This window comes from Cytobacillus firmus (genome assembly GCF_023657595.1).
Classification (GTDB): domain Bacteria; phylum Bacillota; class Bacilli; order Bacillales; family Cytobacillaceae; genus Cytobacillus; species Cytobacillus firmus_B.
The window spans coordinates 4,547,539-4,605,209 of sequence record NZ_CP098323.1 but is presented as its reverse complement, the minus strand read 5'-3'; the positions used below and the strand labels follow the sequence as shown (position 1 = coordinate 4,605,209).

The following is a 57,671-nucleotide window of genomic DNA, read 5'->3' as shown; positions in this document are numbered from 1 at the left end:
TGAAGCAACTCGCCGCGTGATTGGAAATACACTGGTGATTATTATCTTCATTTGCATCGTTTACGGAGTTTGGGGTCATTTGATTACGGGGTCGCTTTCCCACCGTGAATTTACCACGATGTGGATTATTGATCACCTCTTTTATACAGTGACTGGTATTTTCAGTACTCCTCTTGGGGTATCAGCCACCTTTATTTTTCTATTTATTCTCTTCGGAAAGTTTTTAGAGGTTTCGGGAGCAGGTCAATTTTTTATCGATTTATCAGTGGCCGGGATGGGGAAATATCGCGGGGGTCCTGCCAAAACGGCGATCGTGGCCAGCTCCATTTTGGGAACAATTTCAGGGAGTGCCGTTGCAAACACGGTCACAACGGGTGCCTTTACCATTCCATTAATGAAGAAAACCGGCTATAAGAGTCACTTTGCAGCTGCGGTTGAAGCGGTTTCCTCTACGGGCGGCCAGATCATGCCTCCGATCATGGGGGCTTCGGCTTTCATCATTGCTTCCTATTTAGGTGTGCCTTATATGGATATAGCCATAGCTGCGTTAATTCCTGCAGTCCTTTATTACTGCTGCCTGTATTTCCAGGTCGATATGAGGGCAAGGCGTTTGGGGCTCGTTGGTCTGAAGAAAGAAGAACTTCCAAAGGTTTCGAGTGTTTTGAAAACCGGATTCATGTTCTTTATCCCCTTAGTAGTGATTGTGGTCATGCTTGCATCCGGCTCTTCACCAATGAAGGCTGGTCTCTACTCTATCGGGGTGACGATATTGGTTGCCTCTTTAAAAGGGGCAACCAGATTATCTTTTTCTAAGATCTTCAAGGCATTGGATTTAGGAGCCAGAGCTGCCATTGAGACAGCTATTGCCTGTGCGGCATCCGGTTTTATCATCGGAATTATTGGGCTTACCGGGATTGGCCTTAAATTCAGCAGCTTGATCATTGATTTATCAGGCGGCATTTTAATTATTACGCTTGTATTCACGATGATTACGAGCATCATTCTTGGAATGGGGCTCCCAACTGTTGCGGCATACATTGTACAGGTTCCGCTTACCATTCCTGCATTAATCGAACTGGGTGTATCCCCGCTTGCAGCCCATATGTTTGTTTTCTATTTTGCAGCACTATCTGCTATTACACCGCCAGTAGCACTGGCTGCGTTTGCAGCGGCTGGGCTTGCCGGTTCAGAGCCGATGAAAACAGGCTTAACGGCAGTAAAGCTTGGACTTGCCGCATTTATTGTCCCTTATATGTTTGTATATAGGGAAACCTTGCTGCTTGTTGGAGACGTTCCGGATATTATTCTATCAGTTGCGACCTCCATCATCGGAATTATTGGGATTGCCTGGGCTGCGGAAGGATGGCTGTTCCGCCATTCATATTGGTATGAAAGAGCCGTTCTTTTTATCGGGGCTCTTCTGATGGTCAACCCGGGATTTTTGTCAGACATCATTGGCTTTGCGATTCTGGCAGCAATGTTCTTATATCAAAAGTTCGTACCTAGAAATACAGTGGCCAATACATTATCAAACTAAGGGGGAACAGAATGAACACCATCACAGTAGTAGGTTCAGGTGTAATGGGAAAAGGGATTGCTTATACCTGTGCCGTTTCGGGATTTGAAGTTTACTTGAATGACATTAATCAGGAAATAGTAGATAAAGCCAAAAACGATATTTATAGCTTATTGGAAGGCAGCCTTCAAAAAGGGTTTATTTCTGAAGAACAATATGGGAATGCAAAAGACCGGCTTCATTTTGAAACAGATTTAGAGGCTGCTGCGGAAAATGCGGAACTTGTCATTGAAGCAGTCCTGGAAAAGATAGAATTGAAGATTGATATCTTTAAAAAGCTGGACATCATCTGTTCTCCGGAAACCATTCTGGCCACAAATACTTCAACAATGAGCCCGACGGAAATTGGGGCACAAACATCACGGCCAGATAAAGTCGTGGCCATGCACTTCTTTAATCCGGTCCACAAAATGAAGCTGATTGAAATTATCCGTGGACTGGAAACATCTGATGACACGGTCCGCATAGTGAAAGAAGTCGGTGAAAAGCTTAAGAAGGAAACCGTTGAAGTGAATGAATTTCCGGGATTTGTGACTTCCCGGATGAATTGCCTGATCGGCAATGAAGCGATGAACATGCTGATGGAAGGAGTAGCCTCTGCTGAAGATATCGATAAAGCTCTGAAGCTGGGGCTTAATCACCCGATGGGCCCGCTTGCACTGGCGGATTTAGTAGGCCTGGATACCCGGCTGCGCAATATGGAGTATTTATACCAGACACTTGGGGAAAAGTACCGCCCTTGTCCGCTGCTTATCAAATATGTAAAAGCCGGACGGCTGGGGAAAAAGAGCGGCAGTGGATTCTATCAATATTCTTAAGGGGTGAGAACGTGCATCAATACGAAAATCTGCTTATTCAAATCGAAAAGGGGGTTATGTGGCTGACCATTAACCGTCCTGAACAGCGTAATGCATTAAATCAGGAGACTCTCCAGGAGCTCGGAGATGCCTTTAGCTGGGCAGAAGCAAATGATGAGGTGAAATGCATCATCATCCAGGGAGCAGGGGAAAAGTCCTTTGCAGCAGGAGCGGATATAAAACAGCTTCATGAAAGAAAAATGCTTGAGGCATTGATTCCGGGCATGCAGGGGCTCTACAAAAAAATCGAACAATCGGGCAAAGTAACGATTGCAGCTGTAAAGGGGTATGCACTGGGTGGAGGGTGCGAGCTGGCCCTTGCCTGTGACATTCGGATCGCAGCGAAGGGAGCAAAATTCGGCTTGCCGGAGCTTAACCTGGGCATCATTCCTGGAGCAGGCGGAACACAGCGCCTGTCCAGGGTGGTTGGCAAGGGAAGGGCACTTGATATGATCCTGACAGGCAAAATCATAGATGGAGAAGAAGCCGAAAGAATCGGTCTGGTCACATACCTTGCAGCCGATGATGAATTGGATGCGAAAGCAGAGGAGGTTGCCTCTCAGATTCTTAAAAAAGGCCCGGTTGCAATCAAGCTGGCAAAGCTTGCAGTCCACAAAGGCTATGATATTGACCTGGAGACAGCCATGCTGATTGAGAAGCTTTCACAGGCTGTAGCTTTTGGGACAGAGGACAAAAGAGAAGGTACGGCAGCATTCCTGGAAAAAAGAACGGCAGAGTTTACTAACCAATAAGGGAGAGACAGAAATGGACTTTAATTTTTCTGAAGATATAAATTTTTTAAGAGAAAATGTGCGTAAATTTGTAAAAGAAGAAGCAGAACCATTGGCGATGGAAATTGAAGAGAAAGATATGATACCGGAAAAGCTGGTGGAGATGTCCAAGGAAATGGGCTTATTCGGATTAAGCATTCCGGAAGAATATGGCGGGCTCGGGCTAGACATGGTCGGAAAGTGCGCCATTTATGAAGAGCTTGGCAAAACACATAATGGCTATACCACTTTAATAGGGGCACATACGGGAATCGGCTCTGTCGGAATAGTGGAGCTTGGAACAGAAGAGCAAAAGCAAAAATACCTGCCGAAAATGGCAACCGGGGAATGGGTCGGCGCTTTTGCTTTAACGGAACCGAGCGCTGGCTCGAACGCAGCGGCACTGAAAACGACTGCTGTCAGAAAAGGTGACAAATATATATTAAATGGATCCAAGCATTATATTACGAATGCAGTTGACGGGCACGTTTTTACCGTGATGGCAGTAACGGACCGGGCAAAAGGAGCGAAAGGAATTACCTCCTTTATAGTTGAAAAAGACTTCCCCGGCTTTGTCCTTGGAAGTGTCGAACAAAAAATGGGGTTAAGAGGCTCCCATTCGGCTGAGCTTTTCTTTGAGAATATGGAGGTTCCCGCCGAGAACATTCTTGGTACAGAAGGACAGGGATATATCAATGCACTGAAAATCCTGGCCAATGGCCGCGCTGGCCTGGCTGCCAGAAACCTTGGCTCCTGTGAAAAGCTTCTTGAGCACTGCCTGCAATATACCCAGGAACGGGAGCAATTTGGCAAGCCGATCATCGAGGTGCAGGCTGTTCAGCATATGCTGGCCGACATCAGCATGCAAATCGAAGTGCTTAGATCCATGACGTACCGGGTTGCCTGGATGACCGATCAAAAAATGAGGGTTGTGAAAGAGGCTGCTATTGCAAAGCTATTTGCGTCAGAAGTATATAACAAAGTGGCAGACTTAGCCGTGCAAATCCATGGCGGAATCGGCTATATGAGAGACTATCCGATTGAACGCTACTACAGGGATGCAAGAATTACAAAAATCTACGAAGGAACCTCTGAGATTCAGCGCAATATCATTGCGAATGAGCTTAAGCGGGAATCCTCCTATGTGGGGGTGTAAGGCATGAACCAAGCATATATTGTCGAATCTGTCCGGACAGCAATTGGCAGAATGGGCGGAACGATAAAAGACGTCCCGGTTGATCATCTTGCAGAGAAAGTCATTCGGGAAGTATTGAATCGTTCTCATACGGGTGTACAAGTGGATGAAGTGATCCTTGGCCAAGCCAAGCAAAGTGCGGATACTTCCAATCTTGCGCGTCTGGCCGCCTTAAGGGCGGAGCTGCCTATTGAGGTTACAGGCTACACGGTTCACCGCCAATGCGGATCCGGGCTTCAGGCCATCAATAATGCGGATATGCAAATCAGGCTTGGCTACTCTGATGTAGTCGTGGCCGGAGGAGCTGAAAGCATGAGCACAGCACCTTACTATATCCGGAACGCCCGTTATGGATTCCAGGCCGGAAATGCACAAATTCTGGACCCGAATACCGAAAGCCAGCCTTGTTCCCAGCCAATCGAAAAATACGGGAATCTGACAATGGGATTAACCGCTGAAAACCTGGCTGAGAAGTATGCTATTTCAAGGGAAGAACAGGATGAATTTGCGCTTCGCAGCCAGGAGCTTGCGCATGCAGCCATTGAATCTGGACGTTTTGAAAAGGAAATCATCCCGGTTGAATATAAGCAAAAAAGAGAAACACAGCTTTTTAGTGTGGATGAGCATCCGCGCAGTACAAATATCGGGAAGCTCTCGAAGCTTAAGGCGGTTTTTAAGGAAAATGGAACCGTGACAGCAGGCAATGCCAGCGGCCGCAATGACGGTGCTTCCGTCATTTTGATGATGAATGAAGCGAAAGTAAATGAATATGGCTTAAAGCCAAAAGCAAAAATCATTGCCCAGGCTGTGAGTGGAGTATCACCTGAGATTATGGGGATTGGTCCTGTCATCTCTACATTTAAAGCGTTAAAGCAATGTGGTTTATCGATGGATGACATTGGACTGATAGAGTTGAATGAAGCATTTGCAGCTCAGGCACTTTCTGTCATCCGTGAATCCGGAATGGATATTAATAAGGTGAATGTAAACGGCGGAGCCATTGCTTTAGGCCATCCTATTGGAGCCACAGGAGCCATTCTGATGACAAAGCTTCTTCACGAAATGGAACGGAGAGGCGAAAAATATGGTCTGGTCACTCTTTGTATTGGAGGCGGCCAGGGAATTACCACCATAGTCGAAAACCTTCAAGTTTCATAATATCCATGAAGGAGTGTTGAGATGAACAGACCTCATATTGTTCAGATTCTCCCCATGTATCATGCAGATGGGGAGGATGTACTGAACAAACATGCTGAAGTGAAGAAATTCACCGAATATAACGAATCAGAGATTTGCAGCTACCTTCAGAATAATAAGGTTGATGGAATCATCCTCCGGGCCCCGGCAAGGATTACACCTGCCATTTTGGACAGCTGCCATCAAGTAAAGGCTATTTCTGGAGCTGGAGTGGGCCTTGACAATATAGATGTAGAATATGCAACAAAGATGGGGATACCCATTTTACATGCTCCAAAGCTCAATAGTACGGCAACAGCAGAACATGCAGTGAGCCTGCTCTTAGCGGTAATGAAGAAAACGGCCTATTTTGACAGGGAAACCAGGAGTGGAAACTTTCAGTCGAGGGACGGGGAATTTACTCTTGAATTGGAAGGAAAGCAGCTGGGGCTTATTGGCTTTGGGAGTATAGCGCAAAAAGCTGCCAGGATCTTAGTCCATGGCTTCGGAATGAAAGCTATGGCTTATGTCAGAACAATCAATGCAGATAAACAGCAAGCGGCTGACCGTATAGGAGTGGAACTAACCACTTCTTTAGAAAATGTTTTTTCTAAAAGTGATGCTGTAAGCTTACATATCCCATTAACCATAGAAACAGATAAACTGGTAGATTATAATTTGCTTTCGCTTATGAAAGAAACAGCGGTACTGATAAACACTGCCCGGGGCGGCGTGATCAACGAGGAAGATTTGGCAGAGGCATTGAAACAGAATCGTATTCTGGGTGCAGGGATCGATGTTTTTGCAGATGAGCCCCCGCCTCCTGATCACCCGTTTTTTCAGCTTAAGCAAGTAACCATGAGTCCGCACATTGGCGGGATCAGTCTTGAGGCGGCAAGGAAAACCTCCATGCTGATTGCAGAGAACCTAATACTTGCCATTCAAGGTCAAAAGCTTTCTGTAATAGCCAATCGAACTGAACTGACTGAAGCAGGGAAGGGGTTATTTTCATGACAGCAGAACATCTGCAGAAAGTGAAAACAGATTTTGAAAACAGCCCGTTTTGGACCTTTATTGGGCTGGAGCTAAAAGAATTAAAAAAAGGCTATGTTCTGCTGGCGCTGCCCATACAGAAAGAGTTCATAAATGTAAGAAATTCTGTCCACGGCGGCATCTATGCATCCGTAATGGATACAGCAATGGGCATGGCAGGCAGGTCGCTGGGATATGATGAGGTTGCGACAATCCATCTAAACATTCAATATCTTAAATCTGTGATGGAAGGAACGGTATACTCCGAAGCAGAGATTATTCATCAGAACCGCAGCACGGTATTAATCGAAGGCAGGCTAATGAATGAAGACGGTGAACTGATTGGACATTGCACCGGAACCTTTAAGCTGTCGATAGGTGAAAAGGGATGATGCAAACAGCTGTCACAGAGATGTTTGACATCCGCTATCCCATTATCCAAGGGGGGCTTCAAGGGCTTGGAACATCACCGCTTGTTTCCGCGGTATCGAATGCAGGCGGACTCGGCCTTATAACAGCTGGAAGCTTTTCCTCCAAGGAAGAAATGCTCGAGGATATTGAGTCGGCAAGAAAGCTCACATCCAAACCCTTTGGCGTAAATATCGCTCTTGGAATCCGCAAGCCGATGGATGAATATGTGGAAGGGGCAATCGAAGCCCGTGTGCCCATTGTGTTCACCTCTGGAAATAACCCCGAGAAATATATGGAGAGCCTTAAAGCAAACGGAATAAAAGTCGTTCATGTCGTGCCTTCTGTAAGATTTGCCAGAAAAGCGGAATCAATTGGCTGCGATGCAGTGGTCGTGGTTGGATATGAGTGCGGGGGCCATCCGGGCAAAGAGGATGTAACCAGTCTTACCTTGATTCAAAAGGCTGTTCAGGAGCTTTCGATACCTGTCATTGCAGCAGGAGGGTTTTCAACGGGAAAATCTGCTCTTGCTGCTTTTGCTTTAGGGGCACAAGGAGTGCAGATGGGTACAAGGTTTTTGGCTTCCAGGGAAACAGCACTCCATGAGTCAATCAAAGACAAATTGATAAAGCTTCAGGAAACAGATACCCTGCTTGTGAAAAAATCAATCGGGAAAGCCATGAGAGTAATGAAAACAGAGCGTGCGCTGGAGCTGCTGAAAAAGGAAGAAGGCGGAGCAGCTTTAGAGGAGATCTTTCCATATATAAGCGGTGAATCCTATATGGAATTAATTAAAAATGGCAATGAACATTCCGGTGTCATCTCATTAGGACAGACCATCGGATTAATAAATGAAATTAAAAAGACAGAAGACATTATCAAGGATATAGTGCAGGAATACGAACAGCAGATTGAATATTTGTACAGGAATTTTAATAGACAGGAGCGAAGCTATTGTTTAGTCAAGAAAACCAGGTAGCTGTTGTCACTGGCGCAAGCAGGGGGATTGGCAGGGAAATAGCCGGAAGACTGGCCTCGGAAGGTGCCTATGTCTATTTAGTGGACATTAATGAGGAAGCATTAAATGAGACCAGACATGAATTGCAGGAAAAAGGCTTGGCTGCAGAAGTGTTCAAGGCGGATATCACCAATGAACAGGAAGTGGAACGGTTTTTTTCTCATATAGAGGAAAGGCATGGAAGGGCGGACATTTTAGTCAATAATGCCGGAATCATCCGGGATAACCTGATATTTAAAATGAATGCCGATGATTGGGACAGCGTTATGAATGTTCACTTGAAGGGTACTTTCCTTTGCAGTAAATATGCCCAGAAATTAATGGTTCAAAACAAATATGGAAGAATCATCAATCTATCTTCCGTATCAGCCCTGGGAAGCAGGGGGCAGGCCAATTACGCAGCGGCAAAGGCCGGGATTCAGGGTTTTACGAAAACACTGGCTATTGAACTGGGACAATACAATATTACCGTGAATGCCATTGCCCCCGGGTTTATTATGACAGATATGACAAAGGCAGTCGCAGAACGGCTTGGCATTTCCTTTCAGGAATTAATTGAATCCAAAGTAAAGCAAATTCCGGTTAATAGGGCTGGTACACCAGAAGATATCGCACAGGCCGCAAGCTTTTTTGCAAGTCCGGCATCCTCTTTTATTAGCGGTCAGGTCCTGTATGTTGCCGGTGGCCCAAAAGCATAGGAGGTTATGAGATGAAGCATTGGAAAATTGCGCTGATCCCTGGGGATGGAATCGGCCCGGAGGTTGTGGCAGAAGGAGTGAAAGTGTTAAAAAAAATGGAGGAGCTGGATCCCGGTCTATCTTTTTCGTTTACGGAGTTCCCGTGGGGCTGCGAGTATTATTTGGATAATGGAAAGATGATGGCTGATGATGGGATTCACCAACTAAAAGAATTTGATGCGATCTATTTAGGGGCAGTAGGCTACCCTGGTGTACCGGACCATATTTCACTGTGGGACCTGCTTCTGAAGATCCGGAAGGAATTTGATCAGTATGTAAACATTCGTCCTATTAAACTTCTGCACCCGGAGCTGACACCGCTTAAAAACAAAGGGGAAAAAGAGATCGACTTTCTGGTGATACGGGAGAATAGCGAAGGGGAATACGCCGGAGCAGGAGATTGGCTATTCAAAGGAAAGCCTGAGGAGGTAGTCCTGCAGACCGGTGTGTTTTCAAGGAAAGGAACAGAACGCATTATTCGCTATGCATATGAAGAAGCCCGCAAACAGAAAAAGACCTTAACAAGCATCAGTAAAGCCAATGCACTGAATTATTCCATGGTGTTCTGGGATGAGGTATTTATTGAAGTAGGGAAAGAATATCCGGATGTCAAAACTTACTCCTATTTGGTGGATGCAGCAAGCCTCTACTTTGTTCAGCAGCCGGAAAGATTTGAGATTGTCGTTACCTCCAATTTATTCGGAGACATTCTAACCGATCTGGGTGCTGCGATTACAGGTGGACTCGGGCTGGCTGCGGGAGCGAATATCAATCCTGAAAGGGAGTTTCCGTCCATGTTCGAGCCTATTCACGGATCCGCACCAGACATTGCCGGTAAAGGTCTTGCCAACCCTCTGGCTGCCATCTGGTCCGTCAGCCAGATGATGGATCATTTTGGTGAACCGGCCTGGGGAACCGCCATCCTGAAAACGATGAAAGAACTGCTCCATCACAAGAGTGCACTAACTCCGGATCTTGGCGGGAAAGCTTCAACAGATCAGCTTGGCAATGAATTTATGAATCTTTTAAGCAGTCATGCTCCGGTTACGGTTAAAAGTCCTTCCAGTGGAGTTAAATAATAGAGAGAAGGGTTTCTATGATACGGTTTTCTCTCGTATTAAGTATGTGTTTTCTTTATATACTTGAGGCATTTGTGCCCAATTTGTACATTAGCATAATTTTTAAAATGGCGGCTGCAGCTGTATTTTTCACCATGATGCCTTTGTTGGATAGGAAGGGCAGGATATTTACACTGGGACTATTCTCAGCGGGGATTATCATTCATTATGCAGTCGGAGACAGGGGCATGCTGCTGATCGAGGGCATCACTCAGAATATGGCCCTGCTGGCCATTCTCATTCTGGCTCCGCTTCTGTCCATCCCTCTAAGAAGAGAAGGGATCATTGACACAGTAATGACGTATTTAAATGAGCTGAAAAACAGCCCCGCCCATACTTTCTATGGCATAAGTTCATTTATGCTGACTCTGGCTCCCATTTTGAACATGGGGGCCTTAAGGATTGTACACGGCTTTGTCGAAAACATCAAAATTCCATCCAAGTTATTATCAAGGTCTTACTATGTAGGATTTACACCGGCTGTTATTTGGTCGCCCTTCTTTGCTTCAGTAGGTATTGTTTTGTTTTATCTAAATATAACTTATCTTTCATATGTAGCATTTGGTGTCTTTTTTGCCATTTTGCAGATGGCTGTGGGAATTATTCTATTCCGTCCGGCTCGAGCTTTGGCGGAGGCGGCTGCACTTGAGAGAGAAGCGGAAAGCTCAGCGCCTGACAAACGCAGAAAAAGGGATCTGTATGCTCTGGCGGGCTTTGTTTTTGGTCTGGTGCTCCTGCTGATAGTCATGGAGCAGGTTACCCAAAAATCGATGCTATTGCTGGTAAGTATGGTCTGTTGCATTGTGCCTGGAGGCTGGATGATCCTTCGGAATCAAAAAAAGGCTGTAAAGGAAGAGATTTCACTATATAAGAGTAAAATACTGGCACAGAAGATGGAGATTTGCCTCTTTTTAAGCGCTGGCCTTTTTGGCAACGCTGTATCACATACACCTGTAAAACAGCTGCTGGAACGGTCCATGCATTGGTCAGCACAGCAGTCTATAGGTATTTTATTTTTGTTTATCATCCTTTTTGTAACGTTCATGGCCTTTCTTGGAGTCCATCAAATCATAGTCATTCCGCTGATCCTAACCTCGCTGAACTTTACGGAAATGCCTGACATTACGGTAGTCAGTGTGGCATTTATGTGCATATTCACCTGGATGCTTTCTTCTTCCATTTCACCTCTAAACGCCATGAATATCATCATCAGCCAATGTGTTCAAAAAAACGGGCTGACCGTTGCCTTCAGATGGAATGGGGCATACTTTCTCTCTGTTACGGGGATGGCCTTTTTGTATGTTTATATACTGAATTGGTTTTGAAGAAAATTCCATTAAATACTAGAAGGATGCGAACTTATATCGTTTGCATCCCTTTTTATTTGATAGACGATGTATAACTCTTAAGTGACAAGTTCACATTCGGCAAACTTTTGGTGGCAGCTGTCACTAGGAAATTTCTCCAATTAAATGATAAGCAGGCAGCTGATTTGCAATTTTTCTGTTCTATTTGCACAAAGTCCCTTTCTATTTGCAGAATCACCCATCTTTTTGCAACCTTCCCCACTCAATTTGCAAAGTTCACATTCGACAAATTTTGCGAGAGGCTGTCACTAGGAAATTTCTCCAATTAAATGATAATATAGTAATAGGGAGGGTGATGTATGAAAAAGGTCTTGTTTTTTGTTTTTGCAGCCCTGGTTTTGGCCGCTTTGAGCGGGTGCAATAAGGAGATTAAGCCGCAGGATCGCTTTTCGCAGTATGTGGAGCACTGGAATAAGCAGGAGTTTGAGAAAATGTATGAATTCCTGTCAGAGGATGCGAAGCAGTCGATCAGCAAAAAGGATTTTGCAGCCCGCTATGAAAAGGTCTACAAGGATTTAGAGATAGATAATCTGAAGGTAACATACAAGCCGGATATGGAAAAGGAATACAAAAAAGAAGAGAAGGCGAGTTTTCCTTTTTCAGCAAGCATGGACAGTGCTGCCGGCAAAATTGAGTTTACTCATGATGCCAAGCTTGTGAAGGAAGAAGCGAAAGAGGAAGACAATTGGTTTGTTGCCTGGGATACGACTTATATTTTCCCGGAGCTGGGGCCAGAGGATAAAATCAGCTATTCCACTGTTCCGGCACAGCGCGGGGATATTGTGGACCGGACAGGTGACCCGCTTGCCTTAAATGGCACCCTTTATGAAATCGGTGTCGTTCCTGAACAGATGGGTGACCAGAAGGAACAGACCATCAAAGGTTTGTCTGCTGCATTGGGAATGTCAGAAGAGCAGATTAATAAAAGCTTGAACGCCAGCTGGGTGCAGCCAGGATACTTTGTGCCTATTAAAAAGGTGTCCCCGGATGATCAGGAAACGCTTAGCAAGGTGTTCACACTAAAAGGCGTCCTGAAGCAGGATATCAAAGGCAGAGTCTATCCAATGGGTGAGTCAGCAGCCCATCTTATCGGATATGTTGGAACAATCACAGCAGATGAAATGAAAGAGCGTGAAGGCTATTCAAGCACCGATATAATCGGTAAGAGAGGACTTGAACAGGTCCTAGAAGAACGATTAAAAGGGACAAACGGAATCAAAATCGGAATTAAAAAGAAAGACGGTTCCGAAGTTGTTCTCGCTGAAAAGCCGGTAGAGAACGGTGAAACGATTCAGCTTACCATTGATATGAATCTGCAGAGATCTCTTTACACTGAACTGGGAGGAAAACCGGGAACTGCTTCAGCGATCGATCCGGTAACCGGAAATACACTGGCACTCGTCAGCAGCCCGAGCTTCGACCCGAACCAGGCGTCACTCGGTTTTACCGCGGATGAATGGAAGGCGATTGAAGCGAATAAGGACATGCCGCTTCTCACACGTTTTAAGCAAACCTATGCGCCAGGTTCCGTGATGAAGCCGCTGACAGCAGCAATCGGATTGACAGAGGGGACATTAACGCTTGATGAAACGATTAAAGTGAACGGCCTCCAATGGCAGAAAGACACTTCATGGGGCGGCTATAAAGTCACTCGTGTCAAAGATCCAGGTGGGCCGGTTAACTTTGAAAAAGCGATGATGTATTCGGATAATATCTATTTTGCCCAGCAGGCGCTTGAACTGGGAAAAGAAAAGTTCTCAGCCGGCCTCAAGAAATTCGGGTTTGAAGAGGAAATTCCATACGCATTCCCATTGGAACAATCCAAGATTGGCGGTTTGGATACTGAAATCCTGCTCGCTGATTCGGGCTACGGCCAGGGCCAGGTCGAAATGAGCATTGTCCATCTCGCAGCGTCATACACACCTTTTATCAATAAAGGCTCCATGATCAAGCCTGTACTCCTGGAAGAAGAGGAAAAGGGGCAGGTGCTGAAAGAATCTATCATGAGTGAAGAAACAGCCAGCACGGTCGCAGCCGCAATGGCCAAAGTAATCCAGGATCCAAGCGGAACAGGACGTGCAGCGCTTATGAAAGACTACCCGCTGGCCGGGAAAACCGGAACAGCAGAACTGAAGAAAAGTGCGGATGAAAAAGGACAGGAAAATGGCCTGTTCGTTGCCTACAATCCGCAATCTCCTAAGCTGCTCATCGCGATGATGATAGAGGGAGTTGAAAAAAGCGGCGGGTCAAAAGTGGTCGTGGAGAAAGTAAAGAAGGTATTTGAGGAACATAAAGGGCGGTTTTAATGCTGTAATTAATCAAGTGTTTGCATCTATTAGGTGCAGGCACTTTTTTAGGAGAGTTGAGATATAGTACGAATTATTGGCACCTTTACCTATACAGCCAGGCAAGGTGCCTTCTATGTTGAACTGATAAATGGAAGTACATAAAGATGATCATGTGGCATTAGTGCCGCTTCTTCGTTCTCGACTGAAAAAAACTCACAGCTTCCAAAATAAATAACTTCTCCTGCTCACTCAGCATTCTCCAGTTTCCAGCTTTTATTTTCATTTATAAGCCCTCCTCGATTTTTAATTTTCTCGTGATAAGGACATAGTTGTAAAATTCTTACTTAACTATACCGCCTTTCAGGAAGCTTGAAACAACAAAAGTTTTTGCAAATTACGACACGCTCTATCACGAAAAAAAGAGAAAAATAAAGAAAATAAGTATCTTTAAGCCTTTTCGACAATCATTCAGGAAGTGCGGGCCATGATTCTGCACATATCTACCTATTTCCCAAAATTTTGATTTTGAGGTAAGATAAAAGAATAGTAGATTACAGTGTTGGAGGATTCTTTATGGGCTATCGGGTACCGCTTCTGAGAGGATTGAAGGAGCCATATACAATTTCGCATCAGTTGAGGAAAGAGGAGAGTTTGTCTGGTTTGTGGAAACAGGTGTTGCTTTTAATCCTTTTAAGTGCGCTTGTTTTCGGGGTTAGTGCTTTTTTCGGCATCGGAAGTGAGCAGGTGTCGAGAACCCTTACAGAACTTTCGAAAAGCGAGTATGAACTGTATAAGCTTTTCTTTGGGGCAGGACAGGTTATTTGGGGGATTGTTTATGCCATTTTGGTCATTTTTTTGCCTTCCCTGTTCTTTTGGACCCTTGTCGATGTCGAGTACAAAAAACTGATAAGCATTCAACTAATAGTTTTGCTGATTCTTCTAACTGAAAAAGCAATAAACATTCCAGTGTTTCTATTTCTTGGAATAAATACCGAATCCTCTATATTTTCATTCGGTATTATTGCTCAAGCAGCAGCTTTTCCTGAGTTGCTAATCTATACGTTTTCTGCCATAACATTATTTAAAATCTGGACAGTTGTCCTGCAATACAAGTTCTTAAAAGTCGTTTCCGAAAGAAGCCCTCGCTTTCTTATATTTGTGTTACTCGGAACGCATTTGTTTTTTGTGATTGTTTCAGCTTTACTCTCATCCATCCACCTGGAAAAGCTTATATAAGTGAGGGATTCTTCAATGACTTGGAAAATAAGGTTATTAGTAGGTGCCGTGGTTCTTTTTTTGGCATGTAATATCATCCTGCTATTTCTTAAAGATGATAAAATAAACAGGACTTACCATGCTGACGAATGGACTGCAGTAAAAAAACAGGATCTTCTTGAAACTATGCCAGCAAAAGGCGTATTGGCTCCCAAAGAAGAACAGCATTTTTACTATGAAAATTCGGCTGGTACATTCAAAGGGTTTTTGGTCGAAAAAGGCGATGAAGTTCAGCAGGGTACAGGGTTATTTGAATATTCCCCGGATGACCTTACACTCGCAAAGGAAGAATTCCAAATTGAAAAGGAAAAGCTGGAAAACGAACAAGATAATCTTGAGAGCCATATAGATGATTTGGAAAGTATGCAAAGAACCCTTACTAGTGCACCCGTGGAAGAGGACCAGCCAAATCCGAATGTTTATATGATCCAAACACTTGAACGGGACATTTATGAAAAGGAGCTGCAGATTAGCAGAATCGATAGTGAAATTGAAAAGTACGAGGATTTGATTGAGGCTGCTGATGAAAGCCTTTTGCAGTTAACTGTAGAAAGTGAAATTGACGGGACAGTAAAAAGCATAAAGCATGATCTCACTAATCCTGTAGTAACGGTCATTTCAAATGAGCAGAAAGTTACAGGGATTCTTTCGGAGCAGGAAATTAAAATAGCTACAGAAGGGATGAAGGTGTTTATCACACCGGAGGGCAGCAATAAAAAGATAAATGGAACGGTTGAAAAGATTTTAAACCATCCTACTTCAGAACCGCATGCAGAAACTGAGAGCCGTTATGAATTTTCCATCGTTTTAGATGAATCAAACGAGCTCGAAAGCTTTCACGGTGAGCATGTAGATGTCCGAATCGTAACGAATGAAGTGCTGGATACCCTGACTGTTCCGACGGAAGCGGTTAAAAAGGCGAAGAAAGGCCATTATACATATGCGATCCAGACAAATGGCCGGGTGGATAGAAAAAAAATCGAGTTAGGCCTCAAAATCCATCAGACCCAGGAAGTGAAGGAAGGGGTTGAGAAAGGAGAGCTTGTTCTCTTGGAAAGGCCCCCATTTTTGAAATCAGGATTTCCATTTATTACATCAGTTGAACCGGGCAAATTAAAAAAGAAAGACTTTGAGGAGTTAAGAAAGAAGGAAATTCTGAAGTATACTGCTAGAGGATTTCTTTCAAGATAGTAAAGCCAGCAGCCGAAAGTGCTGCTGGTTTCTTTATGGCTAAAAATAAAAGTCATCCTTACCCGGTTGAACCCTGAACAAGATGCCGATAAGCAGAAACACACCTGTTACCAGCCAAACAATCATAAAGGCTGATCCAAGTTTAAAGGAGTCGCTCGCATAATCCGTGCCTTTTTCGGTATAAACAATATACACAAGGGGGACTGCATTCAAAAGGAAAAAAGTAATAAGTGCAGCCAGCCTGCCGAGTGTCTGATACTGGAGCTTGGAATAAATTAAAAGAAGACTCATTAATAATAAAGATAAAGACAAAAATGTAATAATGCCTACGATGTTCATATAATCTCCTCCTTTAGATTCAGCTCACTATATCATTCTTCAAATATATGTATTATCCTTCCATAATATGAAAAAGACACCTGCAAAAGGTGTCCTAGTATAATCGTTTAAATCCATCAAAATGTTTCTTCCAATACGAATTATCCAGACTGGAAACTTCAACGCCCGAGGAGCCGGCATGGATAAATTTATTATTTCCAACATAGAAGCCTAAGTGAGAAATGCCTTTTTTATATGTATTCTCAAAAAATACTAAATCGCCAGGCTGCGGCGTATTCACGTAAAAAGAACGGCTGTAGTATCCTTCAGAAGAGTAGCGTCCCATTTTGGAGCCTGTCTGCTTTAGAACATAATAAATGAACCCGCTGCAGTCAAAGCCTGAAGGAGTTTGGCCGCCCCATTGATAAGGGACACCAACATGCTTTTGGGCTTCAGCTAAAACCGATGATGCTGTTCCATTGTCTGTTTGATCATTATTGCCAGGCTTTCCACTGGAAACAGATTCATTGGAGCCCTTGCTTGCACTTAAGTTTAGCTTTTGTCCAATCAGAATTAAATCAGAACTTAGCGTATTCCACGCTTTAATCTGCTGAACAGTAGTCTTATACTTAGCAGCAATGCCGCTTAGTGTATCCCCTTTTTTAACAACATATATCTCTGAGCTGCTGCCATTAGAAGGTGCTGACGGTGCAGGTGCTGAACCTGTCTGCCCTTGAGAATCGCCTGAGGTATTACCAGCAGACTTTGAAACTTTAAAGACTTGTCCAGGGTAGATCAAGTGTGTGCTAAGACCATTCCAGCTCATTAAATCTTTTAAACTAATATTATGACTTAAGGCAATTTTAGATAGAGTATCCCCGCTTTTAACGGTATAAGTTTTAGCCGGATTAGCTGGTGCAGGTGCTGTGGTTCCGCCTGATGGCTGATTGGATTCAGGCTTCTCTGCTGCTGCTGCCCCTGGTATTTCAAGTTTTTGATTGATTGATAGAAAATCGGAACTTAAATTATTGGCTTTTTTAATATCTGTAACAGTCGTTTTATATTTAATAGCCAGGTGAAACAGGGTATCCCCTTTTTTAACTGTATATGTATCGGCGGAAGCCTGAGAGGCAAAGGCTGAAGAGAGCATTGCTGCAGCAGCAATTGTGACAATCTGTTTTTTCACTTTTCCGAATCACTCCTTGGACATATTTTTGTACTATTTTACCACATATATCGTCCAAAAAGATCATATTTTTACATCATTATACAAAAAACTAACTATTATTTTACAATAATGAAGGACTGTCGACTTATGTCGTGGTGACTATTGGATGTTTCTGTCGAAAATTGCTACTTTTTCACTTATAAAGTCAATATATCTTTCATCTTTTTGAAGGCGGAATATATCAAGAGCTTGTTCCATATACTTTTTCGCCAAAACAAACTGTTCTTTGAGCTCATAATTAAATCCAATATGATAATGAAGATGCCCTAATAGAAATAACTGATCCTTCTCTATGCAGTATTTAATAGCCTCATGACAGAGATTTGTAGAGTGATCGTAGTCCTCAATACCTGTATAGGTTTTGGCCGTATTATAAAGAAGCCTGCTTCGGACTGTTTCATCATTTAAATAAATGATTTCTCCTAAATGATTTATGGCACGACGGAATACATCAAGGGCCTCCTTATATCTTCCTACTTCATATAATAAGATTCCTTTACTGTTCAGAATCTCGATTTCCCTTTCACTCCACACTTTCTCGAATGTCAAATCGATGGCTCTATCCATAAATAGAAGTGCTTCTTCAAGCTGGTGATCGACATGATATTTGTAAATACCTTTATGCCAGAGAAGAATCTGGGAATTTTTCTTGTTGGATGAAAAAAGCGGATTTTTTTCTTCAACTTCCACAATCTCTTTTATAAGGGGATAATCAAGCCTGCGTCTGGCCATTTTTAGCTGATTTTTAACTTCCTGAACATAATCAAGCCTTGGGGTCGTTCCGTGATCAAAAAAGTAATTTATATCTACCCCCAGCCTCTGTGAAATGAAATATAGAGTGGAAGCCAAAGGAAGGACATCACCTTTTTCAATTTTGCTAATTTGCGCTTGCGTACATATATCTCTTGCCAGATCTTTTTGGGAAAAACCTGCTGATTTTCTTAACTCTTTGATTTTTTTCCCGATTGCAGAAAAATCCAAAAGATTACCTCCTGAAAAAATATTCTTATAGTTATATTTACTATTAAAAACCGGTATAAACAAGAGATTTAAAACTGAAATCCGTTGATAAAGAGCAATATTCTCTAATACATAAACATTTTATTAATGTTTTAATGAGTAATGTGAAATGTATTTAGGAAGGAACCCTAAATGCAATTGATGTTTACATCCTTTTAAATCTCCAATTTCAGCCGCTTCCCTATCGGAGGTGGTTCTTTTTTTAATTAACTGGAAATATGTTGTCAAATAATAGAAAATAAAATAGAATATTGTCTAAGAATAGGAAAATAGGAGGGTTAAAAAAGTTGTTGAGGAATCATGAAAAACTAAGTCAGCTTTTTTTGAATATGCTAACGAAAGCATATGAAAAGGGTATTGGGGAAAAAGAGATGAGCGTTAACATGCTTCTCTCAGAGATTGAAAATGACTTAAGAAAAATAATAGGAAATTAATAAACGAACTGGCAGATAGAATATGAATGAAAATTTAACCCTCTTTAAAGCAGGGTTTTTATTTTGCGCCGAGGAATCGCAGAATCTAAAAGATTTATAAAGTTGGCCGCATTCCAAGAAAAGAGACTTAAATTTTTAAATATTAAAAGGATATTTGCCGGTACTAGCGAATAATATATATTGGGGTTAAGATTAATTTAACTGCCAAGATGTTTTCCCTGTTAAGAATCGTTTTACAGTATGCTCTTGAAACTTTTTACTTCCGCACTGTATATAGACTGATGCAGTTCCTGCACACTCCTGAATCTTTAACGATACTATACTGTTTGTGGTAAGATAATACTATTAATTATACTAAGTGAGGGAAAGCTGATGAATTTAAGTGAGTATTTAATTGGCGACAGCTTACAATCTTTTCGTCAGTATAAAGGATTAAGTGTTAAGGAACTGGCAGAAGGCATATGTACGGAAGAGGAACTAATTTCCTTTGAAAGAGAGAAGTCATATCCAAGTTTGGAAACGCTGAATCAATTAGCTAATAAAATGAACATTGATCTTACGTACTTCTTTAATATTGCCTCGAAATCTACCATAAATTATTCTACAGCAGTTATGCAAATTATAAATAAGCACAAGCGGAATTGGAATTATCAGGCGATTTACGAAATTGTCCAAAAGGAATTGGAAAATCCGATCTTCCAGCCTGTCATGCTGAAGCAATTTTTAGTCTGGCATCAGGGAATCTGTGTGTTTTATCTTGAGAATAATTTTGATAAAGCCATCCAGCTGCTGCACGGCGCTTTAGACCTTACAAATGAAAAAAGGGTAAATTTATCGGAAAGAGAAGTCGAAATATTAACAAGTATCGCTATTTTATATAAAGACATGAACCATTATACAGAAGCCATTTCTATGTTCAAAAAAGGGCTAAATGATTTGGATAAACTCCCTCATATCCTTGAGAGCAGAGGGAAAGTCAGGATTTTGTTTGGTTTATCCCAAGCTTTAACAGAAATAGGAGAATACCAGGAATCCCTGGTATATTGCCAAAAGGGAATTGATATTTGCATACATGAAGAAATACAATATTTGTTTGCTAATTTGCATTATCAAAGTGGGGAAAATTATATCAAACTCGGCAATAAAGAAAAGGGTAAAGAGTTCCTCCAGAAAGCCATTTATATCCTGCAGCTGCAAAAGAATGATAAATTCATCCAAATTATTGAAACCGAAATGGAAAAATTGCTCAATAAATGTTAATATATAAATAATTCGATAAATTATGAATGAGAGGAGCTTATGTCATGAAAAAGTTAATCTTAACTGGGGCGTTGGCTTTAGGATTAATCGGCGCTGGAGCATCATTAACGGGAACCCTGGAGGCTGGCATACCATCGGAGCATGGTATTGGCAAACCTGCAGATTTAGCTGGCATACCATCTGAACATAGTATTGGCAAGCCAGTTGAGTTAGCTGGTATTCCATCTGAACACAGCTTAGGAATTCCTTCAGAACATTAATATAATAATCATTTAGTAAAAGCGGTGCTTTCCGCTTTTTTCTTTTGGTCTCAACTGAAAAAAAAGCCCGAGCTCTGTATAATAGCAGCTCGGGCTTTAACTTTTATTGTAAATTTGATTTTACCTGCAGAGCGGATGTTTTTACCGTGGTATTTCTCTTCTGGTTCTTAGTGCCTGGCACTGTAAGGATGTATTGATTAAGCGGTATCAATTGTATCGCCTTCACCATTGCAATGGAACCTAATAAAATAAGGGCATAAACGAAAGGAAAGAGTGCCGTTTTCCAGACAATATCCGGTGCAATTTGAATAAAGCTATATAGAACAAATGGATGTACCAGATAGATGGCCATAGATAATGTTCCTATCTGGGTAATAAAGCTGTTCAGCCACCTGATTTTTTGGATTTGTTCTCCGATCCCAATGACAAAAAGAGTAATGATTGGAATGTTGATCATATTCGTCACTCTATTAGACGGTGTAGACCCCATTGTTTTGTATTCCCATACAGCGGCAGCTGTGACAATTAGAACCGCAATCCCCAATAAAACTTTATATTTCTTTGAAAATGCACGTAATGGTTCCCAGAAATAAGCGAGGAACCCGCCAAAAATAAAATAGAAAATCCAGCTTGGCAAAAATGCCCGCTGACTCAGGATACTCCCAAGAATTCCTTCGAATTCCCCAGGGTTGAATGACTTTACAAAGTAATAGTTTATACATATTGCTCCGATAAGCAGCACTGGCCAAATCATTTTTGATTTAACTGCCTGCAGCAGCGGAAATACCAAGTAAAACTGAAAGACAATAGACATAAAATATAAATGATAATAAGCATTGCCGAATATGAAGTTCACCAGGAATTGCTTTTCGCCGGGCACCAATGGATTTACGCCAAGTACTAAATACGTAAATAGTAAATAGAATACACTCCAAAACAAGAATGGAAAGCCAATCTTTGTAAATCGGCTAACAGCGAATCTATGAAGATCAAAGCCCTTAAATCGCGCCTGGTAAAATAGCAGAAAACCGCTGATTAGGGCAAACAATGGTGTTCCAAAGCGGCTTATTTGATTGATAAATAATGTAAATTCGTTATATTTTTCGCCATGTTCATAATAAAAAGAACCAGAAACATGAACAGCAACGACAAATAGGCAGCCTATAGCCCTTAATATATGAATCTCGGAAACATGTCCGCGAGAAGTACTCATTAATCTCACTTCCTTGGGGAGGATTAAATACCTTTTATATACTAAAGGAAAGAGACTTCCAAAACCCAGATGTAAAACAATTTTAATATAACTTTAGCGCGCCATTAATAAAACATCCTGAAATTGGATAAGATGGGTTACAAAGGATTGGGAGAGGTATATTCTATTGGTTTGCTTAATAATTTTTGGGGAAATGGATATTATAGGGGGATTAATAAAGGAGGAGTAACATGAAAGAATTCTATGGAACAGAAGAGTATTTTGAGCAAAAGGTTTCAAGTTTCCTTTCAAAAGAGGGAGACGAAAAAAAACTGTCTATAATTGCTGCCCGGCTGGAGCATGAAATCAGGAATGACTTCATCTGTCATGAAAGAGTAAGAAATGAGTGCCTGGAAAATTTATTTGAAGTTTGCGATCGTGTCATGGCAGAAAAGTAAAGGATGCTGGATGAAAATAGTATTTTCTTGAAATCTTCCTGTACCTTTTAGTTTTATGATCTAAAGGATAAAAGACTTGAAGAAAATACTATTCTACCTATTATTTAAGCTTCAAACTGATAGGAAAATGAGAGTTATCATAATTAAAACAAAAGCCGAATAGGAAAACTGGAGAGTCTCTATAGGGGACTCTCTTTAATTTTATCCTGAGTTTACAATTTTTAGTTTATTTTAGTTCTTTTATCCTAGACTTATAGTCGTGTATAGTAATATAATTAAAAGGAAAATTTTACAATAGGAGGAAAAAATGAAAAAATCATTATACGTTTTCCTGAGTCTGGTTATACTTATATTCTTTACTCAGGAAGTAACCTACGCAGAAAGTACCAGATTATCAGGAAAAGACCGCTATGAGACAGCAGTTAACATTTCGAAAAAGGGCTGGACTGCAGCTGATACGGTTGTACTGGCGATTGGAGATAATTTTCCTGACGCTTTAGCGGGTGGTCCGTTAGCTTACAAACTAAATGCACCAATTCTGCTGACTAAAAAAAATACCCTTGGTGAAGTAACCAGGAAACAGATTTCAAGTTTAAAAGCAAAAAAAGCAGTCATCCTGGGCGGTAAAGGAATTATTACGGAAAATGTCGAAGCGGAACTTCGCTCTATGGGACTTTCTATTGAACGTATAGGCGGAAAAGACCGATACATAACAGCCGCGCTAATAGCTGACAAGCTGGGAAACAGCAATAAAGCTATTATTGCATATGGAAGAAACTTTCCGGATGCTTTATCCATTGCACCATATGCAGCCAGAATGGGATACCCAATTCTGTTGAGTGAAACGAAAACATTGCCGGAAGTAACAAAGGAAAAGCTTAAAGGCAAGTCAGAAACAATTTTTGTTGGAGGAAAGGGGATCTTAGCTGATAGCCTGCTGACTCAAGCACCCAATGCCAAACGCGTTTCAGGGAAGGATCGCTATCAGACAGCTGTTGCAATTATTAACCAGTTCCAGTCCAAAGCTCCAGCGGCATATGCTGCCACTGGCACCAGCTTTGCGGATGCGTTAACAGGATCCGTTTTAGCAGCAAAGAATAATGGAGCCATGCTTTTGGTTCAGCCAACTAAGCTTCCAGACGCTATTAAGAGCCATCTAAACTCGAATGTTTACTCAAGTTTGACTGCATTAGGCGGCAATGGAGCTGTTTCTAATAATGTATTAACTCAAATGAATGATTTACAGGCGAATAATACATTTGAGAAGTCAGCCAAAATTGATGTAAACAAGACTTATAGTGCCAAGCTGGCGGATTACGGGGATGAAGATTATTATCAGTTTACCATCACTGAACCTGGAAATATCACCCTCCAGCTTAAACAAACAAGTGGTGCAAGCTGGTATGCCACTATATTAACGGCTAATGGGGATTCACTTGAGGATTTCTCCACTAACTACAGCTCCGGGGCTTCAGGAGTAACGAATAATTCGGTGGGGCTTCCGAAGGGGACATACTATATTAATATTGAAAACTATTCAGATGGATATAAAGTTCCATATTCATTTACTATTAAATATACAAAGAGCAACAATTATGAAAAAGAAATGAACAATACGATTGCAGCAGCAAATCAAATAAATGTTAATGCGGACTACAAAGGGGCTCTGCAAGATAGCGGGGACCTGGATTATTACAAATTCACTTTGGCAGCCCCAGGGCAAGTGGAATTGAAAATGGACCAGAAGCCTGGAGTTGCGTGGGAAGGCAAGTTGATGAATGAGAAAGGAGAAATATTTACATACTTTTCTACTGATTATGGAACGTATGCAAATGGAGCTGCAAGCTATCGGACTGGTTTGCCAGCTGGAACCTATTACTTCCTGATTGATCATTATAGTGATGCACAGGACGAAGAGTACAAGTTTAATGTACAGTATATTCAAGGCAATTACTTTGAAAAGGAATTTAATAACACCATCGAAACGGCAAACATTCTGGAACTGAATAAAAGCTATAAAGGCTTATTAAGTAAATCCGAAACAGTAGATTTTTATAAATTCACTTTAGATTCTGCAGGCAAAATAAATGTAAACGTGAAAAACACCCCGGGTAAAAGCTGGGAAGTGCAGGTTATAAACCGGAATGGTGAGCCATATGCGTACTTCAACACAAAATACGATGATTATGCAAGCGGCTACTCTAATGTTCCGATTGGTTTGCCGGCAGGTGAATATTACCTTGTGATTGAAAATTACTCGTCCAGTAAAGATGCTGAATATGAAATTAAGGTTAACTTCAGCAAAGTGAGCAACTACGAGAAAGAGTTCAATAACAGTGTTCAATCTTCGAACCCAATCAGCATAGGTGCAGAAATAACAGGATCTATTCAGAGTGGAAGCGACAATGATTTCTACTCCTTCCAGTTAGATAAGCCAAGTACTATTTCTTTAACAGCACTAACAAAAGAAGACAGCAGCTGGTATTATGAAATCGTAGATGGATCCGGCACAACTCTTAATTATCTGTATACACCTTATAATAATGTTACAGCAGAACAAGTAACAGAAACGGTATCTTTACCGGCCGGAAAATATTATATAAAGATTGATAACTATTCTAATTCCATATTCGAGGAGTACTCCTTCTCTGTTAAGAAATAAAAAATAAAAAGACTGTTTTCAGTTCACCAAGTGCTGGAAACTCATATAACGACATTTAAAGCATATTATTTCCCGAAAAATAATAGAAATAATCGAAGCGTGTAAAACTTTAAAATCAATAATTTTCTTTAGAAGTGCAAGTTCATAAAGGAAAGAAATTATGGTCAATCAATTAATGGTGGATCTGCATTTTATGATAAGAAGACTTCTGAAAGAACAGCTTATCCCAGCTAAACATGCAGCTGGGATTTTTTATATATTTTACTAGATGATCTTGGTAAAATATATAAAGTATCCTGATTGGCGAAAGGAATTATGATGAAGAAGTTCAGAATAGTGGGATTGGCTTTTATATTATTATTGGGAATCTTTTTATTTGCGGTATCCATCCCGGTCACCAGTGAGCTGGTCATGGAAAAGGTCTATGACTTTGAAATGAAAAATAAATATAGAATAACAGAATTAAATGAGATGTATAAAGGGGTACCAACTGAGTATGAGTTTGGCGGTTCGAAGATCGATATTTACCGAATCCTGAAGGAAAACGAGTCATACAAGGACCCTTGGGACCGTGTGGTTGTTCCGGCAGCTATTTATATTACGGTTGATAGCTTAACGCAGGAAGTCCTTAAAGACTACCCGGTTGAGATCGGACAAGAAGGCTTGAACCAGTATACTCATTATATTTCTTATTGGAGAGTATTGGATAAAAAAACAGATCAGGAATCTTTCGTCATTGTCCTCCAAATGAACGGGGCAAAAGATAGAATGGAAGATTTTATACCAATCGAAGAGCTCAAGTATATGGCCATTACGATTGAGGAAGATGGCACATTGACGAAAGAACCTTTTACGTATAAAAATAAAGATAAATTACAGACAAAGCTCATCCCGCCGATGTATTTTGGAGGAGCCGGCTATTACACAGATGACTGGAATAGCTATCCTGTTTTCTATTTTCCTTATTTATATCCCTTTTTGACCACCATATTGGGAATTTTATTCATCTATACAGCTGTTAAGAAGCTAAGAAAACCTGTATGAAATCAAACGGCTTGGCTATAGCTAAGCTGTTCTAGGACCATTATATCTGGTTAGCGACAAGCTTCCGCGTTGACCACATGCCGTACGGTGGCATTATAGAAAGTGAAGTCGGCAGGGAAGGCATTAAATATGCAATTAATGAAATGATAGAGTTAAAGCTGGTTATTTTAAAAGAGCTCATTGCCTAACAGGTGATGGGCTTTTTTATTTATAAGGCCATAAAGGTTGGCACAGGTGTGTCCCGGGGAAAAAGTTTTAATATCATATAATCCGGTCCAAACCTCGGAGGGAATGCAGGTTAAAACTGGCAGATAACAAAAGGATCATACTCATAGTTATAAGAGGGATGCCCATAATTCAGGAAATCCCCTGCATAATGGGATCCACCGATAATCCTAGACTCCTTAAGAGCATTCAGTTTTATTTCTGTTCTCCTGTCCATTCGGATACCACCAATGATTAGGAAATGAAAAAAATGTTAGCGTTTTCAAAGTCTATACAAAAATCGTCAAAATTTTAACACTTTTTTAACAAAAAATGATAGTATTTTACTATTTTTAGTATATAATCGTCTTGTCAGACATTAGACGAGAGGTGGAAAAAAGGTGAAAATGGGTTTAAAAAAGAAGTTTAGCGGATTGCTAGTTTCTACACTTGCTGTAGGTATGCTTTCTCCATTAGGAGCCGGCGTCTCAGCCGATTCTTTGCCGAAAAATGTCTTATCCAATGAGGCATATGTAAAACTTAAGATCATGGAAACGACTGATGTCCATGGAAGCATTATGAACCATGACTATTATTCAGATGCACCGGTCGATAAGGGACTTGTAAAAGTATCGACTTTAATAAAGGAAGAACGTGCCGAGAACGAAAATAATTTACTGTTCGATAATGGGGACCTTCTCCAGGGAAATCCTTATACGGATTACATAGCAAAAGTCGATCCGCTGACATTTGCGGACCGATTATCAGGGAAAGACCGTTTTAAAACAGCTGTAGAAGTTTCGAAAAAGGGCTGGGATTCGTCCGATGTAGTTGTGATTGCCAGAGCAGATGACTTTGCGGATGCGCTTGCGGCTACACCTCTGGCTTATAAATATGATGCCCCAATTCTATTAACAAAGACAAAAGAGCTAAATGCTGATACAAAAAATGAAATTAAACGATTAGGAGCTAAGAAAGTCCTGATTGTTGGCGGTACAGGAGCTGTTTCTACAGCAGTACAACAAGAAATTTCAAAAGATTTGAAAGTTTGGGTTAAAAGGATTTCAGGCGCTGATCGCTTCGAAACAGCTGCCGAGATTGCAGGTGAATTAGGCGGAAGCGCAGATACAGCTATACTGGCTTACGGCGGTGACTACCCGGATGCCCTTTCCATTGCTCCATATGCGGCTAAAAATGGCATTCCAATTCTATTAACAGGCAAGAACTCTCTTCCTAAAGCAACTGCCGATGCACTTGCAAACAAGGAAAATACGATTCTTGTTGGGGGTTCAGGCGTTATTAGTACAGCTGTTGAAAAAGCTGTAAAGAATCCAACACGCTATTCAGGAAAAGACCGTTTCCAAACAGCGGTAAAAGTAGCGACTGAGCTTGACGAAATCAAGAGCAAAGTATTTGTTTCAAATGGCTATGGTTTTGCAGATGCTTTAACAGGCTCGGTGCTGGCTGCTAAAGAAGATGCTCCATTGCTGCTGGTTAAGCAAGGCTCATTGCCGGCGGGAACTGATGCACTTGTAGACGGCAAATCCGTCGTTCTTCTTGGAGGAAAAGGAGTTGTTTCTGAAGGGTTAATCGAAAACGAAACACATCCAATCTACGAAGCAATGAATCTATTGGACTACGATGCTGCAACTTTAGGAAACCATGAATTCAACTATGGCCTTGACTTCTTGGAAGGAAGCATAAAAGGTGCTGAGTTCCCTTATGTAAGTGCCAATGTATATAAAGATGACCATGATGATGACCCAGCTAATGATGTAAACTACATCAAACCTTACCAAATCATCGAAAAGAAAGTAAAGGATGAAAAGGGTAAAGAGCAGACAGTTAAAGTGGGAGTCATTGGATTTGTTGCCCCACAAATCATGCAGTGGGACAAGGCCAACCTTCAAGGCAAAGTGGTAACCGAGGATGTTGTAGCTTCTGCCAAGAAGTGGATTCCTGAAATGAAAAAAGACGGTGCTGAGGTAGTGGTTGCATTATCTCACAGCGGATTTGACGGAGATAAAACAAACAAAGAAAATACTGCATTTGCTCTAAGTGAAGTAGAGGGTATTGATGCAATCTTAATGGGGCATACCCATAAATCATTCCCAAGCAATGATGCGTCCTTTAAAGTCGATGGAGTAGATACAGCTAAAGGAACCATTAACGGGGTTGCGGCTGTACAAGCGAATGTTGATGGAAGCAATCTTGGTGTCATTGACCTGACTTTAGCAAAAGTGGATGGAAAATGGACTGTAAAGGATTCCCAATCAGAGGTTCGTGCTACTTCTAAAGATGTGTCAAATGATCAGGCGCTTGTAGATGTACTAAAATCTTCGCATGAAGAAACGGTTAAATACATTAACAGCCCTGTTGGCGAAACCACAGCACCAATCCATAGCTATTTTGCACGTGTACAGGATGATCCATCCGTACAAATTGTCAGCAATGCCCAAAAAGAGTTCGTAGAAAATGCTCTAAAAGGAACAGAATACGAGAACCTTCCTGTGCTATCATCTGCTGCTCCATTTAAAGCAGGCAGAAACGGCGCAAGCGAATATACGAATATTCCTAAAGGTACAATCACTATTAAAAACGTGGCTGACCTCTATAAATACCCTAATACTGTACAAGCAGTTAAATTGAACGGTGCAGAAGTGAAGGAGTATTTAGAGTGGACAGCAGGCAACTTTAATCAGATTGACCCTTCAAAAACAGATGAACAAAATCTGATTAACAGTGAATTCGCAGTTTACAACTTTGATACTTTAGATGGTGTAACATACGAAATTGATGTAACTCAGCCGGCAAAATACGATTCAGCTGGAAAAGTTGCCAACGAAGGCGCCAGCCGTATTAAGAATTTAGAATTCAATGGCAAGCCTGTTAAGGAAGATCAGGAATTTGTCATTGCAACAAATAACTACCGTGCAGCAATGGCTGTAGTTAACCCTGATGGCAATCGAATCATCTATCAGTCTGCTGACGAAAATCGCCAGGTTCTTATGAATTACATTATTAAGAATAAGACAATCAATCCTTCTGCTGATCAGAACTGGAAGCTGTCTCCTATCTATGGTGATGTTAATGTTGTATTCGAATCCTCTCCAGCAGCAAAAGATATTGCAGCAGGTACGGAGAATATCGAATATGTCGGTGAAGGATCAAACGGTTTCCACAAATATGCAGTTAACATGTCAAGACCGTTTGAAGTTCAATTATTAGGAATCAATGACCTTCACGGCCAGCTTGATACCTTTAATGCAAAGCTTGGTGCTGAAGGTGCAGGCGGAATTGAATATTTAGCAGCCTACTTAAAAGAGCGTGAAGCAGAAAATCCTAACACTTTCATGCTTCATGCAGGTGATGTGGCGGGTGCCAGCTCGCCGGTATCTGCATTGCTGCAGGATGAGCCAACGATTAAGCTATTAAATGAGATTGGCTTTGATCTGGGAACACTTGGAAATCACGAATTTGACGAGGGCGTTGATGAGATGCTCCGCCTGATCAACGGCGGAAGCCATCCAAAGACGGTTGATAAGTATGGTGAATTCGAAGGTGCAAATTTCCCTTACGTAGTTTCTAACGTAGTTGATTCAAAAACAAAAGAACCAATTTTGGATCCATATGTAATCAATGAAGTGAATGGCGTTAAGATTGGATTTATTGGAGTGGCATACTCTGACACACCTGCAATCGTTACTCCAAGCGGTGTAGCTGGAGTTGAATTCACGGATGAAGCGGAAGCAATCAACAAGTATACGAAAGAATTGAAGGACCAAGGTGTAAAATCAATTGTTGTCGTATCCCACAACCCTATAAAGTCTGACACTGACGGCAAGAACCCTACAGAAGAACTAGTGGAAATTGCAAATAAAGTTGATGATGAAGTGGATGTCATGTTTGGCGGCCATAATCATCAGTATGCCAACACAGTAGTTGATGGCAAACTGCTTGTCCAGTCTTTCTCGTATGGAACTGCATTCTCTGATGTGGATCTTACAATAGACCCTGTAACGAAGGATATTGTTAAGAAGGAAGCAGAAATTGTGACAGCTTACCGTGATGGCATCGAGCCGGATGCGGAAATCAAAGCAATGCTTGATGTTTACCTGGAAGATGTTGCTCCAATTTTAAATGAGAAAATTGGTACAACAACAACCGGCATCAGCAGAGATGAAAATGCTGATGGCGAGTCTCCAATGGGCAACCTGATTGCAGACTCTATGATTGCTGCTACAGGAACTGAATTTGCATTCATGAACCCAGGCGGAATCCGTGCAGAAATTGATGCAGGGGAAATCACTTGGAAGGAAGCATTCACTGTACAGCCATTCGGCAATGACCTGGTGACAATGGATTTGACAGGTGCACAAGTTAAAACTCTATTAGAACAGCAATGGGGTTCTAAACAAAGAATACTTAAAGTTGCCGGTTTGAAATTCTCTTATGATACATCTAAGGAAGCTGGCAAGCGTATTGTTTCCGTAACAAAAGCGGATGGGACTCCAATCGCAGATACAGAAACATATTCAGTAACGGTTAACAACTTCATGGCTGATGGCGGAGATGAACTGCACGTTCTGAAAGAAGGCAAAAATCGCGTAGTCGATGTAGTAGATTTAGAGGCATTAGTTTCCTACATTAAAGACCAAGGCAAAGTTGACCCTGTTATAGAAGGCCGTATTATAAAAGTTAATAAGTAATTAAAGTAAAGGCAGGCTCAATAGTTGAGTCTGTCTTTATTGCATTTTGTGAGGTGATCTAACGCCAAAGTTTCATCTTCATTTAAGCTGATATTTTTTAAATGTCAAGGAAGAATTTTGTCGAAAAATATATTCTGTCATCACTGGAAATCTATCTATCAATTTCCTTTATTCCACCCTATAATAACTCTTGATATTGAAATATTAGGAGGAAATCATGAAAAAGGCTATCATTCTATCCGCTTTATTGACGCTGGCATTACCTTTGGGACAAGCGAAAGCAGAAGACGCACCAACCCATCGCATCTCAGGCAAAGACCGTTACGAAACGGCGGTAAATATCTCTGTTGAAGGCTGGGACACGTCCGCAGTTGCTGTTTTGGCTACAGGAAAAGACTTTCCAGATGCATTAAGTGCGACACCTCTTGCTTATAAATATGGTGCACCACTTCTATTAACATCAGCTAACTCGTTGCCGGATAGTGTAAAGGATGAATTGAAGCGCCTTAAGGTTACAACTGTATATTTAATTGGAGGGAAGTCCGTTATTTCCCAAAATATAGTGACAGAGCTTAACAGCTTGGGGATATCATCAATAACTAGACTAAGTGGTGCAGATCGCTATGAAACATCCGTAAAAGTCGCCAAACAGCTAGGGAACCCAGATAGTGTAGTGGTCGCGACCGGGGAAGGCTTTCCGGATGCTCTATCAATTGCCCCAATAGCGGCACAATTAGAAATGCCAATTCTCTTAACCAAAAAAAATTCGGTTCCGTCTTCAGTAAGTCAGTTTGTTAATTCAGAACAGCCGGTGGAGTCTTTTGTTATAGGCGGTACGGGAGTCATTAGTGCACAAGTGGCTAGTGCATTTCCGATGCCGGAACGTATCAGCGGGGTAAATCGTTATGCAACAAACAGCAATGTCATTCAGTATTTTGAAGATGCGATTGATATGGATTTACCGGTGATTGCAACAGGTGAAAATTATCCGGATGCACTGGCTGGATCAGCCTTTGCTGCCGCTACCTGGAATCCAGTAATCTTAACCCACCCAACTAAACCGCATCAAACAACAATTGATACGGTCCAGGCATATTCTGATTATGCCGAGCTTTACTATGTGCTGGGCGGGAATACAGTTGTGACTGACCAAGCGGTAAATACTTTGTTACAGAAGTAAAGATTATTAGTTTTGGTTAAATCTCTTAACGGAAAAGCATACCGGTACAAACGTGCAGGTATGCTCTTTTTCGTTAGCTAGACGCTTCTAAAGCTTTGTGAGAAGAAACTATTTTTTTCTGAAAATTTTAAATGGACCGCTGAAACTGGCGCTTTTATATATACAGTTTCAGTAAAATGGAGGCAAACTTGTGAAAAAAGGTATTGTGTTTTTAGCTGCTTTCGTTCTGCTATCTTCTCTATTCTCTATTCCAGCTTCAGCAAACAATGGTTTTGAAGAGATGAAGTCCAAGCTTCAAGTTGAAGATGAGTATCCAGATATTAATGAGCAAGAACCCAATGATTATTTTACAGAAGCAAATTCAATTTCTTTGGGAGATAACGTTACGGGTACGATGAGTCCGGCAGATAGGGACATGTACAAGATTACCATCCCGAAAAAAGGCGGGTTTCTCCTTGCAGGGGAAGTGTTAGAAGCTTTCACAAGCATGACTGGTCAAATTAGTGTTGTGATCTATAAGGAAAATGCTGATGGAACCAGGGAGGATATAACGGAAGCGAGAAGCTCCTTTGATGAGGAAGGCGGGTTTTATGCTGAGGCTATTCTAGAACCTGGCACATATTACTTACAGTTAACCGACAACTATGAAACAACGAGAGGCGAAAAATATACGTTCACCACCATGCTATTTGAACCAGATGTATACAGAATCTCTGGTATGGATCGCTATGAAACTGCTGTAAATGTGGCATACGAAGGGTGGCAATACACTGGTGCTAATGAAATATTACTGGCAACTGGTACAGACTTTCCGGATGCCTTAGCGGCTGCGCCACTAGGTTACTATTTAGATGCCCCTATTTTACTGACTAAAAAAAATTCGCTTCCAGAATCGGTTATTCAGGCCATTCGTGAACTGGGTGTATCGAAAGTAACGATTATTGGAGGTACCGGCGTCGTATCCCAGGGGATTGAGACCTATCTCAAGAATACACTTGGATTAACGGTTGAACGCATTTCTGGAAGCACAAGATATGATACGGCAGTTAAAATTGCAAATAAATTACCTATACAAGAGTCAGCTATTGTGGTTTCCGGACAGAATTATCCGGATGCTTTATCGATTGGGCCATATGCTGCTATAACTGGCATGCCAATCTTATTATCTCAGTCCAATACACTTCCGTCTGCAACTGCAGCTCAAATAAAAAAATATAACAATACATTTGTTATAGGCGGAACAGGTGCCGTTTCAGAAAATGTTCGTAAACAGTTACCTAGCCCTGTTCGAGTCAGCGGAAAAAACCGCTATGAGACATCAGTGAATGTATCAAAATATTTCTACTCAGCTGGAATTGACTCTGCATTTGTGACAACAGGAAGTAATTTTGCAGACGTACTAACGGGCTCTGTTCTGGCAGGACTTTATGTTGAGCCTATAGTGTTAACAACACCAAATACACTTCACCCAGCTGCAAAAGAACACTTTGTTGATGAACAAGTTCTGTGGTACTCCATTATTGGCGGCAAAGGTGCAGTGAGCCTTGATGTTGAAGATGAAATTTGGTCACTCATTCAACAATAACTTTGAAAAGAGACAGGGAAGCTCCTGTCTCTTTTTAGCGTAGAAGTATTTTTATATAAATGTCTTGTTTATTTGAATTAGACTCTTACACCTGTTCACTGAAAATCATGCTTTTCCGAACTGCTGTCCTTTAAAAACAGAGATATTAAAGCAACTATAAAAAATGCAATAGCCAATGTGGAAGAAAAGGTAGAGGAATCAGGTAATAAAACCTTTCCTGCCACAAATGATAAAACTCCCATTAATAAATAGGAAAGAAAGTTTACAGTTTTAGTATTTTTTAATCTTAAAGTGTGTTTCAGTGCTTCTATTAAGGTAATAGAACCAAAAATAATGAATAAGTTTAGCAGTATAGCTTTCACTCCTAATCCCCCTAAACGATCATTGCAAGCAGCTGATTATTTCTCTTCCACATCCTCATTTTGTTATGTAAATGGATGGTTCTTGATTGTGTTTCCCTCCATCTTTTCCTTGTTCTTCATCTATTAACAGAAGATGATTTAATTTATTGGCTTGGCATAAAAGATAAACCGCTCTGGAGCATCCCCAATAAAGTTAAAAGGGTAGCAGGTAGTGACAGTCAGTACCTCTTCTGGAGACGTGCTTTTAATAATACTAAGATCGTCCGCATCAATAATCTTCGTATCATAAATTTCATAAGAAAAGTCCCCATACGACAATTTCACGGTAAAGATGTCCCCAACCTTAAGTTGGTCAAATTTCCGAAAGACTGTGTCCCTGTGACCTGAAAGCACAATTTGGTCTTTCTGGCCGGGAAATGCCGTCCCGGTATAATGCCCCACCCCAGCCTCAAGCTGATCATTATCTGTACCTTCGATGATGGGGATATCCTTATTAATTTTAGAAACTGAAAGAAGTCCGATCGTTTCATTTTGTTCAAACGAAAGCTTCTTTTCTGTATCTTCATTCAGCATTTTAACGGCGGCCTCTTTTCTTTCCTCAACCTGAATCTGGGAATCTCTTATCTCAAACAAAGAATAAGCCGTAATGGCTGCTCCAAGCAATAGAAGCAAATAAATGAGCGCTTTCATGCCTTCCCCCTTTATTGTCGAAAAACGGCTAAAAATAAAGATTTACTTTTATTTATTAACCATTATAATTATCTTAATTGTATAATTCTAGTAAATTATAGTAAATATTAACTATTAATATCCAAGAAGGAGCAAGCGAATGAAGAAAAGAAAAAGCTGGTTAAACATTGCAATGATTATGGCTATTATTTTCTCCCTTATTAGTCCAATTTCACAGACACAAGGACTGACAACTGCAGCTGCCATGATTGATTTGGCGGACCCTGTGGTGGAGGATGGAAAGGTAACGTTAACCTGGAAAACCATATTATCTGTCCAGGATCAAGGCCCGGAAACCTATAAGATCATTAAAAACGATGAAGTCCTGGATGTCGAGCCAACTTTGCTATCCAATGAAATCCTGGGGGAAGATGTCGTTAAAACATACGAGTATATGGACCAGGCTGCCGCAGAAGAGCAGGTATATGTTTACTCTATTAAGGGCCAACAGGGTGATGTGGAGTTAACAAGTACTGCAAAAACGGTATCGGTATACATAGAGGATAACCAATCCTCACAAGAAGAAAGTAAGGAACCTGTGCAACAGGCCGCAGAAAAAAGCGCTGAAACTGCCGAGCCTTCAGAAGGCAGCCAGGAACAGCCGGCGTCTGAACAGGATTCCGTTCCAGCCGAAGAACCAGCTAATCCTGATGCTGAAGAGGTTATCCTGGATAACCCTAATCTTGAGAAAATCATCCGCGAGCAGCTGCCTAAACCGGAAGGCGCTGTTGTAAAAGAAGACCTGGAAAAGTTAACTTTCCTGAATGTAAATGACCGATTTGGAGATATTAATAGTTTGAAAGGATTAGAGCTTGCGGTTAATTTAAAGCATCTAATCATTGAAGATGTATCGATATCAGATATCAGCGTCCTTGGGAACGTAACAAATCTTACTGAATTAAAACTAAATTCATTGCCTTTAGAGAATATTAATAGTCTTTTAATGCTTCCCCTTCTGGAAAAAGTTCAAATCGGGAATCTGGAGATGGACCTAAGTCAATCAGAAGTGCTAAGGGATTTATCTCATAGAGGCATTCACATTGAAATGTTAGATGACAGTAAATCGTTTCTTTTAGATGTTTATCGGATTACCGAGTCCTCTGCCCAAGTTTCGTGGGGTATGTATGGGAAAGGCAAGATCGACAAATATACTTTAACTGTTAACGGAGAAATCAATGCCACACTGAATGGTGACATATATGAATACCATTTAACAGGCCTGAAGCCATCAACCTCCTACAATATTAAAGTAAGCGCCTTAAGCACTGGAAGTGTATTGGCAGAAAAAGAATATACCTTTAATACTTTAGCGGCGCCACTAGGAGAAAAGGTTTCAATAACAGATCCTAATCTCGAAGCAGCCATCAAGGAAGAGCTTGGCCTTGATCGAGAACTTTACACGAGTGACATGGAAAGATTAACGGCTCTCTTTGCTCCGGGCATGGAAATTGAAACACTTGATGGTTTGGAGCATGCCATGAATTTGGACCATCTGGTTATTTATGATAACAGAGTAGAGGATTTAACTCCTCTTAAGAATCTAACAAAGCTTGTCATCCTGGATATTGGCGATAACCCTTTTTCAGATTCTTCCGCTATTGTGAATCTGAAGAACTTAGCCAATCTGGATGTATCCTACACAGAATTTGAAGATTTCATTTTCTTAAAAGAACTTCCAAGCCTTCAAACGGTTTATCTTTATGGAAATCTTCAGATTGAGGACCATGCGCCATCTATAGAGGCACTTGAATATCTTCAATCAAAAGGTGTAGAAGTAAACTACGACTTTGACGAGAATGTGAATATGGAGATCTATACTGATTTTGTGAATGAATCAAAAATCGGAATCTCCTGGGACTATTGGACAGAGGAAGAGGATGATTACTCCTACCCGGATCAATACGTGCTTTCTGTTGATGGGGTTGAAAAAGAAATCTCAAGTGAAACAAATTCAGAGATTTTCACTGGCCTGAAGCCGGAGACAGAATATAGCTTTAAAGTAAAAGCTTATCAGGAAGGAAAATTAATCGGAAAGGCAGCGTTAACGGTAAGTACAGCTTCACTGCCAACTGGAGAAATTATTCATTTTCCGGATAAGAAAATGGAAAAGGCATTGAAGGAAAGGCTTGGACTCGATCGGGATATTCAGGAAAGTGACATGCTCTCGCTGGTATCGATTGACTTATCATCAGCTGGAATCACAGACCTATCCGGCTTGGAAAAAGCGGTCAACCTGGAGGACCTGTCTCTTTGGGATAATAACATCAAAGACCTATCCCCATTAGGCGGGTTAACACATTTAATGAGTCTGGATTTGGATGGAAATCCGATTACAGACCTTAAACCGCTTAAAGGATTATCTAATCTGTTTGCATTGTTTCTTTCTAATACAGGGATTAAAGACTTTTCCAGCTTAAATAACCTATCCGGTTTAATGTATTTGACACTCTCGAATAACGGCATCGGAACCATTCCGGACCTGTCCGGGCTAAAAAACCTTGAAATATTGGAACTGAGCAGCAATAACATAACATCTCTGAAGGGTCTTGAAGGACTGTCAAACCTGATGATGCTGACCATTGAAAGCAATCCGGTTTCCGACTTTTCAGCACTGTCCAAAATGAAGCTGTTATTTTTGGATGCTTCTTATACAGATATGCAAAACCTTAAGTGGGCGGCAGATCTGACCCAATTAGAGGGCCTTGCAGTTGCTGGAAACAATCTCAGCGATATCTCACCGCTGAAGAACTTGAAAAACTTATCCATGCTTATGGCAAACGATAATCAAATAAGTGATATTGGAGTTCTTCTTGAGCTTGAAAGGCTGGAATATGTAACTTTATTTAACAATGAGGGACTGGATCTGGCTGATGGCTCCGAAGCAATGAAGATCATTGAGCAGCTGCTGGCAAAGGGAGTCTTTGTTGAATACGAAAACATTGAGGAAGGAATGCTTTACTTTGACTCAATTAACTCAACAAGCAGCACCATTGATGTTTCCTGGATTTATGAAGGGGAAGAGGAGATTGAGGAATATCAGCTGTATCTGAATGGTGAGCTAATAGGAAGCGCAGATCCATCTGACCCTTTCTATACCTTTGAAGGATTGGAACCTGGAAAAGAATATGAAATCATGGTAGAAGCATGGTCTGGAGAAGAAATTATAGATTACGGCTTTGCTTTTGTATGGACCCTGAGCGAAGATTTAAATTTCATAGATGTCAGTACAACAGATAGCTCAATTGAAGCCTCTTGGGAATATACAGGGGACGAAGAGTTAAGCGGCTATAATGTCTATTTGGATGGCGAGTACCTGGAGTTTATTGACGCAGAAACAAACGATTATACCTTCGAAGAATTAATGCCGAGAACATCCTATACCTTAGCCCTGGAAGCGGTCAATACAGAAGAATCTGTTGTTTCTTATACCTCCACCGACGTTCAGACAGAAAGTGACAGTGCTGTAAAGTTCGTGGATGTCACAGCAGCAGAAAACACGATTGAAGCTTATTGGGAATATGCAGGCGCAGAGATTGATGAATATTCCCTCTATCTGGATGGAGAATTGGCGGCAACCCTGGGTCCTGAAGAATCTTTCCATGAATTCACCGGCTTAGAAGAAGCCACTGAATACGAAATTAGCATTGAAGCTATTTTGGAAGGAGAAGTTGTTGCGTCTGATTCGCTGCTAATTAGCACGGAAGAAGCCGGGAAAGATGATGGCGGCACTGTTCCTGGTAAAAATCCAGGCAAAGGCGGAACACCGGATAAAGATAAAGGAAAACCGGGTTTACCGGCAAAAGATCAAAATGTGAAAGATAACAAGCCAGCCAAGCAGGCTGTAAAAAACACTAAATCAGGCAAGAAGCTTCCAAATACAGCGACGAATATGTACAACATGCTGGCGCTGGGATTGACTTTGTTATTCGCTGGGTCCATGCTCATGCTATGGCACAGCAGAAGAAAGAAGCTTGTATAAAAGTAACAGGATCCCTCCTTATATGGGGGGATTTTGTTATGTCAGTATAATAGAAAGGAAATAACTTATCATGAAAAAAGTTATGAAGCTCTCATTCATATTATTGATCCTATTAGCAAGCGGCTGCAGCAGTAAGGAAGAGGCTGAAAAGCATGAAAAGGAATTAGCCAAGCTTCAAAAAGAAGTGAGCGGGCTAAGAATAGAAAACACAAAACTGAAAATGGAAAATACAAAGTTGGAGAAGAAACTGAAAACAATCATAAAGGAGAGATCCGACGACAGCAAAAATTAATGTATTGAATCCTTTGTTTCCCCTTTTTCAAGAATTTACTATTTTTAGATATAAGAAGAAATGCTATGATTAATATGTCTAAAAATACAGATAAATGTCACATAGGGGGAAAGAATGAAAAGGATCAATCAATGTTTAATCCTGTTGTTGTCGGTGCTTGTAATTATATGGAATATAGATATGCCGGAGGCAAAGGCAAACTCAAACCTGGAAAGAATTTCGGGAGATAACCGAATACATACAGCTATTAAAATATCACAAAGAGGATGGCCGAAGGGGCTGGTTTCACAGGAAAGAGCGGTTATCCTGGCAAGGGCTGATAATCCGGCTGATGCACTCGCGGCCGCAAGCCTAGTAGGAGTAAAGGATGCTCCGATTCTATTAACCTATCCGAACACAATCGACGCTGCCACTATGAATGAACTGGCACGCTTAAAAGCTGCAAAAGTTTACATACTCGGAGGAACAGGTGCAATTAGCGCAGGGGTGGAAAATGCAATCAGAAACAAAGGAATTGCCACTCAAAGGGTAAAAGGAAGCACCCGCTATGATACGGCAGCTGCCATCAATTCCATAACAGGGTCTTCATCAGCGAAAGCCATTCTCGTAAACGGGGATACCATTGTCGATGCATTGCCTGCGTCCAGCTATTCAGCTATTAACAAAATTCCTATCTATCTTGTAAAAAGAGACTCACTGCCAAAAGCCCTCCCTCCTGCGGTCAAAGAAGTAATCATTTTTGGCGGAACAGGGGTGGTCAGTGAGAACTTAAAAAAATCACTTGCAGCAAAAGGCATTAAAGTACAAAGGGTGTCAGGTGAAAACCGCTACAGTACAAGCGTGGAGGCAGCAAGCTTAAATAATAATACTAACAATGTCATCTTTGTCAGAGGCACGTCCACCAATCAAACTTACCCTGAATATCCAGATGCAGTGGCTTCTTCCGGATTGGCAAAGAAATTAAATACAAATATTGTGCTCGTCCATCCAACAAGTGTCCAGGACCCGGTCTTTGATTATGTAAATCAAATCGATCCAAAGGTATACGTACTTGGAGGAACAGGTGCTGTAACAGATAAGGTGTTAACGGGCTATGGACTATTAGCCGGTAATTCATGCCCGCCTTTTAACTGGCCGGCAGACGGAACTCTAACATCAGGATTTGGATCCCGCTGGGGAAGCTTTCATTATGGAATCGATATTGCCAAAAAAGGAGATGTGCCTGTAAAAGCAGCATACGATGGAACCGTAAGCTATGCAGGGACAATGAGCGGGTATGGCAATACCATCATGATCAGACACAGAGGAGACACACAGGAGACGCTTTATGCTCACTTAAGGAGCATATCAGTTAAGAAGGGCCAGATTGTCAAAACCGGCCAGCAGATCGGCTGGATGGGCAGTACCGGCCAGGTAACCGGCCAGCATCTTCATTTTGAAACACATTTGGGGTTGTGGAATGGGTCGAAATCCAATGCAGTTGATCCGATTAAGCTGCTGCCGAATTCATCAACGCCTGCTTCGTGCTTTCCATAAAATGAAAAACCACCATTGAAGATTCAATGGTGGTTTAATTTACTTGCTGATAAAATACTCGTTTACAAACTGGCTCCAAAGAAGGTGGCCCTGTTCGTTAGGCACATCACCTTCCTGGGATAAGTAATCCAGAATTTCTTCACCCTGGGGATCAGGCCATGCTGCCCAGTGATCAAGATAAGGAATTTCGTTTGTTTCTGCATACTTTTTTAACTCTTCCACCTGAACAGGATAATAACTTGCCTGATAGATGGGATGTGGAGGCTGAATAATAAATACCGCTTCCGGGTTTTCAGTTTTAACTGTTTCAATCCAATTAGTTATATGGGTATGAGAATCCTCAATACGGACCTCGCCATTATCATTTAGAGTCAATGGCTCTAAAAGAATCAGATCGGGCTTTAAAGCTGCCAGTTCCTTAGCTTTATTCTCAGCAGAGAAATCCATGGAGGTTCCATTATAAGTTTGGATCACTATCTCTAAAGAATCAGCGCCATATGCTTTCTCAAGCTCTGCCTTTGTTAATTGGGCCCAGCCATTCGTTTCATTTCCAAGGGCCTCCGAACCAGCAAGGACAATTTTGAAAGGCTCTTCTTTTGGCAGAGACAATTCAAGTTGCTTTTTTGCTGCTTCAGGCCAATTTTTGGATAGAATCTCGAACTCTTCTAAAGTGATTTTTGTAGTACTCGACGGAGCTTCAGCTTCAGGTGTCTTTGTAACAGGGTCTAGATCTTTACTTTCCTGTGCGGGCTCCTGTTTGGAAAGCCCGGTTCTTTCATTCCAATGGGCATTTCCTAAAAAAAGAACTACTCCACAGCAGATTGCAAGAATAATAATCAATAAATGCTTCATAACAGCCTCCAATAAATAATGTATGTAATAATTACCAAATGAAAATAGTATCTATCAAATTCTTACATTTTATAGTTAAATAGGAAGAGGATTACTGGTTCATTACATTTTCATTAAAATTATGACAAAAAAACACAAATTTAGCAATATTATATGATATAATACCTTTTGTTTTAAACATTTTACTAGGAGGATATCATGGAGGAAACAATTAGTCTTAAAGAACTATTCCAGACATTGAAAAAGAGATTCTCTCTTATTATAGCTATAACCATTGTCGCAGTCATGATCAGCGGGATAGTCAGTTATTTCGTATTAACACCGATATATCAATCTTCAACCCAAATTCTTGTAAACCAGGCGAAGGATGAGCAAGGGGTATATACGGCCGGTGAAGTCCAAACCAACCTGCAGCTAATTAACACCTATAACGTCATTATTAAAAGTGCAGCGATTCTTGAATTAGTGAAAAAGGAACTGAACCTTGATATCACTACAGGTGCACTGAATGAAAAAATAACCGTTCAAAGTGAGCAAAATTCACAGGTTGTCACAATCTCAGTGCAGGATGAAGACCCGCAGGTGGCTGCGGATATAGCCAATAAAACAGCGGAAGTTTTCCAAAAAGAAATCGTTAATATTATGAACGTAAACAATGTAACAATTCTTGCTAAAGCAGAATTAGGAGAGAACCCATCACCAGTTAAGCCACAGCCTCTTCTTAATATTGCAATCGCAATGGTGGTAGGTTTAATGGCAGGTGTCGGAATTGCCTTTCTATTAGAATACTTAGATAACACCATTAAGGATGAACAGGATATCGAAAAAGCAGTAGGTCTTCCTGTGCTTGGCGTTATTGCAACGATTGAAGAAACAAATGAAAGCCCAAGCCGTTCCGAAAGAAGCTCAAGATTAAGGGGTGAGACGATTGGCTCTTAAAAAAGCAGTGAAAAAGATGGCGATGGAACATAAACGCAAGCTCATCACAAAGAACGATCCAAAATCACCTGTATCAGAGCAATACCGAACAATCAGAACAAATATACAATTCTCCTCTATAGATGAAGAAATTCGAACTATTATGGTGACTTCTTCAGGCCCTGGAGAAGGAAAATCCACAACAACCGCTAACCTGGCTGTGGTATTTGCGCAGCAAGGAAAAAAAGTGCTGCTTGTTGATGCGGATTTAAGAAAGCCTACCGTTCACTATACCTTTAATATATTGAATACATCAGGATTAACCAGTGTACTAACAAGCCAGCTTCCGCTTATGGAATCTGTTAAAGCGATTGATGTGAAGAATTTATTCATACTTCCAAGCGGTCCCATTCCTCCTAATCCATCAGAATTATTGGGATCAAGAGCGATGGATTATTTTATGAAGGCTGCTTTGGAAGAGTTTGATATTATCCTATTCGATACACCGCCTGTATTAGCTGTAACAGATGCACAAATATTATCAAACAAATGCCAGGGAACAATCATTGTTGCAGGCAGTGGAAAAGCAGAAAAAGATCAGTTAATCAAAACGAAAGAGTTATTAACCGGTGCTCAAGGAAAACTATTAGGAGTCGTTTTAAATAATAAGAAAATGAAGGAAAATCAACATTATTATTATTACGGAGCGAACTGACAAATTTCGACTTTTTTTACTCTTTACGGTATTAAAGCAACATGTTACCATTACAAAAGAACTAAAAAACGGGAGGGATAGAGGTATGATAGATATCCATTGTCATATTTTGCCTGGAGTGGATGACGGGGCACAAACGATGGAAGATAGCCTGGAAATGGCAAAGGAAGCAGTCAAAGAGGGCGTTAACTCTATCATCGCTACCCCTCACCATAACTCTTCTTATCAGAATGAAAAAAAAGAGATTGTTACAGCAGTGAACGAATTAAACACGAGATTAAAAGAGAAGGACATACCTTTAACTATTCTTGCAGGACAGGAAGTAAGAATTTATGGCGAGATTTTAGAGGATCTGGAAAAAGGAACGATTCTTCCATTATGTGAATCTCAATATCTATTTATTGAATTCCCATCCAATCATGTACCAAGATATGCTGAAAGACTGCTATTTGATATTCAGCTGCAAGGTTTAATTCCGGTTATTGTACACCCGGAACGAAACAAACAATTACTGGAGCAGTCAGACCTCCTATATCAATTTGTGGAAAAAGGAGCACTGACTCAAGTAACAGCATCCAGCTTATGTGGCTATTTTGGGAAAAACATTAAGAAATTCTCGCATCAATTAATAGAGGCAAACTTAACTCACTTTATTGCATCTGATGCACATAACATAAACAACAGGACATTTAAAATGTCAGAAGCTTTTGATGAAATAGAAAATCAGTATGGAGTAGACATGGTTTACATGTTTACTGAGAATGCGGAGCTCTTAGTGCAAAACCAAAATATCTACAAAGAAATACCTGAGAAAATTAAACGCAAGAAAATTCTTGGAATCTTTTAATTATTTCAACTAGTGGAATAATCATAATATCAGAGAAATGACCGGTAATGTCTCCTAATCCGATACCAATGGAGACACTCGGCCATGCTGTGGGTAGATCGGCTTACCTTAGACGCAGTGTCGTCGATAGTATGGTGTGAGGGGGGGTTAGATGCCCCGTGGCACACTGCCACACGAATTTATTTCGCTTACAGAAATATCAGAATATAAACTTGTAAATGTCTAATGCTAGCGCAGGAAACCTCCTGTTTTACCATTAGATATTTATTTTGGGTTTTTTGCTTTAATAATAGAAAGGGGAAAAGAATTAATGAAAAAGGTACGTAAGGCTATTATTCCTGCTGCAGGTCTCGGTACAAGATTTTTGCCAGCAACAAAAGCAATGCCAAAGGAAATGCTACCGATTGTGGATAAACCAACAATTCAGTACATAGTGGAAGAAGCGGTTGCTTCAGGAATTGAGGATATTATTATTGTTACTGGTAAAGGGAAGCGTGCGATTGAGGACCATTTTGATTTTGCACCAGAGCTTGAGCAGAATCTGGCTGAAAAGGGGAAGCTCGACTTATTAGAAAAGGTTCGCTACTCTACGAATTTGGCAGATATCCATTACATTAGACAAAAAGAACCTAAGGGATTAGGTCATGCAGTATGGTGTGCCCGTAACTTTATTGGTGATGAGCCATTTGCTGTGCTGCTGGGCGATGATATTGTGGAGAGTGACACGCCATGCTTAAGACAGTTAATTGATCAATATGAAGAAACCCATTCTTCTGTTATTGGTGTACAAACTGTTTCTGATGAAGATACACACAGATATGGGGTCATCGATCCTGAGAGCCAGAACGGACGCCGTTATCAGGTTAATAACTTTGTAGAAAAGCCAAAATCAGGTACAGCTCCATCCAATTTAGCCATTATGGGTAGGTATGTCCTAACCCCTGAAATCTTTATGTTTCTTGATAAGCAGGAAAAAGGAGCTGGTGGAGAGGTTCAGCTAACGGATGCTATTCAACATTTAAACCAGATTCAGCGTGTGTTCGCATATGATTTTGAAGGAAAGCGATATGACGTAGGTGAAAAATTCGGCTTTGTGAAAACAACGATTGAGTTCGCTTTACAGCATGAGGATTTAAAAATAGAAATGCTGGATTACTTAAGAGAAGTTGTCGCAGCAAATGATGCTAATCTTATTAAGTTGTAAAGCGAAGGAAGGGTCAGTATGTCAAACATAGCAAAGGAAGAATATTTATACGTTCAACAAAACCAAAAGGTTCCTGTTAATAATCGGCTATCATATTTGGCTGCTAAGAGATTCGTTGATATCGTGGGCTCTTTAGCTGGAATTATTTTATTGAGTTTATTATTTTTAATTGTGGCTGCTTTGATCAAATTGGATGATCCAAAAGGAAGCATTTTTTTCTCGCAGAAAAGAGTCGGAAAAAACGGCAGGCAATTTAACATGTATAAATTCCGCTCAATGGTCTCCAATGCTGAAGAAAAGCTTCAGGAGCTTCTTCAATATAATGAAGTGAGTGGAGCAATGTTCAAAATGAAGGATGATCCAAGAATCACGAAAATAGGGAAGTTTATTCGCAAGACAAGTATCGACGAGCTTCCTCAGTTATTTAATGTCTTAAAAGGCGATATGAGCCTGGTGGGTCCAAGACCTCCACTTCCAAGGGAGGTAGAGGAATATTCCGATTATGACAAACAAAGGCTATTGGTAGCTCCTGGTTGTACAGGTCTCTGGCAAGTGAGCGGAAGAAGCAATATAGGATTTAAAGAAATGGTAGATCTTGATTTGATGTACATTAGAAAAAGGTCGCTATTATTCGATATCAAAATTATACTAAAAACCGTGCTTGTCTTATTCGGTTCTAAAGATGCTTTTTAGGAAAAGAGGTTAATAAACTATGATGAATAAAGACTCTAAAGTATATGTGGCAGGTCACCGTGGCCTTGTCGGATCATCAATCTTAAAAGCCCTTCAGGAAAAAGGGTTCACAAATTTAGTGTATCGTACTAGCAGTGAACTTGATTTGACAGATAAGGCGCAAGTGGACAAGTTTTTTTTAGAAGAAAAACCTGAGTATGTCTTTCTTGCAGCTGCAAAAGTAGGAGGTATTGTTGCTAACAACGAATATCCTGCTGACTTTATTCGGGACAACCTGTTAATTCAAACAAACGTCATTGATGCAGCATATCGAAATAATGCAGAAAAACTTCTGTTTTTAGGAAGTACGTGTATATATCCAAAAATGGCTGATCAACCATTAAAAGAAGAATATCTTCTAACTGGCGAACTTGAGCCTACTAATGAGCCTTACGCTATTGCTAAAATTGCAGGCATTAAAATGTGCCAGTCTTATAACCGCCAATATGGTACTAAATACATCTCCGTAATGCCGACCAATTTGTATGGACCTAATGATAACTTTGACTTGCATACTTCACATGTATTGCCTGCATTAATTCGGAAGTTTCATGAAGCGAAGGAAAATAACAATCCTTATGTTGAAGTATGGGGTACAGGTACACCTAAACGTGAATTCCTTTATTCAGAAGACTTAGCAGATGCATGCCTGTTCTTAATGAATAATTATGAAGGAAATGAAATTGTCAATATCGGTGTTGGGGAAGACATTTCTATTAAAGAACTTGCGGAGAATATTAAGAGTGTGGTGGGCTACAAAGGTGAGATTCAGTTTGACATAACGAAGCCGGATGGAACGCCTAGAAAACTAGTAGATGTTACAAAATTGAATTCTTTAGGTTGGAAAGCAACCACGACTTTAGATGAAGGTCTAAAGAAGGCATATCAATGGTTTTTAGAAAACCAACTAACAAAAGTAAATTAATTTCTGGAGGATAAAATGAAAAAAGCACTAATTACAGGCGTCACAGGCCAAGATGGATCCTATTTAGCAGAATTCTTACTAGAAAAGGGTTATGAAGTACATGGCATGATCCGCAGAAGCTCTTCCTATAACCAGGAACGTTTAGAGGATGTTTTATCAGAAGAAGAAGCAAATGCACTCTATAATAATGAAAACTTTCATCTTCACTATGGGGATGTAACTGATGCATTGAACGTAACTCGAGTTATTGGGGAAATTCAGCCCGATGAAATATATAACCTAGCAGCTCAGTCTCATGTTCGTGTTTCATTTGATATGCCAGGATATACACTTGATGTTGATGCAAAAGGAACTTTAAATATTCTTGAAGCAGTACGTATCTTAGGATTAACAGAGAAGACTAGAGTATACCAAGCATCTACATCTGAACTTTTTGGGAAAGTACAAGAAGTTCCACAAAAGGAAACAACTCCGTTTTATCCGCGATCCCCATATGGAGTTGCAAAGATCTATGGATTTTGGATTACGAAGAACTACCGTGAATCCTATAATATGTTTGCTGTAAATGGTATTCTTTTTAATCATGAGTCAGAACGTCGCGGGGAAACTTTTGTTACTCGTAAAATTACACTTGCTGCTGCGCGTATTGCACAAAAGAAGCAAAAAAAGCTAGCATTAGGCAACTTAGATTCCTTACGTGATTGGGGATATGCTAAAGACTATGTTGAATGTATGTGGCTAATTTTACAACATGACAAAGCAGAGGATTTTGTTATTGCAACTGGTGAAATGCACTCTGTGCGTGAATTTGTTGAATTAGCTTTTAATCACGTGGGCATTGAAATTGAATGGACTGGAAAAGGTATTGAAGAAAAGGGTATTAACAAGGAAACGGGTGAAATAATTGTTGAAGTTGATCCTAAATTCTTCCGCCCAGCAGAAGTTGATCAATTATTAGGAGATCCTACAAAAGCAAGAACTTTACTAAATTGGAACCCGACTAAAACATCGTTTAGTGAGTTAATTAACAAAATGGTGAAATCTGATATGGAAAAAGTAAGAACTGAAAATATTGCTAAAAGAATGTTTGATTAATTCCATTGAAGAGTGACCTATATGATTAAAAAAATTAAAGCAGATATAATAAGAATGTATGATGGGAAATATAGTAAAATTAATATAGTAAAAATGGCTTTTACTCACTCTAATCTTCAATGTTTATTATTATTTAGATTACAAGAGGCCTTGTTTCAAAAAAATATACCAATTCTCCCTAGTTTGTTAAAATACCTAAATCAATTTCTAACAGGTGCAGAAATTGGACTTCCTGTGAGAATAGGGAAGGGGTTAGTAATCCGTCACTCAAATGGGATAGTTATTGGTAATGGAGTCGAAATTGGAGAAGATTGTACACTATTACATCAAATCACTTTAGGAGAAAAATATGGAGATGGGAAAGATAGCAAGCATCTTTATCCTAATATCGGTAATCGTGTAGTAATTAGCTGTGGGGTAAAAATTTTAGGTGGTATTACAATCGGAAATGATGTTACAATAGGCGCTAATGCAGTAGTAATTAATGATATTAAAGCAAATACAATAGCAGTTGGAATACCAGCAAAAACAATAGAAAAAAAGGACTAGATTTTTCTAGTCCTTTCAGACTGTCGACAAACTCGGTGAAAATCGTGCTTGTCTGCAGTCTTTTTTGTTTTAAAATAGAAGTAATACAATGCTTGAGGTGATTTAAATGCTTTCAAAACATAATCCAATTCAACGGGATCAAATTGAAATGGTTGCTTTAGACGAACTTGTACCAGCGGACCATTTGGTTCGCAAAATTGAAGCAGCGATTAATTTCTCATTCATCTATGACTTGGTAAAAGATAAGTATTCAGAAAAAGGGCGCCCAAGTATTGACCCTGTAATATTAATTAAACTCACATTCATTCAGTATACCTTCGGTATTCGCTCCATGCGTCAAACCATTGAAGAATTGAAAACGAATATGGCTTATCGATGGTTTTTAGGTTATGGCTTTCACGATAAAGTTCCTCACTTCTCAACTTTCGGTAAAAATTATGAGCGTCGATTTAAAGACACCGATCTCTTTGAACAAATATTTTATCGAATCTTAAAAACCGCAGCTGAAAAGAATTTAATTAGTGTCGAACACGTTTTTGTAGATTCTACGCATGTAAAAGCGAGTGCAAATAAACGCAAATTTGAAAAGAAAGTGGTTCGAAAAGAAACCCGTGCCTATCAAGAACGCCTTCAAGAGGAGATTAACCAAGACCGTGAGGATCATGGAAAAAAGCCGTTTCCACCAGATAAGTTTGATAAGGAAGAATACAAAGAAATCAAGGAAAGTACAACGGACCCAGAGAGTGGTTACTATGTAAAAGATGAGCGTACCAAACAGTTCGCCTATTCTTTCCATGCGGCCGCAGACCGCAACGGCTTTGTTCTTGGGACAATTGTAACTCCTGGTAACACGCATGATAGTCATATTCTAGAGCCATTAGTAGAACAGGTCATTGATAAAGTTAGTAAACCAAAAGCTGTTGCGGCAGATGCAGCCTATAAAACACCTGCCATCACGAGCTACTTATTGAAAAACGACATCACTCCTGCCTTACCTTACACACGACCTCGCACAAAAGAGGGTTTCTTCAGAAAACATGAGTATGTTTATGATGAGCATTTTGACTGTTACATTTGCCCGGATGGTGAGATATTAAAATATACAACAACTACAAAGGAAGGGTATCGCCAATATAAATCAGATCCTCGAATTTGTGCTGGATGCTCTTTCTTGTCTCAATGCACACAGAGTCAAGCACATCAAAAACTGATTCAACGTCATGTGTGGGAGGAGCATGTGGAAGAAGCAGATCATCTTCGCCATCATCGAGACGTCAAATCGATCTATGAAAAACGCAAAGAAACAATTGAACGAGTATTCGCAGATGCAAAAGAAAAGCATGGCATGCGTTGGACAACCCTCAGGGGACTTAAAAAATTGTCGATGCAGGCGATGCTTACTTTCGCTGCCATGAATTTGAAGAAAATGGCCAACTGGACTTGGCAAGGTCCAGAAATGGCCTAAATGATAACCTCGGAGAGGTCTGTAATTGCTTAAAAAACCATAAAAAATCAAAAAAGGGTTCGGAATGAGACTAATCCGAACCCTTTTTGTCTACAAACTGAAAGGACTAGATTTTTCTAGTCCTTTTTTTATTTTAAATTAGGATGGCAGTTATAATGCAATTATTAATAAAGATAAATAAATTTAAAAAAAATAGGGATATAAGTAATATTTTATACAGCTTATTAGCTTATTTAATTATTCCTTTGGGAACAATCATTTCAACTCCTATATTAATTAAATATCTTGGTCTAGAAAATTATGGTTATTGGATTCTTATAAATTCCATTATTGCAATTATGGGAGTTTCCAACTTTGGATTAGGAAATTCTATTATAAAATTTGGTTCTAAGTATATAAAAGTAAATCAAGACGATATTTTTAAAGATATCATTTCAACGACCTTATTCCTATCCTTAGTGATTTCTTTAGCTTTAATTTTATTATCTATAGTTTTAGATTTATTTTTTTATAATTTAATTAGTACTATTATAAAATTAAATATTCCCTTCACTATAGTTACACTTATTGTTAGTTTGAAGATAGTATCAGGTATATTTTCATCGATTATAATGGCATATCAACGATATGATATTACTAACAAAATTAATATTTTTTTTAATTTAGTCCTTATATTATTTTCAACGTGTATGGCAGTGCTTACGTCAAAAATTGAAGATCTAGTAATAGTCCTATTAATTACTACTGCAATTTCATCTATCTTCTTTTTCAGAAAAGCTAAACAAATTTTGAACAGAACTTCTATTAGTATAAAATTTAAGAAAGATGCATTTAAAGATATAATACATTTTGGCGCCTTCTCTTGGTTACAAACTATAATTAGTATAATTTATAATCAGATAGATAAGATAATAGTTAGCATATTGTTAGGCCCACAAATGTTAGGTGTATATACAGCTTGTTTACAAATTGCCTTGAAAATACATGAAATTCCGACTGCAGCTGGGGCATTTTTGTTTCCTAAATTTAGTGAGAGTAGTGAGGAAGGGAGAAATTCTTATACGAAGCTCTATATAAATGCTTCTATTATTTTGTTATTATTTATTTTTTTAATAGGCTTTTCGCTCTTTACCTTCTCTAGTGATATTTTAAAAATTTGGATTGATGAAGGGTTTTCAAAAAAATATGGTCATTTATTAAAAGTATTAATAGTCTCTATATCCTGTGGAACCTTATTTGTAGTACCTTTTTATCTTTTAAATGGGTTGGGGTATGTTAAATTAAATACTCTTGTAAATGGTCTTTTGTCACTAGTTAGTGTATTAAGTACTTTAGTTTTAATTCCTTCTTTTGATTTACTAGGGGCAGCGTATGGTAGGTTACTAGGATTACCGATAATAATTTATATAATCTTCTATGTAGTGGAATATAAATTATTAAAAATTAGCATTTACCCTAGAATTTTTTTAAAAGTATCTTTTTTAGAGGTAATATTTTTAGTGCCAACCCTAATTCTATATAATTTTATAAGCAGCTCCTCTACTTTTTTCACTATTTTAATGTTTATATTGATAGTGGTGTTCCATGCTCTATATAGTATACCTGTCTTCAAATTTGTAAAGAAGAGGTTTTTTTATGATGGTAAACATGATAGAAAATAAAAAAATAATAGCCTATATATTACTTGTTAGTACACTATTTATTAGTCCGTCATTACTAAGTCTATCATATAGTTATATAGGAATAATGATGGGTTTAATAGGTGTTTTTGTTTTTATTATTTTTTTAAGGGGGAAAATTGAAGTATCTCGATTGGCTTTGAGTATTATTATTTTCAACTCTTTATATTGGTTTTTTATATTATTGCAGACTTTACTAATTCCAGACACAGAATCAAAGTACTTGCTTCAAACTTCAATAATAAATTTAATATTGTTAATCGTTTTTTGCATTTTACTTAATGATAAAAATTTAAATTATATTTATTTTAGAAATTTAATTAGATTAATTTATATATTATGTTTATCGTTTACTATAACAATATTATTATCTGAGGTAATAAGCATTGAGAAATTATTATATTACCAAGTTAACATAGGTAACTATCACACAGGGGGAAGTATTTATTTTCCTTTTACAGCAATATATGGAATTATGCATAGTGGTGAATTAGCTCTTCCAAAATTCCAACTTTTTTTCAGGGAATCTGGAATTGCTCAGGCATTTATAATATGGAGCATATTTAATCTGAAAAAGTATAAATTAAACAAAAAAAGGATTTATATCATTCTTCACATAGGTCTAATAGGAACCTTTTCAACTACAGCAATTGCAATTTATTTTATAACGCTAGCCTCCTTTTTTATATTGAGCGGTAAATTAAACTTAAAACAATTACTAGTAAGTATGATTATTCTATGTGGAGCTTATTATGGGGTTATGAATATTCCGTTTATAGGAATACAAGATAAACTAATAACACATTCTGCTTCTATTGAAGATCGACTTGAAAATAATATAGGTGGTGTGAAGGAATTAATTCTAAACCCGTTTGGTCAAGGTTTTAAAGTAAGTGATAGTGATAATGAAGGTATTAGCATACTAGCATTAACAAGTAAAATTGGTTTAATTGGTTTGATATTATTACTATTGACCTTTTTCGGGCCTATGATATTTACAATGGAAAAAGGAAATTATTTATTTTCCATATTACCAATCTTTTTAACTGCATTATTAGCTCAACCTATTGCTGGTGATGCAATGATGGGTATCATACTCCTTTCTAGTATTAATATTAAAGAGAAATTTTCTATGGAAGGTACTAAATATGCAAAAAATCTTGCTTTTTGATGCGTCTAACAGTGGGCATCATTTTTTATATAACTATACTGTCTTACAAGCTATAAAGCAATCTAACAAAAATTTTGATATAACTCTTATCTCCCCAGTAACTGAGCAGGAACAAATTGATAGAATCTTAGGCTTAAATATAAAGTTAATAAACGATAAAAAGTATTTTGATGGTTCATCGAAAAAGGTTAATAGTTTAATTAGGTTTATTCGATTATTGAGATTGTCAAGAAAAGAAAAGTATCATTCCATACACTTTCTTTACCTAGATAGTGAAATCCTTAATATCTATTTATTAAAAAATTTTTTAAGACATAAAAATATTATTGGTACACTACATTGGTTTCCTTGGAATGCTAAAAAAAGATATATGTTAAATACCCTTATAAACCGAAAAATAGTAAGATCTTTAATTGTACATGGAGAATATACAAAGAATAAATTTGTTGCAGGTTCTATAGATTCAGTCAACCTGCATTCAATAACTTATCCGAATTTCCATAAACCTTCTATACAAGAAATAAATGATTCTAAAAAGAAGAGAGTAAAATTACTAGCATTCGGCGGACTTAGGTTTGACAAAGGCATTGATATACTTATAAGATCATTAAAATATGTAAAGTATGATTATGAATTATTAATCGCTGGTAAAGAGGATTATTTTTCTAAGGGTGATATAGAAGAATTAATTAAAGAGAGCGGCATTGAAAATAAGGTAATGCTCGACTTGAAGTTTATTACTGACGAAGAGCTAGATAACTACTTTAATAAATCAGACATTGTTGTACTACCTTATAGGAGACACTTTTTAGGACAGAGTGGTCCTCTTACAGAAGGCGTTGCAAGAAAAAAACTTATAATTGGGCCAAAAACTGGAGAAATAGGGTTTACTTTAAGTCATTATAATATCGGAAGAACATTTGAACCTGAGAACATACATGATTTAGCTGAAAAAATGAATATCCTAATTAAAGAATATAAAAAAATAAAAACATCCATTCTACCTTACCAAGAAGAGTATATAAAATTACTATCTAAAGATTGTTTTATTGACTCTTACAAGTCAATATATAAGGAAATAGATCAAATTGATACGGAGGGTAAATATTGAATTTAGCTCCTATAGTTTTGTTTGTTTATAACAGACCCAAAGAAACTTATAATACCTTGAAGTTATTGGAACAAAATTCTCTAGCTTGTGAAAGTCACTTATTTATATTTTCTGATGGTCCTAAAACCCAAGATCAAATAGAAAACGTTAACCAAGTTAGAAAGGTTATTGGTAATATTAAAGGATTTAGAAAAATTTCTATAGTTAAATCTGAATCTAATAAAGGATTGGCTAATTCCGTAATAACTGGGGTAACATCTGTTATACAAAAGTATGGAAAGGTAATTGTATTAGAGGATGACTTAGAGACATCTAAGTATTTTTTGACATATATGAATGAAGCACTAGATTATTATCAAAATGATAAATCTATTTGGTCAATATCTGGATATTCACCAAATATTAAATTACCAAATGAATATGATAGTGATCTATATGGTGTGCCAAGGGCTTGCTCATGGGGATGGGGTACCTGGAGGGATAAGTGGGAAAAAAATGATTGGGAACTTAAAAATATAGATGAAGTTATAAAAAATATGCAAACCAGAAAGCTTTTTGATAAACCAGGTAATGATATGACATATATGTTAAAGGATCAAAAGAATAACCTAATAGATTCTTGGGCTATAAGATGGTGCTATAATCAATTTATTGATAGATCATTAACAATATATCCACGTTATTCTTTTGTAAATAATATAGGTTTTACAGGCGAAAGTACCCATGGTTCAATTTCAAAAAAATTCAATACGAAAGTAAGTAAAGTATATAATATAAAATTTAAAGAAGTTGTTCAAGATGATAAAGTTATAAAGGAATTTGCAAAGTTTTATAATATGAATTTTATAAACTATATTGGAAGAATTTTGAAGACTTTGGGGATATATAGAAGGGTTAAATTTTTATATAAAAAATTAAGGAAGTAAAAAGAATGAAAATATTCGTAAATGCAACTGCAGCTGATGTTGGAGGTCTCAAAAGTATAGTTGAACATTTCTTGGCACATATTAGCCAAAATGGTTATGGGAATGTATATTATGTTTTTGTTAGTAATGATCAGTTTGATACTTACAGTAACGAAACAATAAAATTAATAAAAGTGAATTCAAAGAAATGGATTAAAAGAATAGTTTGGGATTTTTCTGGTATGAAACATTGGGCAATAAAGAATAACATTAAACCTGATCAAATCGTTTCACTACAAAATACACCTGTCAATTATAAAAAAATTGATCAAATAATATATCTTCATACACCTTTGCCTTTTGTAAATTACCAATGGAATATTTTTAAAAGAACTGAGAGAAAATTATGGTTTTATAAAAATATTTATCCTTTCTTTATTAAGCTCTTTTGGAATGAAAAGTGCAAAATTGTAGTACAAGCTAATTGGCTGAAAACCAGAGTTACACATATGTTAAAAATAGATAAAAGTAAAGTTTTTGTTATTAAACCAGACTTTTCATTAAAAGAAGAGCTGGAAAGTAGAAATGGAAAGTTAGAATATAAAAATAAGAAACTAGAAGAAGAAATATTTATGTTTTACCCCGCAATCGATTATTTATACAAAAATCATTTAACTATTTTTAAGGCTCTAAAATTAATAAAAAAGAACAATCCACAACTATATAATAAATTAAAGTTTGTAATTACAGTAAATAAAAATACAGAAACCTATCAGTATGCAAGGGAATTAGGAATAGAAAGTGCTGTTGAGTTTATTGGGAGAGTACCTTTTCCACAAATTATTAGAGAATATAAGAGATGTAAATTCGTTCTATTTCCAAGCTATATTGAAACTGCAGGCCTTCCTTTATTAGAAGCAGCATACTTTAATAAATTAATTATATGCGCAGATGAATTATATTCTAAAGAGTTGATAGGTGATTACGAAGGTATAAACTTTATTCCTGCATTCGATGTAAATGAATGGAAAAATATGATTGAATATTTTGCTGAGGTTGATATAGAACCATTTAAATATGAAATCCAATCTATAAACAGCAGTTGGGAAGAGTTTATGCTATTAATAAAGAAAGGGGATAAAATTGAAAATTAACTTAGCAAATTATAGCCAACATAATTACAGTAGAGGGAAGAATGGTTTATATATATTGTTATGGTGGATAATTCAAGGAACCTTATTCAAGTTTTCTATCCATAATATGTATAGTTGGCGGAATTTTTTACTTAAAATCTTTGGAGCTAATATTGGAAAATCAGTTAAAGTAAGAGCCACTGCAAAGTTTACTTATCCATGGAAGGTTTCCATAGGAGATTATAGTTGGATTGGAGATAATGTTCAATTTTATAGTCTAGATGAAATAACGGTGGGAAGCCACTGCGTAATTTCACAAGAATCCTATTTGTGCACAGGTAGTCATAATATAAAAGACCCTAACTTTGGCTTAATAACAAAGCCAATTGTCGTAAAAAATGGAGCTTGGGTTGCAAGTGATGTTTTTATATATCCAGGAGTGACTATTAATGAGATGGCTGTAGTAGGGGCAAGAAGTACAGTAACAAAAGACATACCTGCAAATGAAGTACATGTTGGATCTCCGGCCAAATTTGTTAAGAATCGATTCGAGGAAGAGGAAACATATGAATAATAAAAAGAAATTAACTTTTGTCATTAATTATTTCTATCCAGACCTTGCTTCTACTGGACAATTAATGACTGAATTATGTATTGCCTTGCAAAACGACTTTGAAATTACTGTTATTGCATCTCAACCTGGTTATGCTGGTGAGCAAACCAATAAAAAAAATAAAATATTTGAAATAGATTACTTGGAGAATATTAAGGTAGTTCGTATAAATCTTCCTGATGTGGATAAAACATCGAAGATTAGTCGAATTAAATATATATTCTCTTATTTTGTTTTAGCCACTATTGCATTAATTAAAGAAAAAAAGACTGACATTATATACACTATTTCTCAGCCACCTATTTTAGGCGGTTTAATTGGAACATTAGGTAAATTTATTAAACGTTCGAAGCACGTTTATAACATTCAAGATTTCAACCCAGAACAAGCAGAGGCAGTTAGTTATATAGATAAACAACTTATTTTTAACATAGCAAGAGCTATTGATAAATTAAATTGTAGTTATGCAGATCATATCATTTTAGTTGGTCAAGATATGTCTGAAACCTTGAAGTTTCGCTTTGAAGATAGGAATGTCCCTGCATATTCTGTTATTAATAATTGGACTAATGAAGATGAAATAGTTCCATTTGATAAAACTCATAAACAAATATCTATATTTTTAGATAATCATAATTTAAAAGATAAGTTTGTAATTATGTATTCAGGAAATTTAGGACTATATTATGATTTAGAAAACATTATTAAGGTCACAAAAGCGTTTAAAGATTTAAAAGATGTAATGTTTTTGTTCGTTGGAGAAGGTGCTGTAAAAAAAGAAATGCAAGATTATATTCAATCAGAAAACTTAAGCAATGTTCTTTTCCTACCATATCAACCAAAAGATTTTATTAAATATTCTCTGAATGTCGCAGACTTACATCTTGTTGTTAATCAAAAAGGAATAAAAGGGGTTTCAGTCCCATCTAAAATATATGGTGTTATGGCAGCGGGTAAACCAATCCTTGGAGTATTAGAGCAAGATAGTGAAGCACAATTGTTAATTGACAAAAGTAATAGTGGAATAGTCGTAGAACCACAAGACTATGAAGGTATAAAGAATGCTATTACTCATTTCTATAACTTAAGCCAAGAAGAAAGAAAACAGTTGGGCTTAAATGGAAGAATGTATCTAGAGCAAAATTTAAAGAGAGAAACATCTATTAATAAATATCGACAATTACTATCTCAACTGTAATTATTAGTTAAAGGAGATGAAACAATGAAATTAGCAGTAGTAGGTACTGGCTATGTTGGGTTGGTTACTGGGGTAGCATTGTCCCATATTGGTCACTAT

51 protein-coding genes (2 of these 51 only partly in view) are annotated in these 57,671 nt (G+C 38.9%); 43 read left to right on the top strand and 8 right to left on the bottom strand.

What is annotated here, in order from left to right:
- The 14 genes from NAF01_RS23100 to NAF01_RS23035 all read left to right on the top strand — a co-directional run.
- A protein-coding gene (locus NAF01_RS23100; RefSeq protein ID WP_250801282.1) for a TRAP transporter permease crosses the window boundary here: on the top strand, nt 1-1,537 show its 3' portion. The gene continues 431 nt to the left of window position 1, outside the view; the window shows 1,537 of its 1,968 coding nt (coding positions 432-1,968); the start codon falls outside the window, past its left edge; the stop codon is at nt 1,535-1,537.
- A gap of 11 nt (nt 1,538-1,548) precedes the next feature.
- Nucleotides 1,549-2,394, top strand: coding sequence for a 3-hydroxyacyl-CoA dehydrogenase (locus tag NAF01_RS23095; protein ID WP_250801281.1), 846 nt, complete (start codon nt 1,549-1,551; stop codon nt 2,392-2,394).
- Nucleotides 2,395-2,405: 11 nt separating this feature from the next.
- On the top strand, nt 2,406-3,185 hold the full coding sequence (locus tag NAF01_RS23090; RefSeq protein ID WP_250801280.1) for an enoyl-CoA hydratase/isomerase family protein: 780 nt from the start codon (nt 2,406-2,408) through the stop codon (nt 3,183-3,185).
- Between the two features lie 13 nt (nt 3,186-3,198).
- On the top strand, nt 3,199-4,359 hold the full coding sequence (locus NAF01_RS23085; RefSeq protein ID WP_250801279.1) for an acyl-CoA dehydrogenase family protein: 1,161 nt from the start codon (nt 3,199-3,201) through the stop codon (nt 4,357-4,359).
- A gap of 3 nt (nt 4,360-4,362) precedes the next feature.
- Nucleotides 4,363-5,556, top strand: a complete 1,194-nt coding sequence (locus tag NAF01_RS23080) for a thiolase family protein (protein WP_250801277.1) — start codon at nt 4,363-4,365, stop codon at nt 5,554-5,556.
- Between the two features lie 21 nt (nt 5,557-5,577).
- The gene (locus NAF01_RS23075; protein ID WP_250801276.1) at nt 5,578-6,588 is read left to right on the top strand and encodes an NAD(P)-dependent oxidoreductase; all 1,011 of its coding nucleotides are present in this window, start codon (nt 5,578-5,580) and stop codon (nt 6,586-6,588) included.
- The gene (locus tag NAF01_RS23070) at nt 6,585-6,998 is read left to right on the top strand and encodes a PaaI family thioesterase (RefSeq protein WP_250801275.1); all 414 of its coding nucleotides are present in this window, start codon (nt 6,585-6,587) and stop codon (nt 6,996-6,998) included. Before NAF01_RS23075 ends, NAF01_RS23070 begins: the two co-directional genes overlap by 4 nt.
- Nucleotides 6,995-7,993, top strand: a complete 999-nt coding sequence (locus NAF01_RS23065; RefSeq protein WP_250801274.1) for an NAD(P)H-dependent flavin oxidoreductase — start codon at nt 6,995-6,997, stop codon at nt 7,991-7,993. The genes NAF01_RS23070 and NAF01_RS23065 overlap by 4 nt, the downstream gene beginning before the upstream one ends.
- Nucleotides 7,969-8,730, top strand: a complete 762-nt coding sequence (locus NAF01_RS23060; RefSeq protein ID WP_250801273.1) for an SDR family oxidoreductase — start codon at nt 7,969-7,971, stop codon at nt 8,728-8,730. The genes NAF01_RS23065 and NAF01_RS23060 overlap by 25 nt, the downstream gene beginning before the upstream one ends.
- Nucleotides 8,731-8,741: 11 nt before the next feature.
- Nucleotides 8,742-9,848: a tartrate dehydrogenase gene (locus tag NAF01_RS23055; RefSeq protein ID WP_250801272.1), complete on the top strand. Its 1,107-nt coding sequence runs from the start codon at nt 8,742-8,744 to the stop codon at nt 9,846-9,848.
- Between the two features lie 17 nt (nt 9,849-9,865).
- On the top strand, nt 9,866-11,212 hold the full coding sequence (locus NAF01_RS23050; RefSeq protein ID WP_250801271.1) for a hypothetical protein: 1,347 nt from the start codon (nt 9,866-9,868) through the stop codon (nt 11,210-11,212).
- Nucleotides 11,213-11,553: 341 nt separating this feature from the next.
- Entirely contained in the window at nt 11,554-13,560 is a 2,007-nt protein-coding gene (locus tag NAF01_RS23045) for a penicillin-binding transpeptidase domain-containing protein (RefSeq protein ID WP_250801270.1), read from the top strand.
- A gap of 555 nt (nt 13,561-14,115) precedes the next feature.
- Nucleotides 14,116-14,778 (top strand): hypothetical protein, encoded by a 663-nt coding sequence (locus NAF01_RS23040; RefSeq protein ID WP_250801269.1) that lies wholly within the window; start codon nt 14,116-14,118, stop codon nt 14,776-14,778.
- 15 nt (nt 14,779-14,793) lie between these two features.
- Nucleotides 14,794-16,008 carry an efflux RND transporter periplasmic adaptor subunit gene (locus NAF01_RS23035; protein WP_250801268.1) on the top strand — a complete coding sequence of 405 codons (1,215 nt, stop codon included), beginning with the start codon at nt 14,794-14,796 and terminating at the stop codon, nt 16,006-16,008.
- Nucleotides 16,009-16,047: 39 nt separating this feature from the next.
- Here NAF01_RS23035 and NAF01_RS23030 read toward each other — a convergent pair whose 3' ends face one another.
- The 3 genes from NAF01_RS23030 to NAF01_RS23020 all read right to left on the bottom strand — a co-directional run bounded on the left by NAF01_RS23030 (nt 16,048) and on the right by NAF01_RS23020 (nt 18,535).
- Complete coding sequence (locus NAF01_RS23030) at nt 16,048-16,347, bottom strand: hypothetical protein (protein ID WP_250801267.1); 300 nt, start codon at nt 16,345-16,347, stop codon at nt 16,048-16,050.
- Nucleotides 16,348-16,441: 94 nt separating this feature from the next.
- On the bottom strand, nt 16,442-17,512 hold the full coding sequence (locus NAF01_RS23025; RefSeq protein ID WP_250801266.1) for a LysM peptidoglycan-binding domain-containing protein: 1,071 nt from the start codon (nt 17,510-17,512) through the stop codon (nt 16,442-16,444).
- A 141-nt stretch (nt 17,513-17,653) separates the two neighbouring features.
- Nucleotides 17,654-18,535, bottom strand: a complete 882-nt coding sequence (locus NAF01_RS23020) for a helix-turn-helix domain-containing protein (protein WP_250801265.1) — start codon at nt 18,533-18,535, stop codon at nt 17,654-17,656.
- 326 nt (nt 18,536-18,861) lie between these two features.
- Here NAF01_RS23020 and NAF01_RS23015 point away from each other — a divergent pair, with 326 nt between their 5' ends.
- From NAF01_RS23015 to NAF01_RS23005, 3 genes are all read left to right on the top strand, one after another.
- Nucleotides 18,862-19,008, top strand: a complete 147-nt coding sequence (locus NAF01_RS23015; RefSeq protein ID WP_250801264.1) for a YwzD family small protein — start codon at nt 18,862-18,864, stop codon at nt 19,006-19,008.
- Between the two features lie 372 nt (nt 19,009-19,380).
- Nucleotides 19,381-20,268, top strand: a complete 888-nt coding sequence (locus NAF01_RS23010) for a helix-turn-helix domain-containing protein (protein ID WP_250801263.1) — start codon at nt 19,381-19,383, stop codon at nt 20,266-20,268.
- A 44-nt stretch (nt 20,269-20,312) separates the two neighbouring features.
- Nucleotides 20,313-20,528, top strand: coding sequence for a hypothetical protein (locus tag NAF01_RS23005; protein ID WP_250801262.1), 216 nt, complete (start codon nt 20,313-20,315; stop codon nt 20,526-20,528).
- Nucleotides 20,529-20,631: 103 nt separating this feature from the next.
- Here NAF01_RS23005 and NAF01_RS23000 read toward each other — a convergent pair whose 3' ends face one another.
- Complete coding sequence (locus NAF01_RS23000) at nt 20,632-21,741, bottom strand: acyltransferase (RefSeq protein WP_250801261.1); 1,110 nt, start codon at nt 21,739-21,741, stop codon at nt 20,632-20,634.
- Nucleotides 21,742-21,971: 230 nt separating this feature from the next.
- Here NAF01_RS23000 and NAF01_RS22995 point away from each other — a divergent pair, with 230 nt between their 5' ends.
- From NAF01_RS22995 to NAF01_RS22985, 3 genes are all read left to right on the top strand, one after another.
- Complete coding sequence (locus NAF01_RS22995; protein ID WP_250801260.1) at nt 21,972-22,178, top strand: hypothetical protein; 207 nt, start codon at nt 21,972-21,974, stop codon at nt 22,176-22,178.
- Between the two features lie 307 nt (nt 22,179-22,485).
- Nucleotides 22,486-24,840: a cell wall-binding repeat-containing protein gene (locus tag NAF01_RS22990; RefSeq protein WP_250801259.1), complete on the top strand. Its 2,355-nt coding sequence runs from the start codon at nt 22,486-22,488 to the stop codon at nt 24,838-24,840.
- Nucleotides 24,841-25,155: 315 nt separating this feature from the next.
- Nucleotides 25,156-25,884, top strand: a complete 729-nt coding sequence (locus NAF01_RS22985) for a hypothetical protein (RefSeq protein ID WP_250801258.1) — start codon at nt 25,156-25,158, stop codon at nt 25,882-25,884.
- Nucleotides 25,885-26,182: 298 nt separating this feature from the next.
- On the opposite strand, the gene NAF01_RS22980 is transcribed toward NAF01_RS22985, so the two are convergent.
- Nucleotides 26,183-26,326 (bottom strand): hypothetical protein, encoded by a 144-nt coding sequence (locus NAF01_RS22980; protein ID WP_250801257.1) that lies wholly within the window; start codon nt 26,324-26,326, stop codon nt 26,183-26,185.
- 169 nt (nt 26,327-26,495) lie between these two features.
- On the opposite strand from NAF01_RS22980, the gene NAF01_RS22975 reads away from it, so the two are divergent.
- The 3 genes from NAF01_RS22975 (at nt 26,496) to NAF01_RS22965 (ending at nt 33,562) form a co-directional block, all read left to right on the top strand.
- The gene (locus NAF01_RS22975) at nt 26,496-30,797 is read left to right on the top strand and encodes a bifunctional 2',3'-cyclic-nucleotide 2'-phosphodiesterase/3'-nucleotidase (RefSeq protein ID WP_250802531.1); all 4,302 of its coding nucleotides are present in this window, start codon (nt 26,496-26,498) and stop codon (nt 30,795-30,797) included.
- Between the two features lie 217 nt (nt 30,798-31,014).
- Nucleotides 31,015-31,977, top strand: a complete 963-nt coding sequence (locus tag NAF01_RS22970) for a cell wall-binding repeat-containing protein (RefSeq protein ID WP_250801256.1) — start codon at nt 31,015-31,017, stop codon at nt 31,975-31,977.
- 190 nt (nt 31,978-32,167) lie between these two features.
- A complete protein-coding gene (locus NAF01_RS22965) occupies nt 32,168-33,562 on the top strand; it encodes a cell wall-binding repeat-containing protein (RefSeq protein WP_250801255.1) in 1,395 nt (464 codons plus the stop codon).
- A gap of 95 nt (nt 33,563-33,657) precedes the next feature.
- On the opposite strand, the gene NAF01_RS22960 is transcribed toward NAF01_RS22965, so the two are convergent.
- Together NAF01_RS22960 and NAF01_RS22955 are read right to left on the bottom strand one after the other, a co-directional pair.
- Entirely contained in the window at nt 33,658-33,924 is a 267-nt protein-coding gene (locus NAF01_RS22960; protein WP_250801254.1) for a hypothetical protein, read from the bottom strand.
- A 138-nt stretch (nt 33,925-34,062) separates the two neighbouring features.
- Complete coding sequence (locus tag NAF01_RS22955; RefSeq protein ID WP_250801253.1) at nt 34,063-34,614, bottom strand: class D sortase; 552 nt, start codon at nt 34,612-34,614, stop codon at nt 34,063-34,065.
- A 139-nt stretch (nt 34,615-34,753) separates the two neighbouring features.
- Here NAF01_RS22955 and NAF01_RS22950 point away from each other — a divergent pair, with 139 nt between their 5' ends.
- The 3 genes from NAF01_RS22950 (at nt 34,754) to NAF01_RS22940 (ending at nt 40,460) form a co-directional block, all read left to right on the top strand.
- Nucleotides 34,754-38,632, top strand: coding sequence for a leucine-rich repeat domain-containing protein (locus tag NAF01_RS22950; protein WP_250801252.1), 3,879 nt, complete (start codon nt 34,754-34,756; stop codon nt 38,630-38,632).
- Between the two features lie 70 nt (nt 38,633-38,702).
- Nucleotides 38,703-38,924: a hypothetical protein gene (locus tag NAF01_RS22945; RefSeq protein WP_250801251.1), complete on the top strand. Its 222-nt coding sequence runs from the start codon at nt 38,703-38,705 to the stop codon at nt 38,922-38,924.
- Between the two features lie 114 nt (nt 38,925-39,038).
- Nucleotides 39,039-40,460: a cell wall-binding repeat-containing protein gene (locus NAF01_RS22940; protein WP_250801250.1), complete on the top strand. Its 1,422-nt coding sequence runs from the start codon at nt 39,039-39,041 to the stop codon at nt 40,458-40,460.
- Nucleotides 40,461-40,499: 39 nt separating this feature from the next.
- Here NAF01_RS22940 and NAF01_RS22935 read toward each other — a convergent pair whose 3' ends face one another.
- A complete protein-coding gene (locus tag NAF01_RS22935) occupies nt 40,500-41,312 on the bottom strand; it encodes an SGNH/GDSL hydrolase family protein (protein ID WP_250801249.1) in 813 nt (270 codons plus the stop codon).
- A gap of 198 nt (nt 41,313-41,510) precedes the next feature.
- Between NAF01_RS22935 and NAF01_RS22930 the strand changes: the two genes are divergently transcribed.
- From NAF01_RS22930 to NAF01_RS22850, 17 genes are all read left to right on the top strand, one after another.
- Nucleotides 41,511-42,251, top strand: a complete 741-nt coding sequence (locus tag NAF01_RS22930; RefSeq protein WP_250801248.1) for a YveK family protein — start codon at nt 41,511-41,513, stop codon at nt 42,249-42,251.
- 22 nt (nt 42,252-42,273) lie between these two features.
- Nucleotides 42,274-42,945: a CpsD/CapB family tyrosine-protein kinase gene (locus tag NAF01_RS22925; RefSeq protein WP_250802530.1), complete on the top strand. Its 672-nt coding sequence runs from the start codon at nt 42,274-42,276 to the stop codon at nt 42,943-42,945.
- A gap of 85 nt (nt 42,946-43,030) precedes the next feature.
- Complete coding sequence (locus tag NAF01_RS22920; RefSeq protein WP_250801247.1) at nt 43,031-43,792, top strand: tyrosine-protein phosphatase; 762 nt, start codon at nt 43,031-43,033, stop codon at nt 43,790-43,792.
- 310 nt (nt 43,793-44,102) lie between these two features.
- Nucleotides 44,103-44,996 carry a UTP--glucose-1-phosphate uridylyltransferase GalU gene (galU, locus tag NAF01_RS22915; RefSeq protein ID WP_250801246.1) on the top strand — a complete coding sequence of 298 codons (894 nt, stop codon included), beginning with the start codon at nt 44,103-44,105 and terminating at the stop codon, nt 44,994-44,996.
- A gap of 18 nt (nt 44,997-45,014) precedes the next feature.
- Nucleotides 45,015-45,689: a sugar transferase gene (locus NAF01_RS22910; protein ID WP_250801245.1), complete on the top strand. Its 675-nt coding sequence runs from the start codon at nt 45,015-45,017 to the stop codon at nt 45,687-45,689.
- Nucleotides 45,690-45,711: 22 nt separating this feature from the next.
- Entirely contained in the window at nt 45,712-46,653 is a 942-nt protein-coding gene (gene fcl / locus NAF01_RS22905; protein WP_250802527.1) for a GDP-L-fucose synthase, read from the top strand.
- A gap of 15 nt (nt 46,654-46,668) precedes the next feature.
- Nucleotides 46,669-47,748: a GDP-mannose 4,6-dehydratase gene (gmd, locus tag NAF01_RS22900; protein ID WP_250801244.1), complete on the top strand. Its 1,080-nt coding sequence runs from the start codon at nt 46,669-46,671 to the stop codon at nt 47,746-47,748.
- A 21-nt stretch (nt 47,749-47,769) separates the two neighbouring features.
- A complete protein-coding gene (epsC, locus tag NAF01_RS22895) occupies nt 47,770-48,297 on the top strand; it encodes a serine O-acetyltransferase EpsC (RefSeq protein WP_250801243.1) in 528 nt (175 codons plus the stop codon).
- A 106-nt stretch (nt 48,298-48,403) separates the two neighbouring features.
- On the top strand, nt 48,404-49,762 hold the full coding sequence (locus tag NAF01_RS22890) for an IS1182 family transposase (RefSeq protein WP_163140644.1): 1,359 nt from the start codon (nt 48,404-48,406) through the stop codon (nt 49,760-49,762).
- Nucleotides 49,763-49,917: 155 nt separating this feature from the next.
- Nucleotides 49,918-51,423 carry an oligosaccharide flippase family protein gene (locus NAF01_RS22885; RefSeq protein ID WP_250801242.1) on the top strand — a complete coding sequence of 502 codons (1,506 nt, stop codon included), beginning with the start codon at nt 49,918-49,920 and terminating at the stop codon, nt 51,421-51,423.
- On the top strand, nt 51,398-52,612 hold the full coding sequence (locus NAF01_RS22880) for a hypothetical protein (RefSeq protein ID WP_250801241.1): 1,215 nt from the start codon (nt 51,398-51,400) through the stop codon (nt 52,610-52,612). Before NAF01_RS22885 ends, NAF01_RS22880 begins: the two co-directional genes overlap by 26 nt.
- Entirely contained in the window at nt 52,590-53,723 is a 1,134-nt protein-coding gene (locus NAF01_RS22875) for a glycosyltransferase family 4 protein (RefSeq protein ID WP_250801240.1), read from the top strand. Before NAF01_RS22880 ends, NAF01_RS22875 begins: the two co-directional genes overlap by 23 nt.
- Nucleotides 53,720-54,649 carry a glycosyltransferase family protein gene (locus NAF01_RS22870; protein WP_250801239.1) on the top strand — a complete coding sequence of 310 codons (930 nt, stop codon included), beginning with the start codon at nt 53,720-53,722 and terminating at the stop codon, nt 54,647-54,649. Before NAF01_RS22875 ends, NAF01_RS22870 begins: the two co-directional genes overlap by 4 nt.
- A 5-nt stretch (nt 54,650-54,654) precedes the next feature.
- A complete protein-coding gene (locus NAF01_RS22865; RefSeq protein ID WP_250801238.1) occupies nt 54,655-55,782 on the top strand; it encodes a glycosyltransferase in 1,128 nt (375 codons plus the stop codon).
- Complete coding sequence (locus NAF01_RS22860) at nt 55,772-56,335, top strand: WcaF family extracellular polysaccharide biosynthesis acetyltransferase (protein ID WP_284709490.1); 564 nt, start codon at nt 55,772-55,774, stop codon at nt 56,333-56,335. The genes NAF01_RS22865 and NAF01_RS22860 overlap by 11 nt, the downstream gene beginning before the upstream one ends.
- Entirely contained in the window at nt 56,328-57,572 is a 1,245-nt protein-coding gene (locus tag NAF01_RS22855) for a glycosyltransferase family 4 protein (RefSeq protein WP_250801237.1), read from the top strand. The genes NAF01_RS22860 and NAF01_RS22855 overlap by 8 nt, the downstream gene beginning before the upstream one ends.
- Nucleotides 57,573-57,596: 24 nt before the next feature.
- Nucleotides 57,597-57,671: the start of a UDP-glucose dehydrogenase family protein gene (locus NAF01_RS22850; protein WP_250801236.1), read on the top strand. The gene runs 1,257 nt beyond the window's last position; only the first 75 of its 1,332 coding nucleotides appear in the window; the start codon lies at nt 57,597-57,599; its stop codon lies off the right edge, out of view.

Coding starts and splice junctions, on each gene's coding strand:
- NAF01_RS23095 (WP_250801281.1), top strand. CDS start 1,549: ATGAACACCATCACAGTAGTAGGTTCAGGTGTAATGGGAAAAGGGATT.
- NAF01_RS23085 (WP_250801279.1), top strand. CDS start 3,199: ATGGACTTTAATTTTTCTGAAGATATAAATTTTTTAAGAGAAAATGTG.
- NAF01_RS23080 (WP_250801277.1), top strand. CDS start 4,363: ATGAACCAAGCATATATTGTCGAATCTGTCCGGACAGCAATTGGCAGA.
- NAF01_RS23075 (WP_250801276.1), top strand. CDS start 5,578: ATGAACAGACCTCATATTGTTCAGATTCTCCCCATGTATCATGCAGAT.
- NAF01_RS23070 (WP_250801275.1), top strand. CDS start 6,585: ATGACAGCAGAACATCTGCAGAAAGTGAAAACAGATTTTGAAAACAGC.
- NAF01_RS23065 (WP_250801274.1), top strand. CDS start 6,995: ATGATGCAAACAGCTGTCACAGAGATGTTTGACATCCGCTATCCCATT.
- NAF01_RS23055 (WP_250801272.1), top strand. CDS start 8,742: ATGAAGCATTGGAAAATTGCGCTGATCCCTGGGGATGGAATCGGCCCG.
- NAF01_RS23050 (WP_250801271.1), top strand. CDS start 9,866: ATGATACGGTTTTCTCTCGTATTAAGTATGTGTTTTCTTTATATACTT.
- NAF01_RS23045 (WP_250801270.1), top strand. CDS start 11,554: ATGAAAAAGGTCTTGTTTTTTGTTTTTGCAGCCCTGGTTTTGGCCGCT.
- NAF01_RS23040 (WP_250801269.1), top strand. CDS start 14,116: ATGGGCTATCGGGTACCGCTTCTGAGAGGATTGAAGGAGCCATATACA.
- NAF01_RS23035 (WP_250801268.1), top strand. CDS start 14,794: ATGACTTGGAAAATAAGGTTATTAGTAGGTGCCGTGGTTCTTTTTTTG.
- NAF01_RS23030 (WP_250801267.1), bottom strand. CDS start 16,347: ATGAACATCGTAGGCATTATTACATTTTTGTCTTTATCTTTATTATTA.
- NAF01_RS23010 (WP_250801263.1), top strand. CDS start 19,381: ATGAATTTAAGTGAGTATTTAATTGGCGACAGCTTACAATCTTTTCGT.
- NAF01_RS23005 (WP_250801262.1), top strand. CDS start 20,313: ATGAAAAAGTTAATCTTAACTGGGGCGTTGGCTTTAGGATTAATCGGC.
- NAF01_RS23000 (WP_250801261.1), bottom strand. CDS start 21,741: ATGAGTACTTCTCGCGGACATGTTTCCGAGATTCATATATTAAGGGCT.
- NAF01_RS22995 (WP_250801260.1), top strand. CDS start 21,972: ATGAAAGAATTCTATGGAACAGAAGAGTATTTTGAGCAAAAGGTTTCA.
- NAF01_RS22990 (WP_250801259.1), top strand. CDS start 22,486: ATGAAAAAATCATTATACGTTTTCCTGAGTCTGGTTATACTTATATTC.
- NAF01_RS22985 (WP_250801258.1), top strand. CDS start 25,156: ATGATGAAGAAGTTCAGAATAGTGGGATTGGCTTTTATATTATTATTG.
- NAF01_RS22980 (WP_250801257.1), bottom strand. CDS start 26,326: ATGGACAGGAGAACAGAAATAAAACTGAATGCTCTTAAGGAGTCTAGG.
- NAF01_RS22975 (WP_250802531.1), top strand. CDS start 26,496: ATGGGTTTAAAAAAGAAGTTTAGCGGATTGCTAGTTTCTACACTTGCT.
- NAF01_RS22970 (WP_250801256.1), top strand. CDS start 31,015: ATGAAAAAGGCTATCATTCTATCCGCTTTATTGACGCTGGCATTACCT.
- NAF01_RS22955 (WP_250801253.1), bottom strand. CDS start 34,614: ATGAAAGCGCTCATTTATTTGCTTCTATTGCTTGGAGCAGCCATTACG.
- NAF01_RS22950 (WP_250801252.1), top strand. CDS start 34,754: ATGAAGAAAAGAAAAAGCTGGTTAAACATTGCAATGATTATGGCTATT.
- NAF01_RS22945 (WP_250801251.1), top strand. CDS start 38,703: ATGAAAAAAGTTATGAAGCTCTCATTCATATTATTGATCCTATTAGCA.
- NAF01_RS22940 (WP_250801250.1), top strand. CDS start 39,039: ATGAAAAGGATCAATCAATGTTTAATCCTGTTGTTGTCGGTGCTTGTA.
- NAF01_RS22935 (WP_250801249.1), bottom strand. CDS start 41,312: ATGAAGCATTTATTGATTATTATTCTTGCAATCTGCTGTGGAGTAGTT.
- NAF01_RS22930 (WP_250801248.1), top strand. CDS start 41,511: ATGGAGGAAACAATTAGTCTTAAAGAACTATTCCAGACATTGAAAAAG.
- NAF01_RS22925 (WP_250802530.1), top strand. CDS start 42,274: ATGGAACATAAACGCAAGCTCATCACAAAGAACGATCCAAAATCACCT.
- NAF01_RS22920 (WP_250801247.1), top strand. CDS start 43,031: ATGATAGATATCCATTGTCATATTTTGCCTGGAGTGGATGACGGGGCA.
- galU (WP_250801246.1), top strand. CDS start 44,103: ATGAAAAAGGTACGTAAGGCTATTATTCCTGCTGCAGGTCTCGGTACA.
- NAF01_RS22910 (WP_250801245.1), top strand. CDS start 45,015: ATGTCAAACATAGCAAAGGAAGAATATTTATACGTTCAACAAAACCAA.
- fcl (WP_250802527.1), top strand. CDS start 45,712: ATGAATAAAGACTCTAAAGTATATGTGGCAGGTCACCGTGGCCTTGTC.
- gmd (WP_250801244.1), top strand. CDS start 46,669: ATGAAAAAAGCACTAATTACAGGCGTCACAGGCCAAGATGGATCCTAT.
- epsC (WP_250801243.1), top strand. CDS start 47,770: ATGATTAAAAAAATTAAAGCAGATATAATAAGAATGTATGATGGGAAA.
- NAF01_RS22890 (WP_163140644.1), top strand. CDS start 48,404: ATGCTTTCAAAACATAATCCAATTCAACGGGATCAAATTGAAATGGTT.
- NAF01_RS22885 (WP_250801242.1), top strand. CDS start 49,918: ATGCAATTATTAATAAAGATAAATAAATTTAAAAAAAATAGGGATATA.
- NAF01_RS22880 (WP_250801241.1), top strand. CDS start 51,398: ATGATGGTAAACATGATAGAAAATAAAAAAATAATAGCCTATATATTA.
- NAF01_RS22875 (WP_250801240.1), top strand. CDS start 52,590: ATGCAAAAAATCTTGCTTTTTGATGCGTCTAACAGTGGGCATCATTTT.
- NAF01_RS22865 (WP_250801238.1), top strand. CDS start 54,655: ATGAAAATATTCGTAAATGCAACTGCAGCTGATGTTGGAGGTCTCAAA.
- NAF01_RS22855 (WP_250801237.1), top strand. CDS start 56,328: ATGAATAATAAAAAGAAATTAACTTTTGTCATTAATTATTTCTATCCA.